At 65.5% G+C, this 54,623-nt stretch carries 59 protein-coding genes (2 of these 59 running past the window's edge); 33 read left to right on the plus strand and 26 right to left on the minus strand.

Going from position 1 to position 54,623, the window contains the following annotated elements; translation table 11 throughout:
* From K7G81_RS03465 to K7G81_RS03475, 3 genes are all read left to right on the plus strand, one after another.
* A protein-coding gene (locus K7G81_RS03465) for a hypothetical protein (protein ID WP_369412018.1) crosses the window boundary here: on the plus strand, positions 1-339 show its 3' portion. It extends 129 nt beyond the left edge of the window; 339 of the gene's 468 nt are visible here — the last part of the coding sequence; the start codon falls outside the window, past its left edge; the stop codon is at positions 337-339.
* 484 nt (positions 340-823) lie between these two features.
* Entirely contained in the window at positions 824-1,288 is a 465-nt protein-coding gene (dksA, locus tag K7G81_RS03470) for an RNA polymerase-binding protein DksA (RefSeq protein ID WP_223029317.1), read from the plus strand.
* 105 nt (positions 1,289-1,393) lie between these two features.
* On the plus strand, positions 1,394-1,708 hold the full coding sequence (locus tag K7G81_RS03475) for a PilZ domain-containing protein (protein WP_255586523.1): 315 nt from the start codon (positions 1,394-1,396) through the stop codon (positions 1,706-1,708).
* 72 nt (positions 1,709-1,780) lie between these two features.
* Here the strand turns inward: K7G81_RS03475 and K7G81_RS03480 are convergent, their stop codons facing one another.
* The gene (locus K7G81_RS03480) at positions 1,781-1,936 is read right to left on the minus strand and encodes a YdcH family protein (protein ID WP_223029319.1); all 156 of its coding nucleotides are present in this window, start codon (positions 1,934-1,936) and stop codon (positions 1,781-1,783) included.
* A 172-nt stretch (positions 1,937-2,108) separates the two neighbouring features.
* Between K7G81_RS03480 and K7G81_RS03485 the strand changes: the two genes are divergently transcribed.
* Both K7G81_RS03485 and K7G81_RS03490 read left to right on the plus strand, forming a co-directional pair.
* On the plus strand, positions 2,109-2,306 hold the full coding sequence (locus tag K7G81_RS03485) for a YdcH family protein (protein WP_223029320.1): 198 nt from the start codon (positions 2,109-2,111) through the stop codon (positions 2,304-2,306).
* Positions 2,307-2,379: 73 nt separating this feature from the next.
* Entirely contained in the window at positions 2,380-2,883 is a 504-nt protein-coding gene (locus K7G81_RS03490; protein WP_223029321.1) for a DUF1993 domain-containing protein, read from the plus strand.
* A 16-nt stretch (positions 2,884-2,899) separates the two neighbouring features.
* Here K7G81_RS03490 and K7G81_RS03495 read toward each other — a convergent pair whose 3' ends face one another.
* Positions 2,900-4,558 carry an MFS transporter gene (locus K7G81_RS03495; RefSeq protein WP_223029322.1) on the minus strand — a complete coding sequence of 553 codons (1,659 nt, stop codon included), beginning with the start codon at positions 4,556-4,558 and terminating at the stop codon, positions 2,900-2,902.
* An 82-nt stretch (positions 4,559-4,640) separates the two neighbouring features.
* The gene (locus K7G81_RS03500) at positions 4,641-5,672 is read right to left on the minus strand and encodes a PLP-dependent cysteine synthase family protein (protein ID WP_223029323.1); all 1,032 of its coding nucleotides are present in this window, start codon (positions 5,670-5,672) and stop codon (positions 4,641-4,643) included.
* 149 nt (positions 5,673-5,821) lie between these two features.
* On the opposite strand from K7G81_RS03500, the gene K7G81_RS03505 reads away from it, so the two are divergent.
* Together K7G81_RS03505 and K7G81_RS03510 are read left to right on the plus strand one after the other, a co-directional pair.
* The gene (locus K7G81_RS03505) at positions 5,822-7,783 is read left to right on the plus strand and encodes a M1 family metallopeptidase (protein WP_223029324.1); all 1,962 of its coding nucleotides are present in this window, start codon (positions 5,822-5,824) and stop codon (positions 7,781-7,783) included.
* Positions 7,784-8,040: 257 nt separating this feature from the next.
* A complete protein-coding gene (locus K7G81_RS03510; RefSeq protein ID WP_255586524.1) occupies positions 8,041-10,110 on the plus strand; it encodes a S46 family peptidase in 2,070 nt (689 codons plus the stop codon).
* 21 nt (positions 10,111-10,131) lie between these two features.
* On the opposite strand, the gene K7G81_RS03515 is transcribed toward K7G81_RS03510, so the two are convergent.
* Complete coding sequence (locus K7G81_RS03515) at positions 10,132-11,766, minus strand: FMN-binding glutamate synthase family protein (RefSeq protein ID WP_223029326.1); 1,635 nt, start codon at positions 11,764-11,766, stop codon at positions 10,132-10,134.
* A 162-nt stretch (positions 11,767-11,928) separates the two neighbouring features.
* Between K7G81_RS03515 and K7G81_RS03520 the strand changes: the two genes are divergently transcribed.
* From K7G81_RS03520 to K7G81_RS03550, 7 genes are all read left to right on the plus strand, one after another.
* The gene (locus K7G81_RS03520) at positions 11,929-12,363 is read left to right on the plus strand and encodes a hypothetical protein (RefSeq protein WP_223029327.1); all 435 of its coding nucleotides are present in this window, start codon (positions 11,929-11,931) and stop codon (positions 12,361-12,363) included.
* Between the two features lie 84 nt (positions 12,364-12,447).
* The gene (gene panB, locus K7G81_RS03525) at positions 12,448-13,308 is read left to right on the plus strand and encodes a 3-methyl-2-oxobutanoate hydroxymethyltransferase (RefSeq protein ID WP_223029328.1); all 861 of its coding nucleotides are present in this window, start codon (positions 12,448-12,450) and stop codon (positions 13,306-13,308) included.
* Positions 13,309-13,374: 66 nt separating this feature from the next.
* Positions 13,375-14,076 carry a tetratricopeptide repeat protein gene (locus K7G81_RS03530; RefSeq protein WP_223029329.1) on the plus strand — a complete coding sequence of 234 codons (702 nt, stop codon included), beginning with the start codon at positions 13,375-13,377 and terminating at the stop codon, positions 14,074-14,076.
* On the plus strand, positions 14,073-15,395 hold the full coding sequence (locus K7G81_RS03535; protein WP_223029330.1) for an outer membrane protein assembly factor BamB family protein: 1,323 nt from the start codon (positions 14,073-14,075) through the stop codon (positions 15,393-15,395). Before K7G81_RS03530 ends, K7G81_RS03535 begins: the two co-directional genes overlap by 4 nt.
* Before the next feature lie 744 nt (positions 15,396-16,139).
* Positions 16,140-17,492: a ribosome biogenesis GTPase Der gene (gene der, locus K7G81_RS03540; protein ID WP_223029331.1), complete on the plus strand. Its 1,353-nt coding sequence runs from the start codon at positions 16,140-16,142 to the stop codon at positions 17,490-17,492.
* Between the two features lie 71 nt (positions 17,493-17,563).
* Positions 17,564-17,698 (plus strand): entericidin EcnA/B family protein, encoded by a 135-nt coding sequence (locus tag K7G81_RS03545; protein WP_223029332.1) that lies wholly within the window; start codon positions 17,564-17,566, stop codon positions 17,696-17,698.
* Between the two features lie 106 nt (positions 17,699-17,804).
* Positions 17,805-18,224, plus strand: a complete 420-nt coding sequence (locus K7G81_RS03550) for an Hpt domain-containing protein (protein ID WP_369412019.1) — start codon at positions 17,805-17,807, stop codon at positions 18,222-18,224.
* Between the two features lie 10 nt (positions 18,225-18,234).
* On the opposite strand, the gene bfr is transcribed toward K7G81_RS03550, so the two are convergent.
* From bfr to purL, 5 genes are read right to left on the minus strand one after another with little or no spacing between them, the layout of a single operon-like run.
* Positions 18,235-18,717 carry a bacterioferritin gene (gene bfr, locus K7G81_RS03555; protein ID WP_223029334.1) on the minus strand — a complete coding sequence of 161 codons (483 nt, stop codon included), beginning with the start codon at positions 18,715-18,717 and terminating at the stop codon, positions 18,235-18,237.
* Between the two features lie 57 nt (positions 18,718-18,774).
* Complete coding sequence (locus K7G81_RS03560) at positions 18,775-18,945, minus strand: (2Fe-2S)-binding protein (RefSeq protein ID WP_223029335.1); 171 nt, start codon at positions 18,943-18,945, stop codon at positions 18,775-18,777.
* A gap of 54 nt (positions 18,946-18,999) precedes the next feature.
* A complete protein-coding gene (locus tag K7G81_RS03565; protein WP_223029336.1) occupies positions 19,000-20,268 on the minus strand; it encodes a DUF418 domain-containing protein in 1,269 nt (422 codons plus the stop codon).
* 1 nt (position 20,269) lies between these two features.
* Positions 20,270-20,719, minus strand: coding sequence for a hypothetical protein (locus K7G81_RS03570; RefSeq protein WP_223029337.1), 450 nt, complete (start codon positions 20,717-20,719; stop codon positions 20,270-20,272).
* A gap of 27 nt (positions 20,720-20,746) precedes the next feature.
* Entirely contained in the window at positions 20,747-22,969 is a 2,223-nt protein-coding gene (purL, locus tag K7G81_RS03575) for a phosphoribosylformylglycinamidine synthase subunit PurL (protein WP_223029338.1), read from the minus strand.
* Positions 22,970-23,079: 110 nt separating this feature from the next.
* Here purL and K7G81_RS03580 point away from each other — a divergent pair, with 110 nt between their 5' ends.
* On the plus strand, positions 23,080-23,460 hold the full coding sequence (locus tag K7G81_RS03580) for a PAS domain-containing protein (RefSeq protein ID WP_369412020.1): 381 nt from the start codon (positions 23,080-23,082) through the stop codon (positions 23,458-23,460).
* Here K7G81_RS03580 and K7G81_RS03585 read toward each other — a convergent pair.
* From K7G81_RS03585 to aroQ, 7 genes are all read right to left on the minus strand, one after another.
* Positions 23,435-24,907, minus strand: coding sequence for a phospholipase D-like domain-containing protein (locus K7G81_RS03585; RefSeq protein WP_223029339.1), 1,473 nt, complete (start codon positions 24,905-24,907; stop codon positions 23,435-23,437). The genes K7G81_RS03580 and K7G81_RS03585 overlap by 26 nt on opposite strands.
* Entirely contained in the window at positions 24,904-25,248 is a 345-nt protein-coding gene (gene arsC / locus K7G81_RS03590; RefSeq protein ID WP_223029340.1) for an arsenate reductase (glutaredoxin), read from the minus strand. Before arsC ends, K7G81_RS03585 begins: the two co-directional genes overlap by 4 nt.
* A complete protein-coding gene (locus K7G81_RS03595; RefSeq protein ID WP_223029341.1) occupies positions 25,245-25,691 on the minus strand; it encodes a hypothetical protein in 447 nt (148 codons plus the stop codon). The genes arsC and K7G81_RS03595 overlap by 4 nt, the downstream gene beginning before the upstream one ends.
* A gap of 9 nt (positions 25,692-25,700) precedes the next feature.
* A complete protein-coding gene (locus tag K7G81_RS03600) occupies positions 25,701-26,936 on the minus strand; it encodes an MFS transporter (RefSeq protein ID WP_223029342.1) in 1,236 nt (411 codons plus the stop codon).
* Between the two features lie 128 nt (positions 26,937-27,064).
* Entirely contained in the window at positions 27,065-28,417 is a 1,353-nt protein-coding gene (accC, locus tag K7G81_RS03605; RefSeq protein ID WP_223029343.1) for an acetyl-CoA carboxylase biotin carboxylase subunit, read from the minus strand.
* Positions 28,418-28,421: 4 nt separating this feature from the next.
* Positions 28,422-28,904, minus strand: coding sequence for an acetyl-CoA carboxylase biotin carboxyl carrier protein (gene accB / locus K7G81_RS03610; RefSeq protein ID WP_223029344.1), 483 nt, complete (start codon positions 28,902-28,904; stop codon positions 28,422-28,424).
* A 32-nt stretch (positions 28,905-28,936) separates the two neighbouring features.
* Positions 28,937-29,371 carry a type II 3-dehydroquinate dehydratase gene (gene aroQ / locus K7G81_RS03615; protein ID WP_223029345.1) on the minus strand — a complete coding sequence of 145 codons (435 nt, stop codon included), beginning with the start codon at positions 29,369-29,371 and terminating at the stop codon, positions 28,937-28,939.
* A gap of 115 nt (positions 29,372-29,486) precedes the next feature.
* Between aroQ and thiS the strand changes: the two genes are divergently transcribed.
* The 4 genes from thiS (at position 29,487) to K7G81_RS03635 (ending at position 32,285) form a co-directional block, all read left to right on the plus strand.
* Entirely contained in the window at positions 29,487-30,491 is a 1,005-nt protein-coding gene (thiS, locus tag K7G81_RS03620; RefSeq protein WP_223029346.1) for a sulfur carrier protein ThiS, read from the plus strand.
* Positions 30,492-30,493: 2 nt separating this feature from the next.
* A complete protein-coding gene (ung, locus tag K7G81_RS03625) occupies positions 30,494-31,207 on the plus strand; it encodes a uracil-DNA glycosylase (RefSeq protein ID WP_223029347.1) in 714 nt (237 codons plus the stop codon).
* Between the two features lie 26 nt (positions 31,208-31,233).
* A complete protein-coding gene (locus tag K7G81_RS03630; protein WP_369412021.1) occupies positions 31,234-32,007 on the plus strand; it encodes an alpha/beta hydrolase in 774 nt (257 codons plus the stop codon).
* Positions 32,008-32,114: 107 nt separating this feature from the next.
* On the plus strand, positions 32,115-32,285 hold the full coding sequence (locus K7G81_RS03635; RefSeq protein WP_223029348.1) for a CsbD family protein: 171 nt from the start codon (positions 32,115-32,117) through the stop codon (positions 32,283-32,285).
* Positions 32,286-32,396: 111 nt separating this feature from the next.
* Here K7G81_RS03635 and K7G81_RS03640 read toward each other — a convergent pair whose 3' ends face one another.
* Positions 32,397-32,681 (minus strand): hypothetical protein, encoded by a 285-nt coding sequence (locus tag K7G81_RS03640; RefSeq protein WP_223029349.1) that lies wholly within the window; start codon positions 32,679-32,681, stop codon positions 32,397-32,399.
* Positions 32,682-32,714: 33 nt separating this feature from the next.
* Between K7G81_RS03640 and K7G81_RS03645 the strand changes: the two genes are divergently transcribed.
* Positions 32,715-33,077, plus strand: coding sequence for a hypothetical protein (locus tag K7G81_RS03645; RefSeq protein ID WP_223029350.1), 363 nt, complete (start codon positions 32,715-32,717; stop codon positions 33,075-33,077).
* Here the strand turns inward: K7G81_RS03645 and K7G81_RS03650 are convergent.
* Positions 33,061-33,798, minus strand: coding sequence for an NYN domain-containing protein (locus K7G81_RS03650; RefSeq protein WP_223029351.1), 738 nt, complete (start codon positions 33,796-33,798; stop codon positions 33,061-33,063). The genes K7G81_RS03645 and K7G81_RS03650 overlap by 17 nt on opposite strands.
* 67 nt (positions 33,799-33,865) lie before the next feature.
* Positions 33,866-34,345 carry a GreA/GreB family elongation factor gene (locus tag K7G81_RS03655; protein ID WP_223029352.1) on the minus strand — a complete coding sequence of 160 codons (480 nt, stop codon included), beginning with the start codon at positions 34,343-34,345 and terminating at the stop codon, positions 33,866-33,868.
* Positions 34,346-34,438: 93 nt separating this feature from the next.
* On the opposite strand from K7G81_RS03655, the gene K7G81_RS03660 reads away from it, so the two are divergent.
* Positions 34,439-34,870: a hypothetical protein gene (locus K7G81_RS03660; protein ID WP_223029353.1), complete on the plus strand. Its 432-nt coding sequence runs from the start codon at positions 34,439-34,441 to the stop codon at positions 34,868-34,870.
* A gap of 214 nt (positions 34,871-35,084) precedes the next feature.
* Here K7G81_RS03660 and K7G81_RS03665 read toward each other — a convergent pair whose 3' ends face one another.
* Positions 35,085-35,387 (minus strand): hypothetical protein, encoded by a 303-nt coding sequence (locus K7G81_RS03665; RefSeq protein ID WP_223029354.1) that lies wholly within the window; start codon positions 35,385-35,387, stop codon positions 35,085-35,087.
* A 302-nt stretch (positions 35,388-35,689) separates the two neighbouring features.
* A complete protein-coding gene (locus K7G81_RS03670; protein WP_223029355.1) occupies positions 35,690-37,699 on the minus strand; it encodes a lytic transglycosylase domain-containing protein in 2,010 nt (669 codons plus the stop codon).
* A gap of 91 nt (positions 37,700-37,790) precedes the next feature.
* Between K7G81_RS03670 and dapA the strand changes: the two genes are divergently transcribed.
* The 8 genes from dapA to K7G81_RS03710 all read left to right on the plus strand — a co-directional run bounded on the left by dapA (position 37,791) and on the right by K7G81_RS03710 (position 46,860).
* On the plus strand, positions 37,791-38,672 hold the full coding sequence (dapA, locus tag K7G81_RS03675; protein ID WP_223029356.1) for a 4-hydroxy-tetrahydrodipicolinate synthase: 882 nt from the start codon (positions 37,791-37,793) through the stop codon (positions 38,670-38,672).
* Positions 38,669-39,268, plus strand: coding sequence for a hypothetical protein (locus tag K7G81_RS03680; protein ID WP_223029357.1), 600 nt, complete (start codon positions 38,669-38,671; stop codon positions 39,266-39,268). The genes dapA and K7G81_RS03680 overlap by 4 nt, the downstream gene beginning before the upstream one ends.
* Positions 39,269-39,459: 191 nt before the next feature.
* Positions 39,460-40,665, plus strand: a complete 1,206-nt coding sequence (locus tag K7G81_RS03685) for an ABC transporter permease (protein WP_223029358.1) — start codon at positions 39,460-39,462, stop codon at positions 40,663-40,665.
* A 95-nt stretch (positions 40,666-40,760) separates the two neighbouring features.
* Positions 40,761-41,243 carry an SsrA-binding protein SmpB gene (gene smpB / locus K7G81_RS03690; protein WP_223029359.1) on the plus strand — a complete coding sequence of 161 codons (483 nt, stop codon included), beginning with the start codon at positions 40,761-40,763 and terminating at the stop codon, positions 41,241-41,243.
* Positions 41,236-41,781, plus strand: a complete 546-nt coding sequence (locus K7G81_RS03695; RefSeq protein WP_369412022.1) for a DUF2062 domain-containing protein — start codon at positions 41,236-41,238, stop codon at positions 41,779-41,781. The genes smpB and K7G81_RS03695 overlap by 8 nt, the downstream gene beginning before the upstream one ends.
* A gap of 99 nt (positions 41,782-41,880) precedes the next feature.
* The gene (locus K7G81_RS03700; RefSeq protein WP_223029361.1) at positions 41,881-43,971 is read left to right on the plus strand and encodes a M13 family metallopeptidase; all 2,091 of its coding nucleotides are present in this window, start codon (positions 41,881-41,883) and stop codon (positions 43,969-43,971) included.
* Positions 43,972-44,087: 116 nt separating this feature from the next.
* Positions 44,088-46,466 carry a hybrid sensor histidine kinase/response regulator gene (locus K7G81_RS03705; RefSeq protein WP_223029362.1) on the plus strand — a complete coding sequence of 793 codons (2,379 nt, stop codon included), beginning with the start codon at positions 44,088-44,090 and terminating at the stop codon, positions 46,464-46,466.
* 40 nt (positions 46,467-46,506) lie between these two features.
* Entirely contained in the window at positions 46,507-46,860 is a 354-nt protein-coding gene (locus K7G81_RS03710) for a response regulator (RefSeq protein WP_223029363.1), read from the plus strand.
* Positions 46,861-47,075: 215 nt separating this feature from the next.
* Here the strand turns inward: K7G81_RS03710 and K7G81_RS03715 are convergent, their stop codons facing one another.
* Both K7G81_RS03715 and K7G81_RS03720 read right to left on the minus strand, forming a co-directional pair.
* The gene (locus K7G81_RS03715; RefSeq protein WP_223029364.1) at positions 47,076-47,591 is read right to left on the minus strand and encodes a phosphoribosyltransferase; all 516 of its coding nucleotides are present in this window, start codon (positions 47,589-47,591) and stop codon (positions 47,076-47,078) included.
* On the minus strand, positions 47,591-48,607 hold the full coding sequence (locus K7G81_RS03720; protein ID WP_223029365.1) for an adenosine deaminase: 1,017 nt from the start codon (positions 48,605-48,607) through the stop codon (positions 47,591-47,593). The genes K7G81_RS03715 and K7G81_RS03720 overlap by 1 nt, the downstream gene beginning before the upstream one ends.
* Before the next feature lie 97 nt (positions 48,608-48,704).
* Between K7G81_RS03720 and K7G81_RS03725 the strand changes: the two genes are divergently transcribed.
* Positions 48,705-49,952: a hypothetical protein gene (locus K7G81_RS03725; RefSeq protein ID WP_223029366.1), complete on the plus strand. Its 1,248-nt coding sequence runs from the start codon at positions 48,705-48,707 to the stop codon at positions 49,950-49,952.
* Positions 49,953-49,966: 14 nt separating this feature from the next.
* Complete coding sequence (locus tag K7G81_RS03730) at positions 49,967-50,560, plus strand: fasciclin domain-containing protein (protein WP_223029367.1); 594 nt, start codon at positions 49,967-49,969, stop codon at positions 50,558-50,560.
* A gap of 168 nt (positions 50,561-50,728) precedes the next feature.
* On the opposite strand, the gene K7G81_RS03735 is transcribed toward K7G81_RS03730, so the two are convergent.
* The gene (locus tag K7G81_RS03735; protein ID WP_223029368.1) at positions 50,729-52,549 is read right to left on the minus strand and encodes a chloride channel protein; all 1,821 of its coding nucleotides are present in this window, start codon (positions 52,547-52,549) and stop codon (positions 50,729-50,731) included.
* A gap of 121 nt (positions 52,550-52,670) precedes the next feature.
* Between K7G81_RS03735 and K7G81_RS03740 the strand changes: the two genes are divergently transcribed.
* Positions 52,671-52,892: a hypothetical protein gene (locus K7G81_RS03740; protein ID WP_223029369.1), complete on the plus strand. Its 222-nt coding sequence runs from the start codon at positions 52,671-52,673 to the stop codon at positions 52,890-52,892.
* A 162-nt stretch (positions 52,893-53,054) separates the two neighbouring features.
* Here the strand turns inward: K7G81_RS03740 and K7G81_RS03745 are convergent, their stop codons facing one another.
* Both K7G81_RS03745 and thpR read right to left on the minus strand, forming a co-directional pair.
* Positions 53,055-53,201, minus strand: a complete 147-nt coding sequence (locus K7G81_RS03745; RefSeq protein ID WP_223029370.1) for a hypothetical protein — start codon at positions 53,199-53,201, stop codon at positions 53,055-53,057.
* Between the two features lie 93 nt (positions 53,202-53,294).
* Complete coding sequence (gene thpR / locus K7G81_RS03750; RefSeq protein WP_223029371.1) at positions 53,295-53,867, minus strand: RNA 2',3'-cyclic phosphodiesterase; 573 nt, start codon at positions 53,865-53,867, stop codon at positions 53,295-53,297.
* Positions 53,868-54,030: 163 nt separating this feature from the next.
* On the opposite strand from thpR, the gene K7G81_RS03755 reads away from it, so the two are divergent.
* Positions 54,031-54,623, plus strand: the 5' portion of a protein-coding gene (locus K7G81_RS03755; protein ID WP_223029372.1) for a Bax inhibitor-1/YccA family protein. The gene runs 157 nt beyond the window's last position; only the first 593 of its 750 coding nucleotides appear in the window; its start codon is at positions 54,031-54,033; its stop codon lies beyond the right edge, outside the window.

Raw genomic sequence — 54,623 nt, forward strand, 5'->3', positions numbered from 1 at the left:
GACGTGCTCGAGCTCGATCCGCCGCTCGACGTGCTGGTGCTGGAGCCGCCGGTGCTGGTGCTGGAACCGCCGCTCGAGGTCGAGGTCGATCCCCCGCTCGAGGTCGAGGAGACCACGATGCTGCCGCTCGATCCGCCGCCGAAGAAGCCACCCGCGAAGAAGCCGCCGCCAAAGCCGCCGAACCCGCCCGATCCGCCGACGATCACCGGCGCGGTGCCGCCGCCGCCGCTGATCACCGGTTGCGGCGGCAGCGGGATCGGCGCGCCCTGCGAGGTGACGGTGACGACCTGCGGCTGGCAGGCGGTCTCGGTTTTGGTGACGACGCGCTTGCGAACGTGATGCACCGTCGGCCGCGCCACCGCATGCTTGATGATCTGGCGCTTGATCGAGACGCGATTCGCCGCATGGGTCTCCGCGACATGAACGGCGCCGCCGCCGATAATCGCGCCGCCGCATGCGCAAGCGCACAATTTCGCCAAGGCCATCCGCACCGACATAATTGTCTTCCCTGTCTGAACGATGAGCCGAGTCGTCTGACGCGGCTTCGTTTCGTCGCCTGATGCCGACAAGGGGCGAACAAAGCCTTAAGTGCAAGCGCGTTTACTACGGTTTCGGCCGGCAAATGGCGGATTTCGGGACAAGTGCGCCGTTTGAAATGGTTAACGTGCCGTGGTGGGACGTTTTTCCGTGCCTCGGGCAGCATGAGATAATCGGGCATACCGTGTCTTCGGCTGCTTGTGGCGGCTCGCCTGCATGGCTATAGGCCCCCGCAGGGTCGGGATGAGAACGACGCCGGGCGTCTTCGATCCCGCGGGAGGGATGTATGGCTACGGTGTTCAAAAGCGTGGACGAATCAGGAAAAATTCCGCCGCCGCCGGCGCCCGCGGAGGACGGTTATCGTCCCAGCGCCGACGAACCGTTCATGAATGAACGGCAACTCGAATATTTTCGCCAAAAGCTGCTCGACTGGAAGGATGCGATCCTGCGTGAGGCGCAGGGCACGATCTCCCAGTTGCAGAGCGAATCTTTGCGTGAGGCCGATCTGGCCGATCGTGCGTCGAGCGAGACCGACTGGTCGATCGAGCTCAGGACGCGTGATCGCCAGCGCAAGCTGATCAGTAAGATCGAATCGGCGCTGCGCCGTATCGAAGAGGGCGAATACGGTTATTGCGAGGTGACCGGCGAGCCGATCTCGCTGGGCCGGCTGGAGGCGCGGCCGATCGCGACGATGACGCTCGAGGCGCAGGAGAGCCACGAGCGCAACGAGAAGATTTCGCGCGAGGATTGATCCATTCCGGCGCGGCGCTTAACAGCTTGAACAGGGATTGGTGATCTGATCCCTGAAACGGGTTCGCGAGCGAGACGGATGGAGCAATTGGCAAAAGGCAAGGCCATGACCGGCGGGGCAGGCGGCGCGCAGCGGCAGACGCCACGCGACAGCCTGTTGCTGACTGCCGGTTTCCGGCTGAAGGGCAGCGATCAGATCGAGCAGGTGCGGATTCGCAACCTGTCGGCCGGCGGCCTGATGGCGGAGGTCGCCGAAGACATCGATCGTGATGCCGAGGTCGAGGTTCAGGTTCGCGGAATCGGCTGGATTTCGGGGCGGATCGCCTGGCAGGCGATGGGCCGCGTCGGCGTTGCCTTCGACAAGGAAATCGATCCGAAGAAGGCGCGCAAGCCTGTCGGCCGCGCCAAAAAGGCCGATTGATCCTCGGCCGTATCGTGCTGGATAGCCCGAACCGGCGCCGGCGAGGGGCCGGCGCCTGAACAGCAGCGGCGATCAGATCGCCGCCAGTTCTTCCTTCACGCGAAGTTTCTGCTTCTTGAGGGTGGCCAAGGTCCGCGAGTCGGGCAAGGGACGGTGCGACTCGGCAGCGATCTGCCGTTCGAGCCCGGCATGCTTGGCCGCAAGTGCCGAAAGATGCGCGTTTTGCATGGAAGCGGTCCTCCTTGGTTGATTGACCATCGAACAGTAAATCACGCATTCGTTCCGATGTCGCCCCCGAACATGGTTACAATCGACAAGAGAGGGTGATTCGCGCGACCACCGGTTGGCGGGATTCGCTCCACCGCCGTGGCATCACGGCCTGTCGTAAAGGGGGTTTGGCGTGGACGAACAGGAACAGCTCGCCGGCCGCCTCGCCGCGCTCAAGACCGAACATCGCGATCTCGATGCAGCGATCACCGCGCTCGCCGAATCGGGCCGCGACCAGCTGGCGATCGCGCGCCTGAAGAAGCGCAAGCTCGTCTTGCGGGACGAGATCAGCCTGATCGAGGATCAGCTCATTCCCGACATCATCGCCTGATCTTCCCGGACGGGTCTTGCGGCTCGGTCGCCGCGCGACCACCTGATGCCCGCTACATCGGGAGACGCACGACATGCCTTCGCTCTACGACACCACCATCGCCGCTTTCCTGCGCGGGTTCGACACGCTTTCGGCGATCCTCGAAAAGGGGCGCGCTTATGCCGCGGAGCAGGGTTGGGACGAGAGCGAACTGACCACCGCGCGGCTGATCGCGGACATGGCGCCGCTGACCGCGCAGGTGCAGCGTTGCAGCGATACCGCCAAGGGACTCGCGGTGCGCATCGGCCAGGTCGAAAACGTCGCAATGGCCGACGAGGAAGTGACGCTCGACGACCTCCAGGCGCGGATTGAAAAGACCGTGCAGTTCCTCCGTTCGGTGCCGCGCGAAGCGTTCGAGGGCCGCGAGGATGCCCAGGTCGTGCTGCCCACGCCATCGGGCGACATTCCCTTCACCGCGCGCGATTATGCGATCGGCTTCGCGATCCCCAATTTCTATTTCCACCTCACCACCGCTTATGCGCTGCTGCGCATGAAGGGCGTGCCGATCGGCAAGCTCGATTATCTCGGCCGCGCCTGACGCGGCCGGCCCGATCCTACCAATGCACCTGCCGCAGCCCCGGCAGGATGCCGCCGATCCGGTCCCCCAGCGACGAGCCGATATCGCGTTCGATCAGGCGCGTGACCGCCGGCGGCGCATTGCCGCGATGGAGCGCGCGCAGTTGCTCGCTCACGGTCGCGTCGGCGCGGGTGCGGCGCTGGTTGTGGCGCACGTAATCGAGCCAGGTCGGCACGTGATAGCGTTCCAGCCAGCGCGTCGGCTCGGCGAGGTCGCGCAGCAGGTGCCAATGGCGCGCCCCGTCGCGGCGGCGGATGCGGCGGCGCTCGGCCATCACCGTCAGGAAGGCGATCTCGTCGGCCGGGTCGATCGCATATTCGATGGTGATGACGATCGGCCCGCTGCGCGCGTCGACCGGCACGTCCGTCTCGGGCGCGGTGAAGTCGCGCAGCGGCGCGAGGTCGAGATCCTCCACCTCGGGCAGGCGAAACGCGAGCGCGGCGATCACGGCGGCGGCCTGGACGATCGCCGCCAGCACCAGCGTGCGGCCGATGCCGTGCTCCTCGGCCAGCACGCCCCATAGCCAGCTGCCGAACGACATGCCGCCGAAGGTCGCCATCTGGTAAAGCGCGATCGCGCGCCCCGCGACCCAGCGCGGCGAGGCCATCTGCACGACGACGTTGAAGCTCGATAGCACGATGATCCAGCAGCCGCCGGTGATCGCCAGCGCGGCCAGCGTCAGCGGCAGGAAGCTGCTCAGCCCGATGACCGCGGTAGCCAGCGCGAAGCCGGCGCTGGCCAGCCGGACGACCGCCTCGGTCGAGCCCGATCGCCGCGCCATGCCGCCGATCAGTGCGCCGCCGACGGCGCCGATCCCGAATGCGCCGAGCAGCACGCCATAGGTGAACGATCCGCCGCCGACGAGGTCGCGCGCGACCAGCGGCAGCAGCGCCTGGATCGCGATCGAGCCGACCCCGAACAAGGCGCTGCGCACCAGCACGACGAGGATGTGCGGCGACATCGCGACGTAGCGTACCCCCGCGCTCATCGCATGGTGCAGCCGTTCGCGCGGCAGCGTCTGTTGCGGCAGATCGGGGCGCCAGCGCAGCAGCACGCCGAACAGGCCGAGATACGACAGCACGTTGAACGCGAACGCCGCCGCCGCGCCGGCCGCGGCGACGATCAGCCCGCCGACCGCGGGCCCCACGCTGCGCGCGAGGTTGAACCCCATCGAATTGAGCGCGACCGCGCCCGACAGATCCTCGCGCGGCACCATCTCGGGCACCGAGCTTTGCCAGGCGGGCCGGTTGAAGGCGTTGCCGCAGCCGATCAGGAAGGTGAAGGTCAACAGCAGCCAGGGCGTGACGAGGTTGAACCAGGTCGTCAGCATCAGCCCGGCGGAGACCAGGAACAGAAAGGCCTGCGCGCCGATCAGCACGCGCCGGCGGTCATATTGATCGGCGATCGCCCCGGCGGCGAGCGACAGCAGCATCACCGGCAGTGTTCGCGATGCCTGGACCAGCGCGACCATCGACGCCGGTGCGGCGAGCATCACCATCATCCACGCCGCGCCGACGCCCTCGATCAGCCCACCGAAATTGGAGATCGTGCTGGTGATCCACACCCAGCGGAAGATGCGGTGGCGGAACGGCCGGAACGGCGACACGCGGGCTGGCGGAGACGTCGTGTCGTTCAAGGCCGTTGATGCTCCCCGTTTGCTGCCCGCCGCGCTGCCATGCGCGCTTTCGCCGATGGGGGCAATACGGCCGGGATGCCGGTCAGTTCCCGTGCGCGGCGTACCAGGCGTCGTCGTAGAGCGTGTCGAGATAGCGTTCGCCAGAATCGCAGATCAGGCTGACGATACTGCCTTCCTCGCCGCGCTTCGCCATCTCCTCGGCGAGCAGGGTCACCCCCACCATGTTGGTCCCGGTCGACGGGCCGACCCGCTTGCCGAGCTCGATCGACACGGCGCGCGCGGCGGCGAGGCTGTCCTTGTCGGCAACCGGGATCATGCGGTCGATCACGTGGCGCTGGAAGCTTGGCTCGACGCGCGGGCGGCCGATCCCCTCGATGCGGCTGCCGCTCGCCTTGAGGTCGGTGCGCCCGGTTTCCCAATGCTCGGCGAATACCGATCCCTCGGGATCGACCACCGCCAGCCGGGTGCGCTTGCAGCAGGTGCGGCGATAGCGAATGAACCGCCCGATCGTTGCCGAGGTGCCGCCGGTGCCGGCGCCGACCACGATCCAGCTCGGCACCGGATGCCGCTCGCTCGCCATCTGCTCGAAGATCGATTCGGCGATATTGTTGTTGCCGCGCCAGTCGGTGGCGCGCTCGGCATAGGTGAACTGGTCCATGTAGTGCCCGCCGGTTTCGTCAGCGAGCTTCTGCGCGGCGGCGTAGATATCGCCGGGCGGCACCGGGTGGCAGGTGCCGCCGAGCCGCTCGATCTCGGCGAGCTTGGCGGGCGCAGTGGTCGCCGGCACCACCGCGACGAACTTGAGCCCCAGCAGCCGCGCGAAATAGGCTTCCGAAATCGCCGCCGAGCCCGACGATGCCTCGATCACCGCGGTGTCCGGCCCGATCCAGCCGTTGCACAGCGCATAGAGGAACAGCGATCGCGCCAGCCGATGTTTGAGCGAGCCCGACGGATGGCTCGATTCGTCCTTGAGATAGAGGTCGATGCCGGCGTGCGGGCTGGCGGATAGCTTGACGAGATGGGTGTCGGCGGAGCGCTGGCGGTCGGCCTCGATCTCGCCGATCGCCCAGTCGAGCCAGTCGCGGCAGGAACGGGTCGGGGTGTGGACGGTCATGGCGCCTCTAAATCACCATTCACGCGCGCGCGCCACCCCGCAGGATCGCAGCGTGGCGGCAGCGGGGAATTTTGTTGCGCCGGCCTCGACAGGGCGTGCGCGCTATGGGCTTATGCGCCGCAACGAGACTCACAGGGAGACGCGAGCGCATGCGCACGACACGCTGGTTGAAGGGAACGGCCGCCGCGGCGGCATTGGTGATGCTGACGGGGGCAAGCGCGCCCGGCTATGATCCGCTGGAAACCTTCGCGCCGCTCGATCTCGGCCAGCCGGTCAATGTCTATCGCTCGGCCAACGGCATGCCCGGCCCGCAATATTGGCAGAACAAGGCCGATTATCAGATCCACGCCAGCCTCGATCCGGCAGCGAAAACGCTCAGCGCGACGATGCAGATCACCTATACCAACAACAGCCCCGACACGCTCGAGGTGCTGTGGCTGCAGGTCGAGCAGAATCTCTACAAGCCCGATTCGCGCGGCTACATGTCGTTCGGCGGGCCGCTCCGCGGGCAGACCGACGGCATGCACTTCGATTCGACCGCGGTGTCGGTCGCAGGCGGCAAGTCGGTCGCGGTGACGCCGCTGGTCAGCGACACCCGCGCGCAACTGCAATTGCCGGCGCCGCTCAAGCACGGCGAGAAGGCGGTCGTTACGATCCGCTATCATTTCACCATTCCCGGCACGTTCGGCGGCCGCATGGCCTGGGGCACATCGCGCGATGGCGAGATTTTCGATCTCGCGCAATGGTATCCGCGCATGGCGGTCTATGACGATATCCGCGGCTGGGATACGGCTCCCTATCTCGCGCAGGAATTCTACCTCGAATATGGCGATTTCGATTATTGGGTGACGGTGCCGTCGAACATGCTGGTCGCCGGCTCGGGCGAGCTGGTCAATCCGCAAGACGTGCTGACCAGGACGCAGCTCGATCGCTTCGAAAAGGCGAAGCAGAGCGACAAGACGGTGATGATCCGCTCGCCGCAGGAAATCGCCGATCCCGCCACCCGGCCCAGCCAGGGCGGCACGCTGACCTGGCATTACCGGATGCACGACACCCGCGACGTCGCGTTCAGCGCGTCCTCGGTGTTCGCCTGGGATGCCGCGCGGATCAACCTGCCCGGCGGCAAGACCGCACTTGCCGAGAGCTTCTATCCGGCCGAAAGCCAGGGCAATGCCCGCTGGGGCCGCTCGACCGAATATATGAAGGACGCGGTCGAGAACTTCTCGCGTCGCTGGTATCCCTATCCCTGGCCCGCCGCGATCAACATCGCCGGGCCGGCGACCGGCATGGAATATCCGGGGATCGTGTTCGACGGGATCGACGATGCCGGCAAGGTGCTGTTCTGGATCAGCGCGCACGAGATCGGCCATAGCTGGTTCCCGATGATCGTCGGCTCCAACGAGCGCCGCGATGCGTGGATGGACGAAGGCTTCAACACCTTCATCGACACCTATGAATCGGACGATTTCAACCACGGCGAATATGGGCCGAAGCGCGATAGCGAATATGCGCCGGGCGGCGGCAATCCGGTCGACGAGATTTTGCCGCTGCTCGCCGATCCCGATGCGCCGCCGATCATCAGCCGTGCGGATACGATCATCGAGAAATACCGTCACCCGATGACCTATTTCAAATCGGCGCTCGGCTTGCGGCTGCTGCGCGAGGAGATTCTCGGTCCCGAGCGGTTCGATCACGCCTTCCGCCGCTACATCGCTGCCTGGGCGTTCAAGCATCCCAAGCCCGCCGATTTCTTCCGTGCGATGGAAAGCGATGCCGGCGAGGATCTGAGCTACTGGTGGCGTGGCTGGTATTTCCACAACTGGCAGCTCGATCTTGCCGTCACCGGCGTGTCCTATGTCCATGACGACCCGAAGCAGGGTGGGCTGGTAACGGTCGCGGCGAAGGACAAGCTGGTCATGCCGGCGACGCTGCGCATCACCTTCGCCGACGGCTCGACCAGGGACATGCGGCTGCCGGCGGAAACCTGGATTCGCCAGGCCGCGACGGCAGTGCCGGTCGGCGGCACGTCGCAGGTGGTCAGCGCCGTGATCGATCCCGATCACCACCTTCCCGACAAGGACAGGAGCAACAACGCCTATCCGTCAAAGTAAGCCGCGTGCGCCCGCGACAGCCGGAGCCTTGATATCCGAATCCGAAGTGCGTCTCATAGCCACCGTCACCCTGAACTCGTTTCAGGGTCCATGGCGCTCCGCTATCGTCGAGGTCGCCGGTCGTTGTGGCGCCATGATGCTGGAGCAGGTTGGCGCCCTTGCGGCGCACGTCGCAGGCGTAACGGAAAGATACATTGTCGCACCGCGTGCCGCCGGATAGAAACCCGGTATCGATAGAAACAAAAAAGGGGATGACGATGATCAGCAAGACCGTGGCGCTCGCTGCCGCCGCGTCGATGACGGCGCTCTCGATGCCGGCGGCGGCCAGCGAGGGCATGTGGACGTTCGACAATTTTCCGATCGCCAGGGTCAATGCCGAGCTCGGCACCCAGATCGATCAGCATTGGCTCGATCGCATCATGCAGAATGCGGTTCGCCTCTCGACCGGCTGCTCGGCATCGATCGTCAGCGCCAAAGGGCTGGTGCTGACAAACAACCATTGCGTCGCGGGCTGCACGCAGAACCTGTCGTCCGCCGATAACGATTATTTCACCCACGGCTATGCCGCCAACGCCGCGAGCGATGAGCGCAAATGCGCCGGGATGCAGGCCGAAATCCTTACCGGCATCAGCGACGTCACCGATCGCGTCACGTCGGCGGGGAAGGGGCTTACCGGCGAGGCGCTGGTCAAGGCGCGCAACGCCGTCACGTCGCAGATCGAGCAGCAGGGATGCCCGGATACCGAAACCACGCGGTGCCAGGTCGTCGATCTCTATCACGGCGGCCAGTACAAACTTTACACGTATCGCAAATATTCGGACGTGCGGCTGGTCTTTTCGCCGGGCTTCGCGACCGCCTTCTTCGGTGGCGATCCGGACAATTTCAATTTCCCGCGCTACGATCTCGATAGCGCGTTCGTCCGCCTCTACGAAAATGGCAAGCCGATCGCGACGCCCGACCATCTCAAGTGGAACGACGCGACGCCGACCGCGGGCGAGGCGGTGTTCGTCGCCGGCAATCCCGGCGGCACCGATCGCCAGCTCACCATGTCGCAGCTCGATACGCAGCGCCGGATGTCGCTGCCGCAGACGATCACCGAGCTTTCCGAGCTGCGCGGCCGCCTGACGCGGTTCAGCGAGGAAAGCCCGGAAAACAAGCGGATCGCGCAGGAACTTCTGTTCGGGCTCGAAAATGCCTACAAGGTCTATTGGGGGCGTCTGAAGGCGCTCGATGATCCCGCCTTCGCCGCCAAGCTCGCCGCCGATCGTAATGACCTGCGCCAGAAGGTCGCCGGGGTGAAGGACAAGCTGCCCGCCGATTTCGGCGATCCCTGGGCGACGATCGACGCCGCGCAGGATCAGGTCGCCGCGCTGGCGCTGCCCCACAGCTTCGTCGAAAACGGTCCGCCGGGATCGGATCTGTTCGATTATGCCCGCACGCTGGTGCGCGGCGCCGAGGAGCGGACCAAGCCGTCGGCCGATCGTTTGCCGGGCTATGCCGATCCGCAGCTGCCGCTGGTCGAAAAGGAATTGCTCGACGCCAAGCCCGTCTATGCCAAGCTCGAGCAGCAATTGTTCGAATTCTGGCTCAGCAAGGCACGCGAGTATCTCACCGCGGATTCGCCTTACACCGCCTTGCTGCTCGGCAAGGACAGCCCGGAGGACCTCTCCGCCGCGCTGGCCCAGTCGAAGCTCGGCGATCCGGCGGTGCGCAAGCAATTGTGGGACGGCGGGCTCCCGGCGATCAAGGCGTCGGACGATCCGTTGATCCAATATGTGCTGAGGATCGATCCCGAGGCGCGCAAGCTCAGGACCGCGTGGAACGAGAAAGTCACCGGCCCCACCACCGAGGCGGCGGAGAAGATCGCCAAGGCGCGCTTCGCGGTCTATGGCGACAGCATCTATCCCGACGCCACGTTCACGCTGCGCCTGTCCTACGGCAAGATCGAGGGCTGGACCTATAACGGCGACACGGTCGCGCCCTTCACCCACTTCAAGGGTCTGTACGAGCGCGCGACCGGCAAGCCGCCGTTCGATCTCGATCAGCGGTGGATCGCGGCGAAGGACAAGCTCAATCCCGATACCGTGTTCGACATCTCGACCTCGAACGACATCATCGGCGGCAATTCGGGCTCGCCGCTGGTCAATGCCAAGGGCGAGGTGATCGGCGCGATCTTCGATGGCAATATCCACAGCCTCGGCGGCGATTACGGCTATGATCCCAAGCTCAACCGCGCCGTCGCGGTGTCGGCCGCCGCGGTCAACGAGGCGCTGCGCAAGGTCTATGGCGCCACCGCGCTTGCCGACGAGCTCGAAAAGGGTAGCTGATCGGCCCTGCGACGGGCAGCCTCAGGCGTTGGGCCTGAAGCTGTCCGGATTGGCCTGCCGCCACCATTGCGCCAGCTTCTTGTCGGGCGAGCCGTCGATCAGCTCGCCCGGCTCGGCGAAATGGTAGATCTCGGTCAGTGACCGCATTTCCGCGACATTGACCCGCTGGCGCAGATGATGCGGGTCGAGCTGGTCGGGGCAATCGACCCCGGCGGCGACGACGATCTCGTGCAGCGCCTTCAGCGTCGCTTGGTGATAGCGCGCGACGCGCTCGGCCTTGTCAGGCACCACCAGCCCGCGCTGCCGCGCCCTGGATTGCGTCGCGACGCCGGTCGGGCAGGTGTCGGTGTGGCAGCGCATCGATTGCACGCAGCCCAGCGAGAACATGAAGGCGCGCGCGGCGTTGCACCAGTCCGCGCCCAGCGCCGCGTTCATCGCGATTGCCGCCCCGCTCGCCACCTTGCCCGACGCAGCGAGCCTCACTTTGTCCTTCAAACCCGTGCCCACCAGCGCATTGCGCGCCAGGATCAGCCCTTCGCGCAGCGGCATCCCGACGCGATCGGATAGCTCGGTCGGCGCCGCTCCGGTGCCGCCCTCGGCGCCGTCGACGACGATGAAGTCGATCAGCACCCCGCTTTCCAGCATCGCTTTCATCACCGCGAACAATTCGTGCGGATAGCCGACGCACAGCTTGATCCCGACCGGCTTGCCGCCAGACATTTCGCGCATCCGTGCCGCGAACTCGATCAGCTCGCGCGGTGTCGAGAAGGCCGAATGCCCCGGCGGTGACAGGCAATCCTGCCCCACGGGCACGTCGCGCGTCCTGGCGATCTCCTCCGTCACCTTGGCGCCGGGCAGCAGCCCGCCGTGCCCCGGCTTGGCGCCCTGGCTCAGCTTGATCTCGGTCATCACGACCTGCTCGTGCTGCGCTTTCTCGGCGAACTCGCCGGCATCGAACTTGCCGTCCCTGGTCCGGCAGCCGAAATAGCCCGAGCCCAGCTCCCACACCACGTCGCCGCCATGCTTCAGGTGATAAGGCGACAGCCCGCCTTCACCGGTATCGTGATAGAAGCCGCCCTTCTTCGCGCCCCAGTTGAGCGCCTCGATCGCATTGGCGCCGAGCGCGCCGAAGCTCATCGCCGAGATATTGAGCCGCGACGCTGAATAGGGTTTCGCGCATTGCCCGGTGCCGACCATCACGCGGCTGTCCTCGGGCGCCTTGCTGTTCGGCGCGATCGAATGCGCCAGCCACTCATATTCGCCCGAATAGACGTCGAGCTCGGTGCCGAACGGATGCGCGTCCTCTTCGCCCTTGGCGCGCTGATAGACCAATGCGCGCTCGTCATGGCTGTACGGCCGCCCGTCGAGGTCGCTTTCGACGATATACGATCGCAGGAACGGCCGCAGCCACTCGAACAGCCAGCGAAACCGCGCCGAGGCGGGGTAATTGCGCCGCAGCGAATGATGCCGCTGCGCGAGATCGATCAACGCGAGCAACAGCACCGGCGCCGTGACGATCAGGCCCCACAGCCACAAGCGCTGATGCCAGCCCAGCGCGACCAGCGCGATCGTCGCGCCGAGCGAGGTCCACAGCAACACGTTGCGCGAGACCGGCCGGTCGGTGAACAGGCTCGCCCCCAGGTTGCCGTCGCTCATCGATCTCTCCCCCTGCGCGGTTCTTGATGCCTCTTAAATGCCTTGCCGGCGGTCGAGGGTCCACCGGCCGTGGGAATAATGCGATCGGCCGCCGCGCGGCTCTTGTCTTCATTCATGCGAGCGCGCAGCCTGTAGCGTCAGGTTGCGAGGGGATGATCCGCAATGACGTTCGTCAGGCAACGGCCGCCTGCCTGGTTCTGGTGGGTGTCGGTGCTGCTCACGCTATGGGGCGCGCTCGGCTGTTATTTCTGTGTTCGCCAGTTCCTTTACGGCGCCGAGGCGATGGGCCCGGCGGACGCATACCAGCGCGCGCTCTACGCCTCGCTGCCCGGCTGGTATGATTATGTCTATGCCATCGCGACTGGTGCTGCGTTGCTCGGCGGCATCGCGCTGCTGCGCCGGGCGCTCGTCGCACGCGCGCTGTTCGTCCTCTCGCTCGCTGCGGTGATCGTCCAGTTCGGCTGGCTGTTCGCCATCACCGATCTGATCGCCACGAAGGGCGTGACGACAGTGATCTTCCCGCTCGCCATCCTCGGCGTGGCGATCTGGTCGATCCGCTTCGCTGCCCGCGCCTATCGTTATGGCTGGATTTGCTAGAGGGCCAGCTCGATTGTGCTAAATAGGGCAGGGCCCCGGCGCGCTTCGCTGGCGTCGCGCACCGCGAGCGGCTAAGGAGCCGCCATGTCCACCACCTACACGATCGACAGCTCCACCAGCCGGGCGACTCCGGTCTCCGCGCCGATGAAGCGCCTCACGGTGCCCGCGATCCGCAAACGCAAAGGCGGCGATCCGCTGGTGATGCTGACGGCCTATACGGTGCGGATGGCGCAGCTGCTCGATCCGCATTGCGACATGCTGCTGGTCGGCGACAGCCTCGGCCAGGTGGTCTATGGCCTGCCGTCGACGATCCCCGTCACGCTGGAGATGATGGCGGCGCATGGCGCGGCGGTGGTGCGCGGCAGCTATCACAGCCTCGTCATCGTCGACATGCCGTTCGGCAGTTACGAGGCGTCGCCGCAACAGGCGTTCGAAAGCGCCTCGTGGATGCTCAAGCAGACCGGGGCTGCGGCGGTGAAGATGGAAGGCGGCACGGCGATGGCCGAAACCGTCCGCTTCCTCACCGAACGCGGCATTCCGGTGATGGGGCATGTCGGCCTCACCCCGCAGGCGGTCAACGCGCTTGGCGGCTATGGCGCGCGCGGCCGCAGCCAGGAGGAAGCGTCGGCGATCATCGACGATGGCCGCGCGATCGCCGCCGCCGGCGCCTTCGCGCTGGTCGTCGAAGGCGTGGTCGAGCCGATCGCGATCGAGCTCACCCGGTCGATCGATTGCCCGGCGATCGGCATCGGCGCCTCGGCGCAGTGCGACGGGCAGGTGCTCGTCGCCGAGGATATGCTCGGCCTGTTCGAGCGCACGCCGCGCTTCGTCAAGAAATTCGAGGATATGGCCGGCCGCATTTCCGCCGCGGTGGAGGCCTATGCCGGCGATGTCCGGTCCCGGGCCTTTCCGGGATCGGAACAGACCTACGCCCCGAAGAATTGAGCCCGCTTCCGTTTCCTATCCCGCGCGGCTAAGGTCCGCGCCTTTCCATTGCCGATGGAGTGAGTTTTGGCGATCACGCCCCAGAATAACGACGTGTTCATGCGCGAGGTGGACGAGGAGCTCCGCCGCGACGAGATGGTTGCGTTCGGTCGCAAATACGGCGTCTGGATCGCCGTCCTTGCGGTTCTCTTCCTGCTCGCCCTCGGCGGTGGCTTGTGGTGGCGGCATCACAAGGAAGCCGTTGCCGGGCGTCAGGGCGAACAATTCCAGACGGCGCTCGATTCGCTGGGCTCGGGCGATCTCAAGGCGGCCGATCCCACGCTCGCCAAGCTCGCGGCGTCGAGCAGCGACGGCTATCGCGCCATGGCGCTGTTCACCCAGGCCGACGTGCTGCTCAAGAAAGACGATCTCAAGGGCGCGGCCGCGAAGTTCGCCGCGATCGCCAACGACAGCAAGTTCGATGCGCCGTTCCGTGATCTCGCGCTGATCCGGCAGACTTCGGCGGAGTATGAAACGCTCGATCCGCAGACGGTGATCGATCGGCTGAAGCCGTTGGCGGTCAAGGACAGCCCGTGGTTCGGCAGCGCCGGCGAACTCGTCGCGATGGCCTATGTTCAGCAGAACAAGCGGGCCGAAGCGGGCACGCTGTTCAGCGCGATCGCGCAAGCCTCGACGACGCCCGACTCGCTTCGTCAACGTGCGGTTCAGATGGCGTCCCTACTCAACGACAGCGCCGGCAGCGACAACAAGGACAAGGCAGCGAAATGAAGACTTCGGTGAGGGCGTCCGTCGCCATCGCGGCGCTGATGGCGCTCAGCGCCTGCGGCGTTTTCAAGGGCGGCAAGAAAAACACGCCGGTGCTCGGCAACCGCGTGCCGATCCTGGTGTCGGAGGATGACGCCAAGGCGGATCCGTCGCTGGCCAGCGTGCAGGTGCTGCTGCCCGATCCCACCACTAACAACGAATGGACCCAGCCCGGCGGCAATTCGGCCAAGGCGATGGGCCATCTCGCGCTCGGCAATTCGGTCCAGCGCGCCTGGACCGCGCGGATCGCCGGCGGCTCCAATCGGGAACGGCTCGGCGCTGCCCCGGTCATTGCCGACGGGCGTCTGTTCGTCGAGGACGTCAACGCCGTTGTCCACAGCTTCGACGCGGCAACCGGCGCGGCCGGCTGGTCGACCGAGATCGCCAAGAAGGATCAAAACGCCGCGGCGCGCTTCGGCGGCGGCGTCAGCTATGATGACGGCAAGCTGTTTGCCACCGACGGGCTTGGTGATGTCGTTGCGCTCAACGCCAAGGACGGGTCCGAAATCTGGCGCGTCCGTCCCGGCGCGCCGCTGCGTGGCGCGCCGTCTATTGCTTACGGCCAGCTCTACGTCGTAACCCAGGACAATCAGTTGTTCGCGCTTTCCGAAACCGACGGCAAGGTGGTGTGGACGTCGACCGGCTCGCTCGAATCGCAGGGCGTGTTCGGCGTCGCTGCGCCGGCGGTCGGGCAGGGCACGGTTATCGCCGGCTATTCGTCGGGCGAACTGAACGCCTATCGCTATGAAAACGGCCGCTCGTTGTGGGGCGATGCGCTGTCGCGCACCTCGATCTCGACATCGGTGTCGAGCCTTGCCGATATCGATGCCGATCCGGTGATCGATCAAGGCCAGGTCTATGCGGTCGGGCAGGGCGGCCGCATGGTCGCGCTTGAAATCGTCACCGGCCAGCGGTTGTGGGAACAGGATTTCGCCGGGCTTTCGACGCCTTATGTCGCCGGCGAATGGGTGTTCGTCGTCACCGATGACGCGCGACTGATCTGCATCCAGCGTGGTTCGGGCAAGATCCGCTGGATCAGCCAGCTGCGCGGCTTCAAGAACATGAAGAAGCACAAGAACCCGATCTACTGGACGGGTCCGGTCGTCGCCGGCAACCAGCTGGTGCTGGTCAGTTCGCGCGGCGAGATCGCGTTCGTTTCGCCGCAGACCGGCGAGGTGCAGCGCACGATCGAAACCAAATCATCCTTCTCGCTGTCGCCGGTGGTGGCCGAGAACACGCTTTATCTGCTCGATCACGATGGCCAGGTGATGGCGTTCCGCTGATCGGCGGTCGTCGTCATTCGCGCTGCCCCGGCGAAGGCCGGGGTTAGAGCGGTTTTCGACCTATCTGCATCACCGTGACGGAGCCGATTTTGGCTCGGTGCGAGGAGCGAGGAGGGAGCGATGCCGAAGCATCGTGACCGACGAGAGACGAAGCACCGGGGCAAAATCGGCCCGCCCCGCAGGGGTTGCGCCAGGACGCCCGCTGGACGGCGTCGCGATGCTTGCAGGGGCAGACCAGCCCCTGCTGCACGCCGCTCCTTGCCAGCGAACGTCCTGACGCAATCACGGTGATGCAGATAGGTCGAAAACCGCTCTAGACGCACCGCGCTCGCCCTGAGCTTGTCGAAGGGCGCGGCACCTTCTGCTCATCCTGAATCTGAAATTGGCCTCAAAAACATCGTCATGCTGAACTTGGTTCAGCATCCATGGAGCAACGCCAGCCGGTGCGCTTGGGGCGATAGAGCACTATGGCCCCTCAACCAGGTTCGCAGGCAACGGATAGTCTTATGACGCGAATTTCAGAGTCGCGCGCCCAGGCGTTGATGCAAATGGGATCGTCTGCGCCCCTATCAATGTAGGAAAATCCCTGCCACAGGGATGGCATGATCGCTCGCGTCCGTCATTCAACCTCGTGGTTCTGCGTCATCGCTCCGCACGAGGGGGGAGGGGTGCGCGACACTCTCCACTTTCTCCACTTTACCCGCACCGATACCGCCGCGAACGGGCGCGGTTGAAAGACGAATCATGGCGAAGCTCCCCACCGTCGCGATCATCGGCCGGCCCAATGTCGGCAAGTCGACGCTGTTCAATCGGCTGGTCGGCAAGAAACTGGCGTTGGTCGACGATCTGCCCGGCGTCACGCGGGACCGGCGCGAAGGCGACGCGCATCTGCTTGGCCTCGACTTCCGCGTGATCGACACCGCGGGCTATGAGGATATGGACGCGGTCACGCTGCCCGGCCGCATGCGCCAGCAGACCGAGGCGGCGGTGCGCCAGGCCGATGTCGCCTTGTTCCTGATCGATGCGCGCGCCGGGATCGTCCCGCTCGACGAGGAGATCGCGCGCTGGCTGCGCGGGTCGGACACGCCGGTGATCCTCGTCGCCAACAAGGCCGAAGGCCGCGCGGGCGAGACGGGCGTGCTCGAATCGCTGTCGCTGGGGTTCGGCGATCCGGTCCAGCTCTCCGCCGAACATGGCGAGGGCGTGGCCGACCTATTCGAGGCGCTGCTCCCGCATCTCGACGGCAAGGCCGAGGACGAGCCGGAGGAGGACGAGGAAAGTCCCGACGCGCCGCTCAAGCTGGCCATCGTCGGGCGTCCCAACGCGGGCAAATCGACTTTGGTCAACCGCATGCTCGGCGAGGATCGCATGATTACCGGCCCCGAAGCCGGCATCACCCGCGATTCGATCGCGATCGACTGGGAATGGCAGGGGCGTCAGGTCCGCCTGATCGACACCGCGGGGATGCGCAAGCGCGCCAAGGTGCAGGAAAAGCTCGAGCGGCTGTCGGTTGCCGACGCGATGCACGCGGTCGATTTTGCCGAGGTGGTCGTGCTGCTGCTCGATGCCACCCGCGGGCTCGAGGTGCAGGATCTCAAGATCGCCTCGCGCGTGCTCGACGAAGGCCGCGCGCTGGTCGTCGCGCTCAACAAATGGGATGTCGCCGAAAACGCCAGCAAGCTGTTCAATGGCGTTAAGGCCGCGCTCGATGAGGGGCTCAGCCAGGTCAAGGGCGTACCGCTGATGACCGTTTCGGCGGCGACCGGGAAGGGCATCGATCAACTCCTCGAGGTCGCGTTCGAAACCCGCGATGCCTGGTCGCGCCGGGTCGGCACCGGAGAGCTCAACCGCTGGTTCGAGCGCGCGATCGAGGCCAATCCGCCGCCCGCGCCCGGCGGCAAGCGGATCAAGTTGCGTTACCTCACCCAGGCCAAGACGCGGCCGCCCGGTTTCGTCCTGTTCGGCACCCGCGTCGATCAGCTGCCGGACAGCTATCAGCGCTATCTCGTCAACGGCATCCGCCGCGATCTCGGCTTCGGTGCGGTGCCGGTTCGCCTCACGCTACGCGCGCCCAAGAACCCGTTCGGGCGCTCGTGATCGGGCGATCTTGCTCGCGCCGCAGACCGCGCTAGATAGAAACCGGAAACTGTCTTCGGGGATTACCGACCATGCGTGCTTTGACTGTGCTGATCGTTGCCGGTTGTTTCGTCCTGTCGGCGTGCAACACGATCCAGGGTGCGGGAGAGGATGTCGCGTCGGTCGGCCATACCGTGGCGAAAACGGCGGACAAGGCGAAGCCCTGACGCGCATCGGCGCGGGCGGTTTCTTTCGGCCGCTTTACAGGTCGTTAACCGTGACCGGCTAACACGGGTTCCCATTGGGGCTTGGACTGTTTGGGGCGGTCGAAACGTGGCAGACGAAGGCGCATTGGTTGATTGGTCGGCATTTTCGCGTGCTCGTGCGGAACTGGGCGCGAATTTCGTGCGAATTCTCGGCTATTTCACCGAAGATGGCGTCAAGTCGCTGAGCCAGATCGAGGAAGCGATGCGTGCCGGCAATGCCGCCGCGCTGGTGCTCCCCGCGCATACCCTCAAGGGCGAATCGCGTCAGTTCGGCGCCGAGCCGCTCGCCGACTGTGCCGAGACGATCGAGATGATCGGCCGCGCCTGCGTCGAGACGCATGACACGCCCGATCAGGCGCTCGAACATGTCGTCCGCCTGCGCCCGCTGTTCGAAAAGACGCTCGCCGCGCTCGAACGCGAAGCCAATCCGCTAGTCAACCGCCAGCCCGCCGGCTTCGGCCGCCGTGCGGTATTCGGCCAGCGCTGATCGATCTGTCCTAGTCGTCGCCTTCGGGTCTGGCGTTGAGCTGGATGTAATTTTCCAACCCCATCCGCTCGATCATGTCGAACTGCCGCTCCAGCGTATCGACATGCTCCTCCTCGCTTTCGAGAATCTTGGCGAAGAGGTCGCGGCTCACGTAATCGTGGACCGTCTCGCAATGCGCGATCGCCCCCTTCAATTGCTTCACCGCCTCGAGCTCCAGCGAAAGATCGCCTTTCAGCACTTCCTCCACCGTCTCGCCGACGCGTAGCCTTCCGAGTAGCTGGAAATTGGGCAGGCCGTCGAGAAACAGGATGCGCTCCGCCAGCCAGTCGGCGTGCTTCATCTCGTCGATCGACTCGTCATATTCGAACTTGGCGAGCCGCCGGACGCCCCAATGGTCGAGCATCCGGTAATGCAGGAAATACTGGTTGATCGCGGTCAGTTCGTTCTTGAGCGCCTCGTTGAGCAGCTCGATGACCTTGTCGTCGCCCTTCATCGCGCGGTCTCCCGTGGTTTCAGGCGATCGTAGCGTTCTTGGGCACCCGCGCAACCGTTAGGCAGCGGCGCGTTCCTCGTCGATGATCTCGCGGGCGAAGCGGACGCACTGGCCGCATTTGGGCTGCCGTCCGAGCGCGCGATAGGCCTGGCACGCGCTGGTCGCGCCCTCGCGCGCGGCTTCGCGAACCTGGTGTTCCCGGATGGCATTGCAGACGCAGACGACCATGGATGCTCCTCGTTCTCGGTCGCTCAATAGAGATAATGAGAACGATTCGCAAGCCTATTGCGAGGCACTTGCAGCTTGCCGCATCGGCTGCAGCCGGCCGCGCGCGAGGCTGCGCCACAGCCATTCAAGCGGGCCGTAGCGAAACCGCGCCAGCCACGGCTGCGACCACAACAGCATGCCAAGGCAGATCGCGGCGACCACGGGATAGAGTTCGGCACGCGACAGGCGGCCATAAAGGCCGAAGCCGTAACCGTAGAACAGGCCGGTGCAGATCACCGTCGTCGCGAGATAGTTGGTGAACGCCATCCGCCCCGCGGCGGCGACGCGCGCCGTGAGGCGACCGCCCGGGCGGACCATCAGCGCGAGCAGGCACGCCCAGCCCAGGATCATCACCGGCCGCACCGGCTCTGACCAGACGAGATCGGCCGCCGCGACCGAGGCGGTATCGAAGCCGTGGCGGATCGGGATCGTCGCGATCGCCAGATAGGCCGGAACGCCGATCGCGAAGCCGATCGCCGCACCCCGCGCGTAGGCCCGCCGCGACCAATCGCCGGTCAGCAATCCGCCGCGCAAGGCGGCCATGCCGAGCAGCATATAGGCCAGCGTTTCCATCCCCAGAAACAGGAATGCCTGCACAGGAGCACGCAGCGCATCGGGCAGGCGATTGGCGAAGATCGTTGCGTAGTCGCCGCGGTGGATCGCCAGATCCTTGGCTATCTCGGCGGCGGGCGGCACGCCGAGATTGGCGCGATTGGCGGCATAGGCATGAGCAACATCGACCGATGCATGGCCGGCACGCACTGCCACTTCGCCGGCGGCGATTTCCGCGCCGACCGCGAGGACAAAGGCGAACTCGGCACCCAGCAGCACCAGCGCCATGATGACCAATTTGTATGGCGGCAGCTTGCGGAAGAAGAAGAAGGCGATGCCGCCGATCAGCGCATAATGATTGAGGATGTCGCCCCACCACAGCAGCACCAGATGCGCCATGCCGAACACGAACAGCCAGATCATCCGCGCATAATGGACGGTGAAGGGATTCTCTCCCTTGGCCTCGGCGCGGTCGATGACGAGCAGGGTCGAGGCGCCGAACAGGAACGAGAACAGCCCGCGCATCTTGCCGTCGATCAGAACGAAATTGGCCAGCCAGGCGACGAAATCGGCGCCGGCATGGCCGCCATAGGCAAGGGGGTTCGAATAGGCTGCCTCGGGCATCGCGAAGGCGACGATGTTCATCAACAGGATGCCCATCACCGCGACGCCGCGAATGAAATCGAGCGTCAGGATGCGATTGTCATACGATGCCTCCGCGGCGGCGGTCATCTCAGCGCCGCGCGACGGCGGCGATCGGTAGCGCGACGAGCACGACGTGGCAGAATAGCTGCGTAACGATGGACATCGCGCTAGGCATGGAACCGAAGCGCAGGGGGACGACGATCAGGTTCATCACGACGAACGTGATCAGGCCGTATGCCATCGCCGCCGAAATCCAGCGGCGCTTGAGCTGCGGGTAACGATCGGCCGCGGCGATGAAGACGCTGACCATGATCGCCATCAGAGCGAAGTGCGTGACGAGCCCGAGAATGCTGCCCGCCGCCCCCCAACCGATGGCGTTGGGAAGCGGCCCCGATGCAACCGAACGCAACATCGCGGCCGGCGATTGGCCATGAACCAGCGTCAGGATTGTCGCCGCGAGAATATCGAGCGTGCCGGCGATCGCCGTCGCGGCGGCGATCCTCGGCCCCTTGCTCGTTTCGCCCGCGCTCGTGGTCATGCCGCCATTCTGGCCGAAACTTGGGTTTCAGGAAAGCGCGCTCTCGCTGCCCATCAATGTCGGGAAGAATCCCTCGTGTGCTGCACGCAGATCGTCCAGCGTCACGCAGAAATCGCCCTCGGCAAGTTCGAACACGATCCGCTTGGCAATGGTGCGGCCGAGCGGCTCGACCACCACGCCGGCGGCGTCGGCGGCCATCAGGAAATCCATCAGCGCGCTGTCGTCGATCGTGGCGACGTACAGGCCCTGATCCTCGGCGAAGAATTGCTTGGCCGCCGGGCCCGGGCCGGCGGGCTGCACCAGCACGCCGATATTGCCGGCCAGCGCCATTTCCGCCAGCGTCACGGCGATGCCGCCATCGGAGACGTCGTGAACGGCGGTAAGCGCGCCCTTGTCGATCTGGCTGCGGACGAAATCGCCGGTCTTGCGCTCGGCGGCGAGGTCGACGGGGGGCGGGGGGCCGTCCTCGCGGCCGTGGATTTCGCGCAGCCACAATGACTGGCCGAGATGCCCGCCGCGCGTGCCGATCACCATCACCACGTCGCCGGTCTGCTTGAAGGCGATCGTCGCCGATTTGCGCCAGTCGGCGAGCAGGCCGATCGCGCCGATCGCCGGTGTCGGCAGGATGGCGGAGCCGCTGCCGTCCTCGCCCTTGGTCTCGTTATAAAGGCTGACGTTGCCGGAAACGATCGGCATGTCGAGCGCAGCGCAGGCTTCTGCCATGCCCTCGATACAGCCAACGAACTGGCCCATGATCTCCGGCCGCTGCGGGTTGCCGAAGTTCATGCAGTCCGTGGTGGCGAGCGGCTTTGCGCCGACCGCGGTGAGGTTGCGGAACGCCTCGGCGATCGCTTGCTTGCCGCCCTCGACCGGGTCGGCTCTGCAATAGCGCGGGGTGCAATCGGTGGTGATGGCGAGGCCCTTGTCGGTGCCGTGGACGCGCACCACGGCCGCGTCGCCGCCAGGGCGCTGGACCGTGTCGGCGCCGACCATGTGGTCATATTGCTCCCAGATCCAGCGCCGCGAAGCGAGATCGGGCGAGCCCATCAGCTTTAGCAGGTCAGCGGCGACATCGGTGGATTCGGGCAGGTCATGGAGCGGGTCGGGCGGCGCGGTCGGCACCCACGGCCGATCATAGGCCGGCGCTTCGTCGGCGAGCGGGCCGAGCGGGATGTCGCACACCGTCTCGCCATTGAACGTCAGCACCATCCGGCCGGTATCGGTGACGCGGCCGATCACCGCGAAATCGAGCTCCCACTTGCGGAAGATCGCCTCGGCCTCGGCTTCACGGCCGGGCTTGAGCACCATCAACATGCGCTCCTGCGATTCGGAGAGCATCATTTCATAGGGCGTCATGCCCTCTTCGCGTTGCGGCACGGCGTTCATGTCGAGCTCGATGCCGACGCCACCCTTGGACGCCATCTCGACCGATGAGGAGGTGAGGCCGGCCGCGCCCATGTCCTGGATCGCGACGATCGCGTCGCTGGCCATCAGTTCGAGGCAGGCTTCGATCAGCAGCTTCTCGGTGAACGGATCGCCGACCTGGACGGTGGGGCGCTTCTCTTCCGAATCATCGTCGAAATCGGCCGAGGCCATGGTCGCGCCGTGGATGCCGTCGCGCCCGGTCTTGCTTCCGACATAGACGATCGGATTGCCGACGCCGGACGCTGCCGAATAGAAGATCTTGTTCGTCTGCGCGACGCCGACGGTCATCGCGTTGACCAGGATGTTGCCGTCATAGGCCGCGTGGAAATTCACTTCGCCGCCGACGGTCGGCACGCCGACGCAATTGCCGTAGCCGCCGATCCCGTGGACGACGCCGGCGATCAGGTGGCGCATCTTGGGATGATCGGGCCGACCGAAGCGCAGTGCGTTCAAATTGGCCACCGGCCGCGCGCCCATCGTGAACACGTCGCGCAGGATGCCGCCGACCCCGGTCGCCGCGCCCTGATAGGGCTCGATGTAGGAGGGGTGGTTGTGCGACTCCATCTTGAAGATCGCCGCCTGCCCGTCGCCGATATCGACCACGCCGGCATTCTCGCCGGGGCCGCAGATCACTTGCGGGCCGGTGGTCGGCAGCTTCTTCAGGTGCACGCGGCTCGACTTGTAGCTGCAATGCTCCGACCACATCACCGAGAAGATGCCGAGCTCGACCAGATTGGGCTCGCGGCCGAGCGCGTGGAGCACGCGATCATATTCTTCCGGCGAAAGCCCGTGCTGGGCGACGATCTCAGGCGTGATCTCGGTCATCCGCGCGCCTTTAGCGAGCCGTGCGCACCGCGTCACTATCCTTGCCGATTTACGCACCGTTCATCCGCCTCCGTTACGAAGACGATATCGTTTGCAGGAAAGGGGGATGGGTGGAATTTCTGACAATCATGCCCTTGCAGATCGTGCGCGGCGTTCCCGCGCTTCCTGTCGCATGGGAATGTGATCTCGCGGACGATTCGCTGCGCTGGGCGCCCGGCGTGTTCGATCTCTTTGGCCTGCCGCGCCATGTGCCCATCCGGCGCGGCGACGTCGTGCGGCAATATACCGCGGAATCGCGGGCCGAGCTCGATCGTCTGCGCGATCACGCCATCGCGACCTGCGGCAGCTTCACTTTCGAGGCAAGGATTCGACGGCCCGATGGCGATCTGCGCTGGATCAGAATCATGGCCGATGTGATGACCAGCGATGGCCGTGCGACGCACCTTTACGGGTGCAAGCAGGATATTACCGCCGAAATGCGCGGCCGCTGAGGCGCTGGCCTAGCCGACGCAGCAGCCCGCGCTTGGCTAGCGGCGCGAACATTTCCTCCGGCCCTTCGGGATCGAGGATTTCGTTGTCGGCCAGCCATTCCTCCAGACCGTCCAACTCGGGAATGCGATAGGGGCGCAACGAATGGCCCGGGCCGCGCAGGCGCTCGATCGTCGCAATCAGCGAGCCCGTTTCGGTCATCGTCGCCGCCACCGTCCGGGCATCGAGCCCCAGGTGTTCGGCGATCAGCTCGTGCGCAATCGCCGCGATCCGCGGCGCGGCGACGCCATTGCCGGAAACCGTGGCATCGATCGTCACGTCGCATTCGGTGTCGAGCCGCATCGAGCGATTGTTGAAGTTCGACGAGCCGACGCGGAGGATCAGGCCGTCGATAATCGTCACCTTGGCATGGACATAGACCGGCGCCCCTTCGGTGGTGAACGGGTGGTATAGCCGCAAACGACCATGGCGATCGTGAACGCGGATTGCCTCGACCAGGCGGGCGCGGGCGGTATCCATCGCGATCGGCTCGAGCCAACCTTGCGCGGTCTCCGGATTCACGATGACGATTTCCGGGCCGTTTTCGTCGCGCAGCCGCCGGGCGATCGCTTCGGCGACCTTGCGCGAGGCGAAATATTGGCTCTCGGCATAGATCCAGCGTTCGGCCCGTGCGATCAGGTCGAGATAGAGTGCTTCGATCTCGTGGACCGGCGCGAAATCCGGCATCTCGGGGATCGTCCGCGATATCGCCACCGCAGCATTGGTGAAATCGCTCGGCAGGTCGGCCGGCCAGCAGGCTCGCGTCGCCGGCGGCGGCGCGATCGTCTTGCCGCCGGCGCGTTGCCAGCGGGCGCGGCTCAATTCGCCGAGCGCGGTCGCAATCGGGCCGCTCAACGCCGTCGTCGCGTCGTGCCAGGGATGGTACGGCTTGCCGTCGGCATTGACGCGTTGCGGATCGTGATCGCGATGCGCGCGCGTGTCCCAGCGGTTGTCGGTCATGTCGATGCCGCCGCAGAAGGCGAGGCAATCGTCGATCACCACGATCTTCTGATGGTGCGAGGCGCCGTGCGGGTGCACGCTGTCGAGCTTCAGGTGGATGCGCGGCTTGAACATCCAGCGCATCAGCGTGAGCATCGTCTTGCCGCGAAACAGCGTCTTGAGCGCGCCCATGTCCCACCGCAGGATATAGACCTGCAAAGCCGGATTGCGCGCGATCAACCAGTCGATGAACGCGCCGACCTCGGCGGGTGCATCGTCGTGACCGTCGTGCACCAGCTTGATTCGCGCGTCGAAATCCCAGCCGATCAGCAGGATCTGGTGTTTCGCCGCCGCCATCGCCCGTCGGGCGATGCGGAAATAATCCTCCGCATCGACGATCACACGGGCCTGTTCGGCGGTCTCGATCCGCCAGCAATTGCGGCCGGGAACGAGCGCGCGGGGATCGCTCACAGGATTTCGAGAACCTTTTCCGGCGGGCGGCCGAGGCGCACGCCCTTGTCGGTCTCGACCAGCGGGCGCTCGATCAGGATCGGGTGCGCGGCCATCGCGTCGAGGATCGCATCACGATCGGCGCCGGCAAGGCCGAGTTCCTTGGCGATCGGCTCGCCGGCGCGCAGCCCGTCGCGCGGCGCCATGCCCGCGCGGGCGTAGAGACGCGCGAGTTCAGCCCGGTCCGGCGGCGATTTGAGATACTCGATCACCGAGACCTCGACGCCCGGCGTCGCTTCGAGGATCGCCAGCGTCTGCCGCGATTTCGAGCAGCGCGGGTTGTGCCAGATCGTTGCCTTCATCGTGTATCGTCTCCGCAACCGAAGGTGCCGCGGCTCGCCGCCGCATAATCGAACCCATTTGCTTCCAGTTTCGCGCCGTCGATGACGCGAACGGTCGTGTCGGCCCGCGTAACGCCTGCCTCGGCCAGCGTGAAGCAGAGATAATGTCCGAAGGCCTTCGCATCGGCATCGGGCATCGCCGGCGTCGCATCCCATTGATCGAGCGGCGCGGAATAGACCAGATCGGCGACATTGGGATCGGCGCGCAATCTTTGCTGTGCTCGGCTCAGCAGCAGCGCGCGATTGGAAAATTCCCGTGGCTGCTCCTGCCGCTCATGCAGGTGGCGATAGAGCAGCCAGGCGGCGATCAGCGCTGCGACGGCGGCGATCGCCCACGCCCAGCGCGGGATCGTCGCGATCGGGCTACGGCGACGAATGGAACGAGGGGCGGGGCGGCGGGCCATAAGCGACGGCTAGCCGGTTTTCGTCTGCACTTCGGCGATGAAATCGACATGCTGCCGCTCTGGCCCGATCAACGTCCAGGCGGCGATGATGACTGCCGTCACGCCGCCGAACAGCGCCAGCGCCAGCGCGTAATCGTTGCCGTGGCTTTCGGCGATATCGGTCTGGAAGACGACGTTCCACGCGGTGGCAAGGTTGCCGAGCTGATAAGCGAAGCCGGGAAACATCGCGCGCGTCGCGCCGGGCGCCAGCTCGTTGAGGTGCACCGGCACGATGCCCCACGCGCCTTGCACGGCCACCTGCATCAGGAACGCGCCGATGCCCAGCAGCAGTGGCGTCGGGGAATAGGCCCAAAGCGGCAGGATCGGCAATGCCAGCAGGCTGGCGACGATGATCGCCCGCTTGCGCCCGATCCGTTCGGACCAGATGCCGAACCCGATGCCGCCGACGATCGCGCCGACGTTCATGATCGCCGCCAGCGTTCCCGTCAGGTGCGCATCGAAGTGATGCTGCTTCTGCAGGAAGGTCGGGTAGAGATCCTGCGTGCCGTGGCTGAACGCGTTGAACGCCGCCATCAGCACGATCATGTAGAGCGCGATCCGCCAATGCCGGACCAGCGCGACGACGGGGTCGATCTTCGGCTTGTCCTTCGCCGCTTCGAACGCCGGGGATTCCTTGACGTGCATGCGGATCAGGATGACCAGGATCGCAGGCGCGACGCCGACCATGAACATGCCGCGCCAGCCGATCAGATCGAACAGCAGCCCGTAAACCAGGCTGGCGATGAAATAGCCCGAAGGATAGCCGCTCTGCAGCAGGCCGGAGACGGGCCCGCGCAGCCTGGCCGGGATCGTTTCCATCACCAGGCTGGCGCCGATCCCCCATTCGCCGCCCATCGCGAAGCCGAACAGCGTGCGCAGCACCAGGAGCGCGGTGAGCGACGGCGCAAAGGCGGAGGCGAACTCGAAGATCGAGAACAGCGTGATGTCGATCATCAACACCGGCCGCCGGCCGAACCGTTCGGCGAACCAGCCGAACACGAACGCGCCGAACGGCCGCGCGGCCAGCGTCAGCGTGACGCCCCAGGCGACCGCCTTCACGTCGGTGCCGAACTCCTTGGCGATCGCCGAGAGCATGAACACCATCAGGAAGAAATCGAAGGCGTCGAGCGTCCAGCCGAGATAGCTCGCCCAGATCGCGCTCCGTTGCGATTTGTCGAGCGATTTCAGGTCGGCGATCAACGACATACTGCATTCTCCCCGGGGGCGCAGACCCTAGGCGTCGATCCATAGGCGAGTCGATAGGCTACGCGTCGAACCTCCCGCCGCCCGGCGAACGAGGCGAGGGGACGAAGCCGGGTCAGGGTCGATCGGCCCTAGGCGCCTTGCTTCGCCAGCCACTCCTCGAGCCACTTGATCGTATAGGCGCCCTGCTGGAACTCCGGATCCTCGAGCAGCGCCTGATGCAGCGGGATCGTCGTCTTCATCCCCTCGACGACGAATTCCTCCAGCGCCCGGCGCAGCCGCATCAAACAGCGTTCGCGGGTGGTGCCGTAGACGATCAGCTTGGCGATCATGCTGTCGTAATAAGGCGGCACCTTGTAGCCTGTGTAAAGCCCGCTATCGACGCGGACGTGCATCCCGCCCGGCGCGTGATATTGCGTCACCGTGCCCGGCGACGGCGCGAAGGTGCGCGGGTCTTCGGCATTGATGCGGCATTCGATCGCGTGGCCGGCGAAGCGCACCTCGTCCTGCGTGACCGACAGGCCGTGGCCTTCGGCGACGCGGATTTGCTCGCGGACGAGATCGAGGCCGGTGATCGCCTCGGTCACCGGATGTTCGACCTGCAGACGGGTGTTCATCTCGATGAAGTAGAACTCGCCGTTTTCCCACAGGAATTCGATCGTGCCGGCGCCGCGATAGCCCATGTCGGCCATCGCATTGGCGACGATCCCGCCCATCCGCGCGCGCTCCTCGGGCGTGATGATCGGCGAGGGGGCCTCTTCGAGCACCTTCTGGTGGCGCCGCTGCAAGGAGCAATCGCGCTCGCCCAGGTGGATCGCTGCGCCGTCACCGTCGCCGAAAACCTGGAATTCGATGTGGCGCGGGTTGCCGAGATATTTCTCCATATAGACGGTGTCGTCACCGAACGCCGCCTTGGCCTCGCTGCCCGCCTGCTTCATCAGCGTTTCGAGCTGGTCCTCGCTCGGCACCACCTTCATGCCGCGCCCGCCGCCGCCCGAGGCGGCCTTGATCAGCACCGGATAGCCGATTTCGGCCGCGAGTTTCTTCGCTTCCTCGACATCGGTGATCGCGCCGTCCGAGCCCGGCACCAGCGGCAGGCCGAGCGCGCCGGCGGTGCGCTTCGCCTCCACCTTGTCGCCCATGATGCGGATATGCTCGGGCTTGGGGCCGACGAAGATCAGGTCGTGTGCCTCGACGATCTCGGCGAACTTGGCGTTCTCGCTGAGGAAGCCATAGCCCGGGTGAATCGCGTCCGCGCCGGAGATTTCGGCCGCCGAAATGATGTTGGGGATGTTGAGATAGCTGTCGACCGCCGGCGGCGGCCCGATGCACACCGCTTCGTCGGCAAGCCGGACGTGCATCGCGTCGGCATCCGCGGTGGAATGCACCGCGACCGTCTTGATCCCCATTTCATGGCACGCGCGGTGAATGCGCAGCGCGATCTCACCACGATTGGCGATCAGGAGTTTCTTGATCTCCGCCATCGACTTACTCGACGACGATAAGAGGTTGGTCGAATTCCACCGGCTGGCCGTTTTCGACCAGGATCGCCTTGATCGTGCCGGCCGACGGCGCGGTGATCGGGTTCATCACCTTCATCGCCTCGACGATCAGCAGCGTGTCACCCGCGGCGACCTGCTTGCCGATGCTGGAGAAGGGCGCGGCGCCCGGCTCGGCGGCGAGATAGGCGGTGCCGACCATCGGCGACTTGACCGCATTGGCGTGGTCGGCGGCCGGGGCGGCGGGCGCCGGATCGCTCGACGGCAGGCTGGCGACATGAGTCGCAGGCGCGGGCGCCGGGGAGGGCGCGTAATGCACCGCCGGCGCGGCAGCGGCCTTGCGCGCAATTCTGATCTTGCGATCGCCGTCTTCCACCTCGACCTCGGTCAGTCCCGTGGCGTCGAGCATTTCGGCAAGCTGGCGAACGAGATCCACGTCCACCCGCATCTTGTGATTATGTTCCTCGGTCATGCGACCCTTTCCCTGTCAATCGGCGCCGTCTGTCAGAGTCGCGCCGCGGCTTCAAGCGCGAGGATGTAGGAAAGCGCCCCGAAGCCCGCGATCGTTCCCTTCGCCGCGCGGCCGACATAGCTTTGATGACGAAAATCCTCACGCGCATGCGGATTGGAAAGATGCACTTCGATCACCGGCGTGGCGATCGACTTGATCGCGTCGTGCAGCGCCACCGAAGTGTGCGTATAACCGCCCGGGTTGAGGATCACCGCCTTGGCGTTAGACGCCTGCGCCTCGTGCAGCCAATCGATCAGATGGCCCTCATGATTCGATTGGCGCATGTCGATCGCGAGATCGAGCTCCCGGGCGCGATCCTCGAGCCGGTCGGCGATGTCGTCGAGCGTGTCGTGGCCATATACCTCGGGCTCGCGCAGGCCCAGCAGGTTGAGGTTCGGGCCGTTGAGCACGAAGATCGTGTCCGCCATGCTGTTCCCTTGGTTGCGGCTGGCGCGGGGCGCGCCTAGATCGTGGGCGTTGTCTTAGCCGGTCGTTTCGCGCTTGTCGAAGGGCCGGCTTGCCCGATTTTCGAGGACTTGCCCCTTGCACACCGATGGAACCGTCACGATCACCGTCAATGGCGAGCACAAGCGCGTCGCCGCCGGGCTGAGCCTCGCCGACCTCGCGACTGAGCTGAGGCTGGTGCCGGAAAAGGTCGCGGTCGAGCGCAATCTCGAGGTGGTGCCCCGCTCGACGCTGAGCACCGTGTGCGTCGAAGATGGCGACGAGCTGGAGATCGTTCATTTCGTCGGCGGCGGCGATCATGCCAAGCCGATCGACGAGGACACATGGTCGGTCGCCGGCAAGACGTTCCGCTCGCGCCTGATCGTCGGCACCGGCAAGTACAAGGACTTCGCGCAGAATGCCGCCGCGCTCGAGGCGTCAGGCGCGGAGATCGTCACCGTCGCGGTGCGCCGTGTCAACGTCAGCGATCCCAAGGCGCCGATGCTGACCGACTATATCGACCCGAAGAAGATCACCTATTTGCCCAACACGGCCGGCTGCTTCACTGGCGAGGAAGCGATCCGCACGCTTCGGCTGGCGCGCGAGGCGGGCGGCTGGGATCTGGTCAAGCTGGAGGTGCTGGGCGAAGCCAAGACGCTTTACCCCGACATGGTCGAGACGCTGCGCGCGACCGAAATCCTGGCCAAGGAAGGCTTCAAGCCGATGGTCTATTGCGTCGACGATCCGATCGCGGCGAAGCGGCTGGAGGATGCCGGCGCGGTGGCGATCATGCCGCTCGGCGCGCCGATCGGGTCGGGGCTCGGCATCCAGAACGAAGTGACGATCCGGTTGATCGTCGAGGGTGCGGGCGTGCCGGTGCTGGTCGATGCCGGTGTTGGCACCGCGTCGGATGCAGCGCGCGCGATGGAACTCGGCTGCGATGGCGTGTTGATGAACACCGCGATCGCCGAGGCCAGGGATCCGGTGATGATGGCCACCGCGATGAAGGCCGCGATCGAATCGGGGCGGCTGGCCTATCGTGCCGGGCGCATGGGCAAGCGTCGCTACGCCGATCCGTCTAGCCCGCTGGCGGGGCTGATCTGAGCATGGCCGAGGGGGTGAAGCTGCACGAGAGCTGGAAGGCACCGCTCGCGCCGCAATTCGACAGCCCCTATATGGCCGATCTCAAGCGCTTCCTGCTCGACGAGAAGGCGCGCGGCCGCCGCATCTTCCCCAAGGGCAGCGAATATTTTCGCGCGCTCGATCTGACGCCGCTCGACAAGGTCCGCGTCGTGATCCTCGGCCAGGATCCCTATCACGGCGAAGGGCAGGCTCATGGACTGTGCTTCAGCGTCCGGCCCGGCGTGCGCACGCCGCCGTCGCTGGTCAACATCTACAAGGAGATCGAGTCGGACCTCGGCATTCGCCCGGCGCAACACGGCTTCCTCGAACATTGGGCCGGGCAGGGCGTGTTGCTGCTCAACAGCGTGTTGACCGTGCAGATGGGCCAGGCCGCCTCGCATCGCGATCGCGGCTGGGAAAAGTTTACCGACGCGATCATCCGCCTCGTCAACGACAAGCCCGATCAGGTGGTGTTCCTGCTGTGGGGAGCCTATGCCCAGCGCAAGGCGGCGTTCGTCGATACCAGCCGCCATCTGGTGCTCAAGGCGCCGCATCCGTCGCCATTGTCGGCGCACAACGGTTTCTTCGGTTGCCGACACTTCTCACAGGCGAACGCCTTCCTCGAAAGCAAGGGGCTGCCGCCGATCGATTGGGCCTTGCCGGCCGATCCACTGGCCGCGAGCGAGCCGCAGCGCTAAGCTTGCGGCAAATCGGGAGGAATGCCGTGAAGAAAGCCGTCCTGCTCGCCGCCGCGGCGATCACCGCATGCCATGCGCCGCCCGCGCAGCCCGCGACCAACACGGCCAGCGCGTCGCCGGACGCGGTCGGAAAAACGGTATGGCTGCGCGCCGCCGACAATCTCGATATCAGCGGCACCTATTATGCGGCCGCCGATCCCAAGGCGATCATCCTGCTGTTCCACCAGGCAGGATCGAGCAAGGACGAATATGCCACGATCGCGCCGAAGCTGGTCGCGGCGGGATATAGCGCGCTGGCATTCGATCAGCGCGCCGGCGGGGCGATGTACGGCACCAACGAGACGATCGCGCACATGCCCGATGGCTGGAAACACTCGATGGAGGATGCGCAGGCCGATCTCGAAGGCGCTGTTCGTTGGGCCGGGCAGTTCGGCAAGCCGATCATCCTGTGGGGAAGCAGCTATTCGGCCTCGCTGGTGATCCCCGTCGCCACTATGCACCCCGATCGGGTGAAGGCGGTGCTGTCCTTCTCGCCGGGCGAATATTTTGCCGATCCGCATCGCATCGGCGCCGCTGCCGCGCGGATCGGCGTGCCGATCTTCATCACCAGCGCGGCCACGCCCGACGAAGAGGCCAAGGCGGCGGCCATTGCCGGTCGCGTGCCAGATCACCTCGCCACGCTTTACGTCCCCCGGGCCGGGGTGCACGGCTCCTCGACGCTGATCGAGGCGAAGGATCCCGATGGCGCGCAAGCCAATTGGGCGGCGGTGATGGCGTTTCTCGGCAAGCTGTCGCTGTAGACCGGAAAACGCTCGGGCGTCGGAACCCGATTCCTGCCCCGTCCGTTGTTCCTCCAGACGCGCAAACCGCCGATTTCCGGGCGGAACGCGAGCTAAGGAGATGAGTGATGGGTGAGTTGACCGACAAGATCAAAGGCAATGTCAACGAGGCGATCGGCAAGATCAAGCAGACCTCTGACGACCCCGCCAAGCGCGACGAAGGTGCCGCGCAGGAAGGCAAGGGCAAGGCGCAACAGTTCGTCGGCAAGGTGAAAGGCGCGCTCGGCGACGATATCTGATCGGGCGATTGCCAGAACAAACCGAATTGGGCCGCCCTGCGAGGGGCGGCCCGTTTTCGTTGGGAAAGGGGCGACCGTCGGGCGCGATTTGCGCCTCTTCCCGCGCAGCGGTTAGATAAGACCAGGCAAACTGCGGGGGGAAAGATGAAGGGAATTGTTCTCGGCTTCGATGCCGCCGTGGCGTGCGGCCATATTCGCGGCGAAGATGATCGCCGCTACCAATTCGGCGCCAGCGACGTTCGGGCCGATCGCGTTGTAAACCAGGGCGAGCCCGTCGATTTCGAGGCTGATGGCGATCTCGCACGCAATATCTACCTTCTGACCGATAACGCTCCTTCGTCTTCCGCCGGCGCCCGCCCGCTCGCGCTCGACGTGATCGATCGATCGCTGGTCCATTGGCGTCGGTCTCGCCGAACGGCGCGCGGATTGGTGGTGCTCGCCATCGCGTCGCTGGCGGTCGCCGTGTTCGGCTGGCTCGCCCTGGCCAACGCGGCGAGCCGCAGCGTCGATCGGCTGGTGGGCAGCGTGGTGAACGGGAAGATCGAGGCCAACGGCCATCCGTTCGATACGTTTATCCTGACCCACATTGCCGAGTGGATCAATTGGATGCTGGTAATCAGCATCGTCACGCTGATCGTGTCGACCTTCGCGGTCATCCGGCTCGGCGCCGCCGCCCGGCAGCGCGAATCACTCGCGGCCGATTTGCGCGATGGGCTGCGCGAGGCCAGCGGCGATGATCGCGCCGCGATCGAATTGCGCTTGCAGGCGCTCGAGATCAGTGGACGCGCTTGACGAAGGTCGCGCCGCCTTCGCGGCGCTCGGTCTGGAAATTCGGCACTGCCTCGATCAGGTCCGACAAGCGCTGAAACCCGTAGTTCCGGGCATCGAAGCTCGATCGGTTGCCGGCGCGCCGGCCGAGTTCCGACAGGCTGACGAACCCGCGCTCGTCGCGCTTGGCGGCATTATAGGCATCGACCAGCAGGTGCAGCAGATCGGCGTCGATCGCGCGGCTCTTGCGCGGCTCGTCCGTGGGGGTGGAGGCCGGCGCGGGCTTTTCCTCCTTCGCCTCGCTGGTCAGCGCGGCGACGTCGATGAAGCGTGTGCAGGCCTGTTTGAATGCCTCGGGCGTCTTGGCGCCGCCGAAGCCGTAGACGGGGATGCCGTCCTGCCGGATGCGCATCGCCAGCGGCATGAAATCGCTGTCCGATGACATGATGCCGAAGCCTTCGACCCGCCCGCTGAACAGCAGGTCCATCGCGTCGATCGTCATCTTCATGTCGGTGGCGTTCTTGCCCTTGGTCAGGTCGAACTGCTGGTGCGGTTCGATACCGTGCTTGAGCGTGAGGTCGGCCCAGCTCTTGAGCGATTGCTTGCGCCAATTGCCGTAGACGCGCCGGATGTTGACCGTGCCAAGCTCGGCCAAGACGGTCAGCACCGGATCGAGCGCGTGGGGGGAGGCATTATCGGCATCGATCAACAGCGCGACATTGCGGGTTTCGTCCTGGCCATTCATCGCGGCTGATCTCCATTCGGTTCGGCAAACGCCCGTAGCAGCGACGACGCTGCCTCGCCAGCGGCCGCTATTCCGGATAGGCAATGGCGACGATCTCATACTCACGCTCGCCGGCCGGCAGCGTCACCCGGCGGAGGTCGCCGATCGCGCCGCCGCGCAGCGCGCGCGCCAGAGGCGCGTTCCAGCCGATCCGGCCGGCGCCGGCATCGGCTTCGTCGTCGCCGATAAGCGTCAGGATGCGCTCATTGTCGTCTTCGTCGGCGATCGTCACGGTGGCGCCGAACCACACGCGGTCGCGGTCCTCCTGGCGAGCGGGGTCGATGACCTTCGCCGCCTTCATCCGACGCGACAGCCAGCCCAGCCGGCGATCGATCTCGCGCAGCCGCTTGCGTCCGTAGATATAATCGCCGTTTTCGGAACGGTCGCCATTGCCCGCGGCCCAGGCGATCGTCTCGACCAGCGCGGGCCGTTCGATCGCGAACAATCGGTCATATTCGGTGCGCAGCGCGGCAAGGCCGGCAGGGGTGATGTAATTGGGCGAAGCCATGCAGGACGGCTAACCGGCAAAAGCCGCCCTGTCACGATCTGGCTAAAGTCAGCCGGGGCTGCAGGGATGGCCGCCGTGCCACCAGCCGCCGCCATGGCCGTCACCGCCGCCATGGCCGTGGCCGTGGCCCTCTCCATGGCCATGGCCATCGCCGTGGTGGCCGCCACCTCCCCAGCCTTCATGTCGCCAGCCGCCATGGCCGAAGAAGCCGCCGAAATGCCCTCTCAAGAAAGCTGCATTGGATGCGAAGGCGGCGCCATGATCCATGGCGCTGCCGGAGCGTGTAACCGGCCCGTCTGCCAACGCCGGTGTGGCGCCAACAATTACGGCCGCTGCGGCGATTGCCGCCAGCCTGTGATGTCGCAAATGTATTGTCATGAAAAACTCCCGGTACTGGAATGGTGGAACACACAAAGTTCGGCCGGTTGTTTCTTCACGCACGAGCGCAATCGCCCCGAAAATCGAGGTGTCGCGCGTCGGTTCTTATGCTTATCGTGCCTGCGGCTTTTAGTGCCGCACGGCTAAAATGATCGATCGTACAATGCGTTCAACCCGGTGGCGATGGATGTGGGCATACGCGGGACGGGGCGAGCCAAACGCGGCGATCGCGGGTCGACGAGAGCATCGGGAGATAGCAATTCGCGAATAGCCGGGCGTGAAATGCCCGGCTACCGATTCGGAGGTAGGCCGTCGTCCCGCCGCCGAAGCGCTTGCGATGCGACGGCGACGGGACGCTGGTTCAGCCAGGGCTGGAGGGGTGATCGCCCGTGTGGCCCCGGGTATCGCCCCGGTGGCCGCGGGTGTCGCCCATATGGCCCCGGACATCGCCTTGATGGCCGCGGCCGTCGTGCCGGTCGTTCGCCGCCGCCATGCCGCTGCGCAGAGCGCCGAGCCCGTGGAAGCCGAGCGATGCCGTCTGCACCCGCGACATGGCGTCGCCAGACCGGGTGGGATGGCGATCCGCCATCGCCGCCGTGCCGGTCAACGAAGACGCCGTTATCATTGCCAAAACCAGATAACGCGGTTTGATCTTACGTTTCATTTCAATTCTCCCCAATTCACTCGAGAGATGGGAAATATAATCCTCCCCATATGTGTATCGATTTGAAACAACTTCAGTTAATCAACAGAATGCGAGTCTCTTGTTGATACAAGAGATCGAGTTGTGCAGTAATTTTATAGAAAACGAGTCTCGTGCTCGATCTGAATTAAATAGATGATCGAGTGTTAGGGTCGTCAATATTTTCGCGGCAAGGCGTGAGTAAATAGACGCCGAATGGCAGATATTCGGCGCGATCTACTTCTAAAGTATTATGCTTGTGCTGTCTTGCCAGCGACTCCGCTCTAGCTGGCCGAGCCGCCCGGCCGTCGGCCCAGATACCAGTCGAGCGGCGCCGTCCTGCTCGCCTGGCTGTGCTGCGGATACATCAGGCTGTAGACCACGGCGTTCTCCAGCACGCGCTGCACATAGCCGCGGGTTTCGGTGAACGGGATCTGTTCGATCCAGTTGACCATATCGATCTGGCCGCTGCGCGGATCGCCGTTGGCGGCGAGCCATTTGTTCACATTGCCCGGCCCGGCATTGTAGGCGGCGATCGCCAGCGGGTAGCTGCCATAGGTCTCGAACAGCCGCTGGAAATAATTGACGCCGAGCTGGACGTTGAAGCTGGGATCGGTCAGCGACGACGCGCTGTAGGGCAGCCCCATCCGGCCGGCCGTCTCACGCGCGGTGCCCGGCATCAGCTGCATCAGCCCGATCGCGCCGGCATGGCTGACGATCTGGCGATCGAACTGGCTTTCCTGCCGCGAGATCGCGTGGATCATCGTCCAATAGGGCTGCACGGGGGCGGGCACCGCGACCGTCGGATATCCCGCCGCGACATAATCATCGAGGCCGTTCTGCAGCGCTGAACGGCTGATCATCACGCCGAGGTCGGGCCGGTTGAGCGATCGCGACAGCTCGATGCCCAGCCGGTGATCGCTGGCCGAGGTGGCGTTGGCGGCGATCTGGCGCAGGAACTGGCTTTGATCGCTCCAGTTGCCGAGCGTGCCGAGCATCTCCGCCGCACGCACCGTTTCGCGGTCATAGAAAGCGGTGCGCTCCGAATCGGCTACCGGCGCGGTGGGTATCGGATCGGGGGCGGCGAGCTTCACGCCGAGCCGCTCGGCCGACAGCTGGCCGTAATAGGCATCCTGATATTGCGCCGCGCGCTGGAAATAGCCGGTCGCCGCTCCGCGGTCGCCTGCCTTCGCTGCCGCGCGTCCCGCCCAATATAGTCCCTTGGGCCGGGTCTGCGGCGAATCGAACGGGCGCGAATAGCGGTCGAACATCGCCTGCGCCGCGCGCGGATCGTTGAGATGGTCGAGCGCGGCGCGCCCGGCGAGCCACGCGAGATCGGTATAGACGTCCTTGTCGGCATAAGGCTGGGCCGAAAGATCGGTCCCGGCCGGATAGATGCCGTCGAGCTGGCTGGCGATCGCATAGGCTTGCTGCCAGCGCCCGTCGGCCGCGGCGCCGCGCGCCTGCTCGCGCAACAGCTTCATCCAGGCGAGCGGCTGGCTGGGCGGCGCGGAGAGGTGATGCGGCTGGGCGAGATAGGTCCGCGCCGCCGCCACCTGCCGCGTGTTGAGCAGCCATTGCGCGCGCGCCGAGACGAAGCCGGGATTCTCGCGATCCTCGCCGGTGATCGCGGCATCGCGGCCGCTGGCGTCGGCGGCGTTGGTCAGGAAGGCGAGGCGGGCGTCGAGCACCGGGCGGTTGACCGAGCTGAGATAGGGATCGATCCGGCTCGCCGCGCTGGTCGCGCCTCGCCACAACAGCATGTCCATCCGCTTGTCGTAATCGATCGGCTTCAGGGCCGAGGGGAAGTCGCCGAGCAGCTTCGCTTCGCCGTCGTCGGAGAGGATGCGGCTCGTCCACGCGTCGCGTGCCTGTTCGTTGGCGCCATCGATGTCCCCGGTCGCTTTGAGCGCTTCGGCATAAGCCACTGCGGCGTCATCGGTCAGCGGCGGATAGCGTTTGAAGAAGGCGACCTCGTTGGTCGGCGAGGCGGGGCTGCGCTGCAGCGCCTGCTCGGCCGATTTGCGCAGCATCGTTTCGCCGGGCCAGTTGGGGTGGGCAAGCAGGAAGCGGGCATAATCGTTGAAGCCGTAATTGCTCGATTGCTCGAGCTGCTTCCATCTGACCAGCGCGTCGGCGAGCGGGTCGGCGCCGATGTTGGCGGGCGCCGCCTGCGGTGCGACGCTGGAAAGCTGCGCGCGATACCAGGCGACCTGCTGCGGGGTGAGAGTGGACGTCGCGGCGAGGCCGGAAAGCCCTGCCACGATCAACGCGGACTTCAGAAACGCTACCATGTGGACACACTAAGCGAATCGCCCCTATTTGGCCTAGGACAAATTTGTCGAACCGCGCGGAAAATCGCGTGGGTTTAGGAGCTTCAAGTTAATGTTTTCCGGATCGATCCCCGCGCTCGTCACGCCTTTTGACGCCGACGGCAATTTCGTCGAGCGCGTGTATCGCGATTTCGTCGAATGGCAGATCGCCGAAGGGTCGGCCGCGCTGGTGCCGTGCGGCACCACTGGCGAGGCGGCGACGCTGACCAAAGATGAGCATTTCCATGTCGTGCGCGTCTGCGTCGATCAGGCGCGGGGGCGCGTGCCTGTGATCGCCGGGGCCGGTTCGAACGACACGCGTGTCGCTTGCGAGAATATCCGCGCTGCTAAGCAGGCCGGCGCCGATGCCGCGCTGATGGTGCCGCCTTATTACAACCGCCCCAATCAGGACGGCATCTTCCGCCATTTCGAAGCGGTGGCGGCGGCCTGCGATTTGCCGATTGTGCTCTATAATGTGCCCGGCCGCACCGTCACCGATATCGCGGTCGAGACGATCGGCAAGCTGGCGCATGCCTTTCCCTCGATCGTCGGCATCAAGGATGCCACCGGCGCGATCGCCCGCGTCTCCGCGCAGCGCGCGGTGGCCGGCGCCGATTTCTGCCAGCTTTCCGGCAATGACGACATGGCGCTGGCGTTCAACGCGATGGGCGGCGTCGGCTGCATCTCGGTGACGGCGAACGTCGCGCCGGCGCTTTGTGCGGCATTTCAGGCGGCATGTCGTGCGGGGGATTATGCGGAAGCGCTCGCGCTGCAGGACCGCCTCTATCCGCTGCACGCGGCGTTGTTTACCGACGCGTCGCCGGGGCCGGTCAAATATGCGCTGAGCAAGCTCCGCCCCGATTTCCCCAAGGGGCTGCGCCTGCCGATGACCTGGCCGGGCGAGCCCAGCCAGCGCGCAGTGGATAACGCGCTCGATCATGCGAGGCTGATTTGATTTTGCTTTGGCTGATGGCGGTGCAAGCCACGACCTACGGACCGGTATCGACAGAGCCCGAGCCGGTCACGCCTCCCAATCAAGTCTATGCCCATTGCGCCGGAAGCGATCCGATCCTTCACGGTGCCACCCATGTTTCGTGGGCAGCTCAAAAGAGCGTCATCGCTCAGCATCGCGAGTTGCGTAAAAAGCTTGGCGCGGACTTGCCGGAATCCGATCGACGGATTCTTTGGTATGCGGTGGGCGGTGACCTCGCCACACAGTCGTTCAGCGTCGTCGCAACCCGCAACGCTGCGGGCCTTTGGCACGTAAGCGGCGTCGGGCAGACCCTTGTCTGGATCAAGGGCGCCAAACCATCGCCAATGCCGTCGATCGATCGCACCCTCGATGCTGAGGAGAGCAGCGCGCTCGACAAAATGCTCGCCGATCCATGCCTTTATGCGGGACCGACCTTCGCCGACAATCCGCACATTCATTCTGGTGGGCTGGTCGAGACCTTGGAAGTCGAGACGCCTGAACACCTATGGGTTGGCGGATGGCACGGCATGGCGACGGATCAGGAGCAGGCGATCACCAACCTGCTTGGCAAGCAATGATCCTGGCATCTTCTCCGCGCCTGCTCGCCTGGCGGTAATGCCACGCCCCAAGCCTGTCACCTTCGAAAAAGTGAAGACAGTCGCCGAGACCGGTGCGGGGTGGATAACGCGCTCGATCATGCCAGGCTTGGCCGCGATTGAGCGCGCGACCGGCTTGAACGGCTAGGCGATTCAGGGGCATCAAGGCGGCGATGTTCGGCGCCACGCTCCTTCTGGCCTTCCGGTCGATCCGGCGCCATTTGCTGCGATCGTTCCTGACCGTGCTCGGCATCGTCATCGGCGTCGCCGCGGTGGTGACGATGGTGACGCTGGGCAATGCCACCACGGCAGCGGTGCAAAAGAGCATCGCCAATCTCGGCACCAACCTGTTCCAAGTCCATGCCGGCCATGGCTTCGGGCGCGGCGGCGGGGGCGCGCGGCCGGCCGATTTCAAGCCTGCCGACGTCACCGCGATCGCCGAGCAGGTCTCGGGCGTCACCGGCGTCGCACCGCAGGCGCAGACCAGCGCGACCGTGATCTATAACGGCAACAACTGGTCGACGACGATCTTCGGCATGGACGACACCTATTTCCAGGTCCAGCCGTGGCCGCTCGCCGAGGGCCGCATCTTCACGCCCGCCGAAGAACAGGCGGGCAAGGCGGTGTGCATCATCGGCACCACCGTCAGCAGCAATCTGTTCAAGGGGCAGGATCCGATCGGCAAGCGGTTCCGCGCCGGCACCGTCTCATGCGATGTGATCGGCCTGCTCACCACCAAGGGCCAGGCGCAATATGGCGATCAGGACGATCTCGTCATCATGCCGATCAAGGCCGTCGCCCGCCGCTTCCTCGGCAGCACCGATATCAAGGCACTGCTGGTCGGCGTCGATGCCGCGTACGATGGCGATCAGGTGAAAGCTTCGCTGGTCGGCCTGCTGCGCGAGCGCCGACATCTGCAGCCCGGCCAGGACGATGATTTCTTCATCGTCGATCCCGCGCAGGTTTCGCAGGTGTTGACCGGCACCACGCGCCTGCTGACCGGCATTCTCACCGCGGTCGCTGCGATCAGCCTTGTCGTTGGCGGCATCGGGATCATGAACATCATGCTGGTTTCGGTCACCGAGCGGACGCGTGAGATCGGCATCCGCCTCGCGATCGGCGCCGTCGCGCGCGAAGTGCTGATGCAGTTCCTGGTCGAGGCGGTGGCGTTGTCGTGCCTCGGCGGACTGATCGGCCTCCTCCTCGCGCAAGTCGCGGTGCTGGCGATCGCGCCGGTGATGAAGGTCGACTGGGCCTTCTATCCCGGCATCAACCTCGTCGCCTTCTCGATTTCCGCGGCGATCGGCGTGGTGTTCGGTTTCTTCCCCGCGCGCCGCGCCGCCGCGCTCAACCCGATCGACGCGCTGCGCCGCGAATGAGGGCGTCGGTAACGGCGAACGGCCGTCGGCCTGCGATCGGCATCGGGCATCGCCCCTTCACCTTCCCGTAACAATCGCCTACATCGCGCCCTCCCATGTCGCGTCCCAAGCCCGCCACCTTCGAAAAAGTGAAGACCGTCGCCGAAAACCGGCGCGCACGGTTCGATTATGCCATCGATACGGTTTACGAGGCCGGCATCGTCCTGTCCGGAACCGAGGTGAAGTCGCTGCGCTTCGGCGAGGGCTCGATCGCCGAAAGCTATGCCGAGGTAAAGGGCGAGGAAGTCTGGCTGGTCAATTCGAACATTCCCGAATTCAGCCACGGCAACCGCTTCAATCACGAACCCAAGCGGCCGCGTAAACTGCTCCTTCATGAGCGCGAGATTAAGAAGCTGCACGGGGCGGTGGCACGCGATGGCATGACGCTGGTCCCGCTGAGCATCTATTTCAACGCGCGCGGCCGCGCGAAGGTCGAGCTGGCGCTGGCGAAGGGCAAGAAGGCGCATGACAAGCGCGCTACGATCAAGGAGAGGGACTGGAAGCGTGAGCAGGGACGGCTCCTGCGCGAACGTGGCTGACCGCGGCGCCTGGGCGCGGCTGTCGCGCTGGTTCCGCCATCACGTCTCGCGAGAGGCGATCGAACGCAACCCGATCCTGCGCCCCGTCGCGCACCGCGTGCTTGCGCCCAGCCTGTGGCGGTTCACCCGTCGTTCGGTGCCGCGCGGCGTCGCGCTCGGCATCTTCGCGGGCATCCTGTTTCCGTTCGCGCATATGGCGCTGGCTGCGGTGCTGGCCTTTCCCGCGCGCGCCAATGTGCCGACCGCGGTCGGCAGCACGCTGGTCAACAATCCCGTCACCTTCGTGCCGATCATGGCGCTGGCCTATCGCATCGGGCGCTGGGTGTTGCGCCTCGATGCCAGCGTGCCGGGGCGGCCGATCGCCAGCAATGTCGCGCATCACGTCGGCTGGCTGCACTGGCTGGTTGCGCAGGGCGGGCCGGCAACGATCGTCGGCCTCGTCGTGCTGGCGGTTGCGCTCTCGGCGATCGGCTTCGGCGTGACCGCTTTGGGCTGGCGGCTGTGGACCGCGCGCAAATGGCAGATCCGTCACCGCTGAAACCAGTTTGACGGGACGCGGTGTATCGTCCTAATCAATCACTTCATCGCAGGCCGCGTCCGCGGCCGGTCTTCAAAAATAAGCGTGTGGAGTGGTCGGATGAAAAGAGGGATTTTGGCGGCGGTGTCCGTGGTGGCGCTGGCTGGCGCCGCGGGCGGCATGGCGATTGCCGCGGCACCGCAGAGCGCGGCGACCTCGCCGCTGGCGAAGGCGGCGGTCGGCCCGGTTCATTCGGTCGATTCGGGCCAAGCCCAGCTCGGCGATTTCGGGTTCGACGTCGGCGGCATGGACAAGAGCGTGCTACCCGGCAACGATTTCTACGCTTATGCCAACGGCACCTGGGCGAAGGATACCGCGATCCCGTCCGATGAATCGGCTTACGGCGCGTTCAACGTGCTGGCCGATCTGTCGCGCGAACGCACCCGTGCGATCCTGGATGATGCCAAGGACGATCCCAATTCCAAGATCGGCACCGCTTATGCCACTTATCTCGATACCGCCGCGATCGATGCCAAGGGGCTCGCGCCGATCAAGCCGTGGCTCGACACGATCGACGCGCTCGACGGCAAGGCGGGCTATCCCGCGCTGCTCGCCAAGGCCGCGCGCGACGGGATCGACGGGCCGTTCGGTGCCTATGTCAGCCAGGATGACAAGAACCCCGAATTCTATGCTCTCGGCCTCAGCCAATCGGGCCTCGGCATGCCCGATCGCGATTATTATCTGAACCCGAAGAAGGATCCCAAGCTGGCCGAGGCCAAGGCCGCCTATCTTCAGCACATCCAGAAGATGTTCGAGCTTGCCGGCATGCCCGATGCCGCGGCGCGCGCGCAGGCAATCCTCGATTTCGAAACCCGCATTGCCCAGGTCAGCTGGACGCGCACCGACAGTCGCGATGCCGACAAGACCTACAACAAGATGACGGTGGCGCAGCTCGTCCAGAGCGCGCCCGGCTTCGATTTCGCGACCTTCTTCAAGGAAGACGGCGTGCCGAGCGACAGCGTGATCGTCGCGCAGCCCAGCGCGGTGACGGGCATCGCCAAGATCGTCGCGGATACGCCGTTGCAGGTGCTCAAGGATCAGCTCATCCTGCGCTCGCTCGACAATTATGCCGACGTGCTGCCGAGTGCCTTCGACAAGGAGAATTTCCACTTTTACGGCACCGTGCTGTCGGGCACGCCGCAGCAGAAGGATCGCTGGAAGCGCGGCGTCGATTTCGTCACCGGCGCGCTGACCGACGACGTCTCGAAAATCTACGTCGGTAAATATTTCCCGCCGGAAACCAAGGCCGCCGCGCAGGAACTGGTGCACAATCTGATCCAGGCATTTTCGAAGCGGCTCGACAAGCTGGCCTGGATGTCCCCGGCGACCAAGGCCAAGGCGCAGGCGAAGCTCGCCGCCTTCACGCCACGCATCGGCTATCCAGACAAATGGCATGATTATTCGAACCTGACGATCAGCGCCGGCGATGCGTTCGGCAACGAATTGCGCGCCAACCAGTGGCAGCATGACTGGAATGCGCAAAAACTCGGCAAGCCGATCATGCGCTGGGAATGGGGCATGACGCCGATGACGGTGAATGCCTATTCGAATTTCGGGCAGGTCGAGATCGTCTTCCCGGCGGCGATCCTGCAGCCGCCCTTCTTCGATCCCAAGGCCGATCCGGCGGTGAATTACGGCGGCATCGGCGCGGTCATCGGCCACGAGATGAGCCACCAGTTCGACGATCAGGGATCGAAATACGATCTCCACGGCAAGCTCGAAACCTGGTGGACGCCGCAGGATCGCCAGCGTTTCGAGGCGCTGACCGACAAGCTGGGCAAGCAATATGATGCCTATGAGCCGCTGCCCGGCCAACACGTCAACGGCAAGCTGACGATGGGCGAGAACATCGCCGATCTCGCCGGCCTCAACACCGCTTATGATGCTTATCACGCGTCGCTTGGCGGCAAGACGGCGCCGGTGATCGACGGCTTCACCGGCGATCAGCGCTTCTATCTCGGCTGGGCGCAGGTCTGGCGGCAAAACGTGCGCGACGCGGCGCGGCGCCAACGCCTGCTCACCGATCCGCATTCGCCCAATCCGCAGCGCGCCTGGATCGTTCGCGACATGGATCCCTGGTATCCCGCGTTCGACGTCAAGCCCGGGCAGAAACTCTATCTCACGCCCGATCAGCGCGTGAAAATCTGGTAAGCGGCAGCGGCGCTTGCCGCACGATCCGGTCGCGTCGGAACGGCGCGGCCGGGCGTGTCGTTCGTCGCGTCGTGCGAAATCCTTGACGCCATGCCGTCCGCCGCCAAAGAAGGTGCATGGCCTCGCGTTCCGCTTATTCCTCCCGGCTCGATCCGACGCGCAGCGCAGCGCTGATCGCCGGCGCAGCGGGGTTGGCGGCGGCGCTGCTGATCCTGTGGCTGGTGGGAAGCGTTGCGGTCGCAGCGGGCTTCCTGGCCACCGCGCTGCTTCTCTTCGGCGTCGCGCTGGCCTGGCGCCGGTTAGCGCCGGCGCGCGCGCAGGACGAGGTCCGCCCGGTCGATTGGTCGGTTGCCCATGCCTTGGCCGAGGCGAGCACCGATGCCGTCGCGGTGACCGATCGCGGCGGGCGGCTGGTATGCGCCAACGATCGCTATGAGGCGCTGTTCGGTGGGTTCCCCACGCCGCCCGGCCTGCCGCTGACCGAAGACGGCGTCGCGGCGTTGACCGCGGCCGGCCGCGCGGCATGGCGAGACGGCCGCGGCCGGATCGATCAATTGCTCTCGCGCGGCACGCCGCTCGCGGTCGATATCGTCCGCGCCGGCACCGAGCAGGACATGCTGGTGTGGCGTTTCTCGGGCAGCGAAGGGCTCGATCTCGCCGCCAGCGCCGCCGCGCTGATCGGCGGCAGGCATGGCGATCGGCTCGCCGCCGCGGGGATCATGCTGGCGCTGGTCTCGCCTGACGGCCGAATCCGCGCCGCCAACCGCGTGTTTCGCGCACGCGCGATGGGGCATGAGGAAGGCGCGATCATCGGCGGCGATTTCGCCCGCTTCCTCGTCACCGATTCGCGCGGCCTCGTCCGTTTCGAGCGCGAAGGCACCACCGGCGTCCCGGTGCGCGTGTTGCAGGTGCCGTTCCTCGACGGCGAGGATGCGCCGCTGCTCGTCGCGCTGGTCGATGAAGAGGGCGTGCAGCGCGCCAGCGACGGCAATGCCGCGCAACAGGTGCGCAGCCTGATCTCGATGCTGCCGTTCGGCATGGCACTGGTCGATCGCGACAGCCGCTTCATCGAGATGAACAGCGCCTTCGAGCGGGCGGCCGAGGTGGATTCGTCCAACCCGCCCGTTTTCCCCGGCGATCTCGTCGTGCGCGAGGACAAGACCGCCGTCGCCGACGCGATCCGCCGGTTCGCCAACGGATCCGGGCACGTCACCGATATCGCGGTCCGCCTGAAGGGCCATCCCGACGAGCCGGTCGCGCTGACCATCGCCGGCGCGCGCGGGCTGGGCGATGCCGCGGTGCTGCTCAGCCTCAAGGATAATAGCGAGGAAAGCCGGCTCAAGCGCGAGGTCGAGCAGGCGACCAAGATGCGCGCGGTCGGGCAGCTCGCCGGCGGCGTCGCCCACGATTTCAACAATGTGCTCACCGCGATCATCGGCCATTGCGACCTGATGCTGATGCGCCATTCGCCCGGTGACAGCGATTATGATGACATCCAGCAGATCAAGGCCAATTCGAATCGCGCCGCCAGCCTGACCCGCCAGTTGCTCGCCTTCTCGCGGCAGCAGACGCTGCGCCCGCAGATCCTGCAATTGCCCGACGTGATTTCGGAAGTGTCGAACCTGCTCAAGCGGCTGCTCGGCGAAACGGTGACGCTGACGGTCAAGCACGGCCGCAACCTCGGGCCGATCCGCGCCGATCCGGGGCAGCTCGAACAGGTCGTCGTCAATCTCGCGGTCAATGCCAAGGATGCGATCGGCGCGGGCGGCGGCAGGCTGATGATCGAAACGCTGTCGGTGACGGCGGCCGAGGTGCGCCGGATGGACAGCGAGTTGCTGCCGATCGCGGATTATACCGCGCTGCGCCTGACCGATACCGGCACCGGCATTCCGCCCGATATCCTGCCCAAGATTTTCGAGCCGTTCTTCACCACCAAGGATATCGGCAAGGGCACCGGGCTCGGCCTCTCCACGGTCTATGGTATCGTCAAGCAATCGGGCGGTTATATCTTCGCCAGCTCGAAGCCGGGGAAGGGCGCTACCTTCACGATCTATTTCCCGGTCCATGCCGAAGGCGCGCCGACGCAGGCCGCGCGCCCGGCGCTGCGCGACAAGCCGGGCGATCTGTGGGGCTCGGGCACGATCCTGCTGGTCGAGGACGAGGATATGGTCCGCGCGGTTGCCGAGCGCGCGCTGACACGGCAGGGCTATACCGTGCTGACCGCGGAAAACGGCGAAGCGGCGCTGCAGTTGATCGCCGAATCGGAACGGCCCGATCTGCTCATCTCCGATGTCGTCATGCCGACGATGGACGGCCCTACGATGGTCGCGCGCGTGCGCAAACGCTATCCCGATCTGCCGATCCTGTTCATGTCGGGCTATGCCGAGGAGCAATTGCGCAAGTCGATCGACATCGATCATGTCGCTTTCCTGCCGAAACCCTTTTCGGTGCAGCAGCTTGCCGAAGCCGCGCGCGATGCGCTGACGGTAAAATAGCCGCTGGCGGCGGGTTTATAGCGGCGCTAAAGCTCCGTCGATGAGTAGCTCCCGCCGCGTCCTGGTCGTCGAAGACGAACCCTTGATCTCGATGATGCTCGAGGATTTTCTCGACATGCTCGGTCATCAGTCGGCCGGCACTGCCGACACCGTGGAAGACGCACTCGCGCTGGTCGAAGCCGGCGGCCTCGACGCCGCCATCCTCGACGTCAATCTTCGCGGCGGCGAAAAGAGCTGGCCCGTCGCCGACGTGCTGGCCGGCAAGGGCATTCCCTTCGTGCTCGCGACCGGCGGCAGCGATGAGACCATCGCAGGCCCGCATCGCGGCCGCCCGACACTGGATAAGCCGTTCACGCTCGACGGCGTCAAACAGGCGCTCGCTGCTCTGTCCTAGTCACCTGGATCTTAAGTTCGCGTCACAAGTGTCGTCATGCTGAACTTGGTTCAGCATCCAGGGTGCAACGATCGCGATCCGCGTGCGGCCGGCGTGGCGCCATGGACCCTGAAACGAGTCCGCCGTGGCGGGTGAAGCTGGCGAAGCATTCACCCCGGCCCAATGGGCGGGCGTGCATCGGCCTGATCGCGGCCAAGCCTGACTGTCGATCGGCCCTAGGCGATCCGTTCGGGCACTTCGGCCGCGTCGTCGTCAAGAGCGCTTTGCGGCGCGACTGCTTCCCAAGGAAACACGAACCAGTCCTTGGTTTCCGCCCGGTCGATCGTCCGCGCGCGATAATCGACGCGCTGCGACGAGCCTGAATTGTCAATCAGCGTCGCGAAGCGGATGTTCTCGGCGATCCCGCCAGCGTCGATCAATGCGCGGCGCAGCTTGGCGATCGTGCCGCCGGTGTCGTTGATATCGTCGAGGAACAGCAGCCGCTCGCCCTCGCGCGTGCGGGCGGCAAGCCGGACCAGCGGCGCGTCGGCGAAATCGGGTACCTCGCTCGAATGATCGACCGACAGCATCGGCAGGCCCGTCGCGTGGCTCAGATAGACCGCCGGTGCCAGCCCGCCGCGGCCGATGCCGATGATGAACGACGGTGTCCAGGCATCGGCGCCGATCTGGTTCGCCAGTTCGAGCACCTGCGCGACATAATCGTCATGGCCGATCCGCGTGAACACCGGCATCAGGCGTTCGCCGCCACATAGGCGTCGAGCCGGGCGCAGTGCGCCGCCACCGTCTCGTCGTCGAGGAAAGAGCCGAGGAAGCTGTTGCGCGCCAGCGTGACGATGTCGTCGCGGTCGAGCCCGCGCGCCTCGGCCGCCGCCAGGTAATTGTCGACGACATAGCCGCCGAAATAGGCCGGATCGTCCGAATTGATCGTCGCGCGCAGGCCGGTGCGCAGCATGCGGTCGATCGGATGCTGCGTCATGTCGTCGATGACGCACAGCTTGAGGTTGGACAGCGGGCAGACCGTCAGCGTCATCCCTGTCCGCGCCAGGTGCGCGGTCAGCACCGGATCTTCCAGGCTGCGGTTGCCATGGTCCAGCCGGTCGATCTTGAGAATTTCGAGCGCCTGGTGGACATATTCGGGTGGCCCTTCCTCCCCGGCATGGGCGACGATCTTGAGCCCCTTGTCGCGCGCCTTGGCGAACACGCGGGCGAATTTCTCCGGCGGGTGGCCGACTTCCGACGAATCGAGCCCCACGCCGGCGATGCGATCGAGCCAGGGCTCCGCCGCCTCCAGCGTCGCGAACGCGGCGTCCTCGTCCAGGTGGCGCAGGAAGCACAGGATCAGCTTGGAGGTCAGGCCGTGCTTGTCCTCGGCTTCGGCCATCGCCGACAGCAGCCCTTCGATGACGGTCGCGAAGCGAATGCCGCGATCGGTGTGCGTCTGGGGATCGAAGAAGATTTCCGCATGAACCACGCCGTCGGCCGCAGCGCGATCGAAATAGGCCGCGGCGAGATCGTGGAAGTCGCGCTGCTCGCGCAGCACATTGGCGCCCTGATAATAGATGTCGAGGAAATCCTGCAGCTTGGTGAAGCTATAGGCGGCGCGTACCTCCTCGACGCTGCCGAACGGGATCGACACGCCGTTACGCTCGGCGAGCCTCACCATCAATTCGGGCTCGAGGCTGCCCTCGATATGCAGATGAAGCTCGGCCTTGGGCAGGCCGCGGACGAAGCTGGTCAGGTCTGTCATGCCCCGCTTCATCGCGCGCGTGGCGGCGACAGGCAAGCGCCGACTTGGAACAGTTCGCATTCCTCTCCCGTTATTGGCACCCGCAAGGAGGTTACAGATGCGTAATGTGTTGCTTACCACGTCTGCCCTGGCCGCGCTGCTGGCCGCCCCCGTGCTGGCGCAGGACCATGGGCATGGCGCGCCGCAGGACGGCAGGAAACAGGCCGCATCGAGCAAGGAGGCCGGGCGATCGCACCAGACGGCGCCTCGGCAAAAGGCCGACCGGCATCAACAGGCGGCACAATCAATAACGCAGCGCCAACCCGCGCAGCATCAGGAAAGCTCGAAGCGGCGCGAACAGCCCGAGCATCAGGCGTCGTCGCAACAGCGCCAGCAGTCCCCGCATCAGGCCGCCCCGCAACAGCACGAACAACCGCAAGCCGCGCAGGATCGCGGCCACGCGCGGCCGGGGCCGCAGCAACAGGCGCAAGGCCGCCCCGGCTCGCAATCACCGCAATCGTCGCGCGATCATTCCGGTAACGACCGCCAGCAGGGACAGACCGGCCCCGGCGGGCAACCCGGCCGTCAGGAGCACGGTCATGGAAGCCGCACCGAGCGCCAGCCGGCGCCCAACCTCACGCAATTGCGCCAACGCGCGCAGCAGGAGCGGCAGCATGTCGCCGAACGCGCGTTATGGCGTTCCAGCCAGCCCCAGGCGCGCAAGGACAGACCGAAGCCAGATCGACGGCCAGTGGTCGTCACCGATCGTGCCTATGTCGCGCAATTGCCCAGGCAGCAGCATCATTTCGTCGATGGGTGCCCGCCCGGACACGGCTGCTTGCCGCCGGGGCAGGTAAAGCAGCTCTACGCCGCCCGCCATCCGTCGGATGGCTGGTGGCGCTGGCGCCAGCAGCAGGACGCCGCATATCGATACGATTCGGGCTATGTCTATCGCATCAACCCGGCAACCCAGACGATCGTTTCGTACGTGCCGGTGCTGGGCGGCGCGCTTGCCGTCGGCAACGCCTGGCCGAGCAATTATGCCGTTGAGCAGGCGCCGGATTATTATGCGGATTATTACGGCGACTATAACAAGCCATACGCTTATCGTTATGCCGACAACGTGCTCTATGGCGTCGATCCCCAGAGCAATCAGATCGAGCAGATCGCCGCGCTGCTCACCGGCAGCGACTGGTCGATCGGCCAGGCGATGCCGGATGGCTATGGCATCTACAACGTGCCCTATGATTATCGCGATCGATATTACGACACGTCCGATGCCTGGTATCGTTACGATGATGGTTACGTCTATCGCATCGATCCGAAGACCCGGCTGATCGAGGCCGCCATCCAGTTGCTCGCCTGAGAGGAGAGAATCCCGTGAAAAAGCTATCGATCTTCGCTCTCGGCATGCCGCTGGCGGCACTCGCTCTCGCCGGGTGTAGCGGCGGCAAGGGAACCGCCAATGAACAGGCGGCGGTCGCCGATGCCGGCAATGCGACGATGGTGACGCCGAGCGACAAGACGCTGGCCGATATGTTCGGCGGAGACGATCTCGATACGATGGGCGATGTCGTGAAGACCGCCGGGCTCGATACCGTGCTCGATGGCGTCGGGCCTTATACGGTGTTTGCGCCGACCGACGATGCGTTCAACGCGCTCGGCACCGATCGCGTCGACGCGATGAAGCAGGACGACATGAAGGCGCAAGATGCGGCGCTCGTCCAGGCGCATATCGTGCCCGGCTTCATCACCGCCGCCGACATCGCCAATGCGATCGACGCCGGCAATGGCTCGGCCAGGATGACCACCATGTCGGGCGGCACACTGACCTTCACCAAGTCCGGCGATACGATTCAGGTCGCATCCGATGACGGCAGCCAGGCGACGCTGACCGGGGATGAAGCGCTTGGCTCGAATGGTGCGATCCACCCCGTCTCCGCGCTCCTGGTCAAGAGCACCGCCGCCTCCTAGGCGCCCCCTCGGCCGATATGGTTCGTTTGGGGCGGGCCGAATGCGGAAACATCGTCATGCTGAACTCGTTTCAGCATCCTTGGAGCAACCGTGGCTCGCACGCGCTACGCTGATGGAGCCCCGTGGGCCCTGAAATACGTGCAGGATGAAGGTCCGATATAAGACTTCCTAGCGTTCGCCGAACAATTCAGCCTGGGTCTTTTCCAGTTCTTCGGCATAGCGCCGACGGACATAGCTTTCGGACAGCAGGCCAAGCACCCGACCATCGTGGCCGACGACGGCGAGTTCGTCGGCGCCGGTGGAATCGAACAGGCGCATGATGCCGGCCAGGTCCATGTCGGGGGTAAGCGCGACCTCGGGATGGATCGCGACGGTGCCGATCGGCGCGTTTGCATCCGATTCCTCGGCGAAGGCGCGGGCCGGTTGCGCGATTCCGGCATAACCGCCCTCGTCGTCGGTCAGCACGACACGGCTGGTCGAGCCGAGTGGAAAGCGGCGGCGGAACTCGGCGATCGTTGTCGCGGCCGGTGTGGCGTTGGCTTCGCGGCGCATCATGCGACCTGCGGTCAGCGTCTTCATCCAGCCGACGTCGCGCGCGCTCTTGATCGTTTCGCCGCGCAGGTGGAAACGCCAGGTCGAGAACGAATAGCCGAACAACTCGCGCACCAGCGTCGAAGCGACCAGCGAGGCGGCGATCACCGCGCCGGTCAACGAAAAGTTCTGCGTCGATTCGAGCACCAGCATCGCCATCGTCATCGGCCCGCCGACCACCGCGACGGCGAGCGCAGCCATGCCGACCAGCGCCGCGTCGCGATCGTCGACCAGCGCGCGATTGGCGAACCACGCCAGGCCGTCGGCGTAGAGATGCCCGACCAGGGTGCCGAGGAACAGCGAGGCGAAGAATAGCCCGCCGCGAAACCCGAAGCCGAGCGAGATCACCGAGGCGGTCGATTTGGCGAGGAACACCAGCGCGATGAACCCGATCGACGCGCCGACCGCGAGATCGGCGTGCAGCGCGCCATGCCCCGACGACAGAACTTGCGGCGTGATCGCGGCGAGCGGGATCAGCAGCAGCCCGCCGACCGCCGGCCGCGCCCAATCGGGCAGCCTCGATCGCCGCACGCCTTGCTCGACCCAGGTCACCGTCTGCATCAGGACGATGCCGACGCCGGCGCACACCGCGCCCAGCGCCGCATACAGCAAATAATGATGCGCCTCCGTCACCGGATCGGAGGGAATGGCGATCACATAGGGTTCGACGTTCAGGCTCTGCGCGACCAGCGATGCGGTCAGCGCGGCAGCGGCGACCGGCGCGATGGCCGAGGGCGTGTAGGCGCCGATGACGATCTCGAACGCGTAGAAGGCGCCCGCCAGCGGCGCGCCGAACGCGGCGCCGATCGCGGCACCCGCACCGGCGCCGACGAGGTTGCGGACGTCGGCGCGGCGCAGGTTGAGCAGCGCTCCCGTCACCGATCCGATCGCCGCGCCAAGCTGCGCATAGGCCGCTTCGAGGCCGACCGATGCGCCGAAACCGTTGGAAATGATCGTCTGCCCGGAAATCACCAGGCTATCGGGCACCGACATGCGGCCGCCGTGCAGCGCGTTCGCCTCCACCGCGTCGACCAGTCGGCGGTGGCGCGCCTTGACGATCAGTGAGAAGCCGCCGAGCAGCAGACCGCCGAGGGGCAGGGCGATCAGCACGAACAGCGGCAGCGATGGCGTCGCGCTCAGCCGGTCTTCGCTCGGCACGCCGAACAGCAGGTGCTGGATGGTGCGCGAGATGCCGCCCTGCACGATCGACAGCAGCCCGGCCCCCGCGCCGACGCCCACCGCGACCAGAATGAACGCGATCTCGCTCGACCGGACGCGCCGGCGCAGACCATTGATGGGTCGAAGGACGCGATAGATGACGGGCAACGGTCCGGACTCTCGAAAGCGGCGCACCGTCGCTAGCCAGTTTTTCCAATCAGAGGAACCCTTGAGCGCCATCGCGCGCCCACTCGTCGCGGTTCGGCCCCGGCGTATCTCGCAACCGCAATATATTCATCCTGACTTCATGGACGCGTCATCCTTTTGGTGTAGATGATCTTAACGTGAAGGAGGGTCGAGTATGCGGGCCTTGCTGTTTCTCCTGTTGATCGCGGCCGCCGCCGGAGCGGGGTACGTGGCATATCGTCGTCAGCGCGCGGCGATGCGTCGCCGTCGCCGCAATGCATGGCATGCCAGACGCGAGGAGGAGGATCGGATCTGGTACGAAACCGCCGGCCATTCGGCGGATGACGGCGAACCGCTGCCGATCAAGCGGCCAGGCGATGCACCTAACGGCATCTAGTCACCTGAATCCAAAAGTTCGCGTCATAAGTGTCGTCATGCTGAACTTGTTTCAGCATCCATGGCGCACCGCCGACCGCCTCGCTTGGCGATGGGGGCACCATGGACCTTGAAACGAGGATTCGATCTTGATGCAGCGAAGTTCCACCACACTGGCCGATAGTTACGAGCGCCCGGTGCGCGGGGTTTCGCACCGCGCGAGGCGGTGCAACAAGCGCTCGAACTGGCGGTCGCTCTCGCGTTCGGCGAGCGGATAGCTCTTGCGCAGGCTGCTGCTCATCGCCTGCAGGCGATCACGGTATGACGACATGGAAACGGGGTCCGGGAGTGGCAAGGATCGACCCGCAGTAACTCACCGCATCACTGTCGGTTCACTCGTCTCGTCGCATTTTGCCCGCTATGGTTACGAGCGCCCGTCTGGTGTCGCGGGAACTGTATCGAGCGGATAGCGGGCGATCGCTTCGTAGCGGGCGCCCTCGTGGCCGAGCCGGCTGGCGAACAGGATCATGGCGTCGATCGTGAACGGGCCGCTGGCAAGATCCGCGCGTCCGGCCAGGAAGCTGTCGATCGCCGGCTCGACGCTGGCGCCACGCGGCAACCGGGCGAGCGTGATGTGCGGCAGGAAGGCGCGGCGGTCCGGCGCGACGCCGGCCTGGCCGAGCGCGCGATCGACGCTGGCGTGGAGCTTGGCCAGCGGGCCGCGCGGGGCAATGCCGGCCCAAATCGTATCGGTGCGGCCGCCCTTCTCGAACCGGCCGACGCCGGCGATTGCGATCTCGGGCGCGGGGCCACGGACCTGGCCGAGCGCGGCGGCGACATCCTCCGCCTGCGGACGATCGACCTCGCCGATGAAGCGCAGCGTGAGGTGGAGCTGTTCGTCGTCCTGCCAGCGCGCATGCGGCACGTCGCCCATCGCCGCGATCAGCTGCGCGCGGATCGCCGGTGGCGGACGCAAGGCGACGAACAGGCGGTGCATGGCAATAGAGCTAGGGAAGGGGTGGCGGCGCGGCAACCGGTGCTCATTGCCTCGTCACGGGGCGAAGCCGGTCCGGCGATGTCCGGTTTTGCTTGAAAATCGGTGCTCGACCGACGATATTCGGCTCATCCGGCCCGATGCCGGGAAAAGGAGTTATTCGCTAATGGCAAACTGGTCTGACCCCCGGCAGAGCGCCGCACCGTTTACGACGGGCGCCGCCGCACGCAGCGATGCGTACGACGCGGGGCTGCGGTCCTACATGCTGTCGGTTTACAACTACATGACCTCGGGCGTGTTGCTGACCGGCATCGTCGCGATGCTGTTCGCCTGGGGTGGTGCGACGTCGCCGGCCGCACGCGTGCTGCTCGGCGGCGGGCCGCTGGCGTGGATCATCATGTTCGCGCCGCTCGGCTTCGTGTTCGCGATGAGCTTCGGCCAGGCGCGCATGAAGACCAGCACGCTGCAGATGATGTTCTGGGGCTTCTCGGTCGTCATGGGCCTGTCGCTCTCGACGATTTTCCTCGCCTACAGCTCGACCGCGATCGCCACCTCGTTCTTCGGCACTGCCGCCGCGTTCGCTGGCCTCAGCCTCTACGGCTACACCACCAAGCGCGATCTCTCGGCGATGGGCACCTTCTTCCTGATGGGATTGATCGGCCTGATCGTCGCGATGCTGATCAACCTGTTCGTCCATTCGAGCGCGCTCGCGATGGTGATCTCGCTGGTCGGCGTGCTGCTGTTCGCCGGGCTCACCGC

Source organism: Hephaestia mangrovi (genome assembly GCF_019880555.1).
Taxonomy (GTDB): domain Bacteria; phylum Pseudomonadota; class Alphaproteobacteria; order Sphingomonadales; family Sphingomonadaceae; genus Sphingomonas; species Sphingomonas mangrovi.

Excerpts from the sequence above, each read along its gene's own strand:
- K7G81_RS03475 (WP_255586523.1), top strand. The coding sequence starts at position 1,394 with ATGACCGGCGGGGCAGGCGGCGCGCAGCGGCAGACGCCACGCGACAGC.
- K7G81_RS03535 (WP_223029330.1), top strand. The coding sequence starts at position 14,073 with ATGAAGACTTCGGTGAGGGCGTCCGTCGCCATCGCGGCGCTGATGGCG.
- K7G81_RS03545 (WP_223029332.1), top strand. The coding sequence starts at position 17,564 with ATGCGTGCTTTGACTGTGCTGATCGTTGCCGGTTGTTTCGTCCTGTCG.
- K7G81_RS03710 (WP_223029363.1), top strand. The coding sequence starts at position 46,507 with ATGAGTAGCTCCCGCCGCGTCCTGGTCGTCGAAGACGAACCCTTGATC.
- K7G81_RS03520 (WP_223029327.1), top strand. The coding sequence starts at position 11,929 with ATGACGTTCGTCAGGCAACGGCCGCCTGCCTGGTTCTGGTGGGTGTCG.
- ung (WP_223029347.1), top strand. The coding sequence starts at position 30,494 with ATGGCCGAGGGGGTGAAGCTGCACGAGAGCTGGAAGGCACCGCTCGCG.
- K7G81_RS03725 (WP_223029366.1), top strand. The coding sequence starts at position 48,705 with ATGCGTAATGTGTTGCTTACCACGTCTGCCCTGGCCGCGCTGCTGGCC.
- aroQ (WP_223029345.1), bottom strand. The coding sequence starts at position 29,371 with ATGGCGGACACGATCTTCGTGCTCAACGGCCCGAACCTCAACCTGCTG.
- K7G81_RS03570 (WP_223029337.1), bottom strand. The coding sequence starts at position 20,719 with ATGACCACGAGCGCGGGCGAAACGAGCAAGGGGCCGAGGATCGCCGCC.
- K7G81_RS03660 (WP_223029353.1), top strand. The coding sequence starts at position 34,439 with ATGGCCGTCACCGCCGCCATGGCCGTGGCCGTGGCCCTCTCCATGGCC.
- purL (WP_223029338.1), bottom strand. The coding sequence starts at position 22,969 with ATGACCGAGATCACGCCTGAGATCGTCGCCCAGCACGGGCTTTCGCCG.
- K7G81_RS03595 (WP_223029341.1), bottom strand. The coding sequence starts at position 25,691 with ATGGCCCGCCGCCCCGCCCCTCGTTCCATTCGTCGCCGTAGCCCGATC.
- dksA (WP_223029317.1), top strand. The coding sequence starts at position 824 with ATGGCTACGGTGTTCAAAAGCGTGGACGAATCAGGAAAAATTCCGCCG.
- K7G81_RS03670 (WP_223029355.1), bottom strand. The coding sequence starts at position 37,699 with ATGGTAGCGTTTCTGAAGTCCGCGTTGATCGTGGCAGGGCTTTCCGGC.
- K7G81_RS03640 (WP_223029349.1), bottom strand. The coding sequence starts at position 32,681 with ATGGACCAGCGATCGATCGATCACGTCGAGCGCGAGCGGGCGGGCGCC.
- accC (WP_223029343.1), bottom strand. The coding sequence starts at position 28,417 with ATGGCGGAGATCAAGAAACTCCTGATCGCCAATCGTGGTGAGATCGCG.
- K7G81_RS03505 (WP_223029324.1), top strand. The coding sequence starts at position 5,822 with ATGCGCACGACACGCTGGTTGAAGGGAACGGCCGCCGCGGCGGCATTG.
- K7G81_RS03565 (WP_223029336.1), bottom strand. The coding sequence starts at position 20,268 with ATGACCGCCGCCGCGGAGGCATCGTATGACAATCGCATCCTGACGCTC.
- K7G81_RS03745 (WP_223029370.1), bottom strand. The coding sequence starts at position 53,201 with ATGTCGTCATACCGTGATCGCCTGCAGGCGATGAGCAGCAGCCTGCGC.
- K7G81_RS03665 (WP_223029354.1), bottom strand. The coding sequence starts at position 35,387 with ATGAAACGTAAGATCAAACCGCGTTATCTGGTTTTGGCAATGATAACG.
- K7G81_RS03515 (WP_223029326.1), bottom strand. The coding sequence starts at position 11,766 with ATGAGCGACGGCAACCTGGGGGCGAGCCTGTTCACCGACCGGCCGGTC.
- thpR (WP_223029371.1), bottom strand. The coding sequence starts at position 53,867 with ATGCACCGCCTGTTCGTCGCCTTGCGTCCGCCACCGGCGATCCGCGCG.
- panB (WP_223029328.1), top strand. The coding sequence starts at position 12,448 with ATGTCCACCACCTACACGATCGACAGCTCCACCAGCCGGGCGACTCCG.
- K7G81_RS03705 (WP_223029362.1), top strand. The coding sequence starts at position 44,088 with ATGGCCTCGCGTTCCGCTTATTCCTCCCGGCTCGATCCGACGCGCAGC.
- K7G81_RS03480 (WP_223029319.1), bottom strand. The coding sequence starts at position 1,936 with ATGCAAAACGCGCATCTTTCGGCACTTGCGGCCAAGCATGCCGGGCTC.
- K7G81_RS03490 (WP_223029321.1), top strand. The coding sequence starts at position 2,380 with ATGCCTTCGCTCTACGACACCACCATCGCCGCTTTCCTGCGCGGGTTC.
- K7G81_RS03700 (WP_223029361.1), top strand. The coding sequence starts at position 41,881 with ATGAAAAGAGGGATTTTGGCGGCGGTGTCCGTGGTGGCGCTGGCTGGC.
- K7G81_RS03635 (WP_223029348.1), top strand. The coding sequence starts at position 32,115 with ATGGGTGAGTTGACCGACAAGATCAAAGGCAATGTCAACGAGGCGATC.
- K7G81_RS03510 (WP_255586524.1), top strand. The coding sequence starts at position 8,041 with ATGATCAGCAAGACCGTGGCGCTCGCTGCCGCCGCGTCGATGACGGCG.
- K7G81_RS03500 (WP_223029323.1), bottom strand. The coding sequence starts at position 5,672 with ATGACCGTCCACACCCCGACCCGTTCCTGCCGCGACTGGCTCGACTGG.
- K7G81_RS03650 (WP_223029351.1), bottom strand. The coding sequence starts at position 33,798 with ATGAATGGCCAGGACGAAACCCGCAATGTCGCGCTGTTGATCGATGCC.
- K7G81_RS03735 (WP_223029368.1), bottom strand. The coding sequence starts at position 52,549 with ATGGCGCTCAAGGGTTCCTCTGATTGGAAAAACTGGCTAGCGACGGTG.
- K7G81_RS03685 (WP_223029358.1), top strand. The coding sequence starts at position 39,460 with ATGTTCGGCGCCACGCTCCTTCTGGCCTTCCGGTCGATCCGGCGCCAT.
- K7G81_RS03720 (WP_223029365.1), bottom strand. The coding sequence starts at position 48,607 with ATGACAGACCTGACCAGCTTCGTCCGCGGCCTGCCCAAGGCCGAGCTT.
- K7G81_RS03655 (WP_223029352.1), bottom strand. The coding sequence starts at position 34,345 with ATGGCTTCGCCCAATTACATCACCCCTGCCGGCCTTGCCGCGCTGCGC.
- K7G81_RS03600 (WP_223029342.1), bottom strand. The coding sequence starts at position 26,936 with ATGTCGTTGATCGCCGACCTGAAATCGCTCGACAAATCGCAACGGAGC.
- der (WP_223029331.1), top strand. The coding sequence starts at position 16,140 with ATGGCGAAGCTCCCCACCGTCGCGATCATCGGCCGGCCCAATGTCGGC.
- dapA (WP_223029356.1), top strand. The coding sequence starts at position 37,791 with ATGTTTTCCGGATCGATCCCCGCGCTCGTCACGCCTTTTGACGCCGAC.
- accB (WP_223029344.1), bottom strand. The coding sequence starts at position 28,904 with ATGACCGAGGAACATAATCACAAGATGCGGGTGGACGTGGATCTCGTT.
- K7G81_RS03740 (WP_223029369.1), top strand. The coding sequence starts at position 52,671 with ATGCGGGCCTTGCTGTTTCTCCTGTTGATCGCGGCCGCCGCCGGAGCG.
- bfr (WP_223029334.1), bottom strand. The coding sequence starts at position 18,717 with ATGAAGGGCGACGACAAGGTCATCGAGCTGCTCAACGAGGCGCTCAAG.
- smpB (WP_223029359.1), top strand. The coding sequence starts at position 40,761 with ATGTCGCGTCCCAAGCCCGCCACCTTCGAAAAAGTGAAGACCGTCGCC.
- K7G81_RS03560 (WP_223029335.1), bottom strand. The coding sequence starts at position 18,945 with ATGGTCGTCTGCGTCTGCAATGCCATCCGGGAACACCAGGTTCGCGAA.
- K7G81_RS03715 (WP_223029364.1), bottom strand. The coding sequence starts at position 47,591 with ATGCCGGTGTTCACGCGGATCGGCCATGACGATTATGTCGCGCAGGTG.
- arsC (WP_223029340.1), bottom strand. The coding sequence starts at position 25,248 with ATGAAGGCAACGATCTGGCACAACCCGCGCTGCTCGAAATCGCGGCAG.